Annotated in this window: 47 protein-coding genes and 1 pseudogene (1 of these 48 running past the window's edge); 29 read left to right on the top strand and 19 right to left on the bottom strand. The window is 70.3% G+C overall.

Annotation, left to right across the window (positions count from 1 at the left end):
* The first annotated feature begins 591 nt into the window (after positions 1–591).
* The 8 genes from CHF16_RS26490 (at position 592) to CHF16_RS26460 (ending at position 8,192) form a co-directional block, all read left to right on the top strand.
* The gene (locus CHF16_RS26490) at positions 592–2,025 is read left to right on the top strand and encodes an OmpA family protein (protein WP_089328854.1); all 1,434 of its coding nucleotides are present in this window, start codon (positions 592–594) and stop codon (positions 2,023–2,025) included.
* A gap of 174 nt (positions 2,026–2,199) precedes the next feature.
* Positions 2,200–3,093 carry a zinc-binding dehydrogenase gene (locus CHF16_RS26485; protein ID WP_143228131.1) on the top strand — a complete coding sequence of 298 codons (894 nt, stop codon included), beginning with the start codon at positions 2,200–2,202 and terminating at the stop codon, positions 3,091–3,093.
* 122 nt (positions 3,094–3,215) lie between these two features.
* Positions 3,216–3,875, top strand: coding sequence for a hypothetical protein (locus CHF16_RS26480; protein ID WP_143228130.1), 660 nt, complete (start codon positions 3,216–3,218; stop codon positions 3,873–3,875).
* 25 nt (positions 3,876–3,900) lie between these two features.
* Positions 3,901–4,641: an ATP-binding cassette domain-containing protein gene (locus tag CHF16_RS26475; protein ID WP_089328851.1), complete on the top strand. Its 741-nt coding sequence runs from the start codon at positions 3,901–3,903 to the stop codon at positions 4,639–4,641.
* Between the two features lie 722 nt (positions 4,642–5,363).
* Positions 5,364–5,540 carry a hypothetical protein gene (locus CHF16_RS40465; RefSeq protein ID WP_179271706.1) on the top strand — a complete coding sequence of 59 codons (177 nt, stop codon included), beginning with the start codon at positions 5,364–5,366 and terminating at the stop codon, positions 5,538–5,540.
* Positions 5,533–6,723 carry a hypothetical protein gene (locus CHF16_RS26470; protein ID WP_089328850.1) on the top strand — a complete coding sequence of 397 codons (1,191 nt, stop codon included), beginning with the start codon at positions 5,533–5,535 and terminating at the stop codon, positions 6,721–6,723. Before CHF16_RS40465 ends, CHF16_RS26470 begins: the two co-directional genes overlap by 8 nt.
* Complete coding sequence (locus CHF16_RS26465) at positions 6,720–7,316, top strand: hypothetical protein (RefSeq protein WP_143228129.1); 597 nt, start codon at positions 6,720–6,722, stop codon at positions 7,314–7,316. The genes CHF16_RS26470 and CHF16_RS26465 overlap by 4 nt, the downstream gene beginning before the upstream one ends.
* 3 nt (positions 7,317–7,319) lie before the next feature.
* Positions 7,320–8,192 carry a hypothetical protein gene (locus tag CHF16_RS26460; RefSeq protein WP_089328848.1) on the top strand — a complete coding sequence of 291 codons (873 nt, stop codon included), beginning with the start codon at positions 7,320–7,322 and terminating at the stop codon, positions 8,190–8,192.
* 92 nt (positions 8,193–8,284) lie between these two features.
* Here CHF16_RS26460 and CHF16_RS26455 read toward each other — a convergent pair whose 3' ends face one another.
* Positions 8,285–8,821, bottom strand: coding sequence for a hypothetical protein (locus tag CHF16_RS26455; RefSeq protein WP_143228128.1), 537 nt, complete (start codon positions 8,819–8,821; stop codon positions 8,285–8,287).
* 303 nt (positions 8,822–9,124) lie between these two features.
* Entirely contained in the window at positions 9,125–9,745 is a 621-nt protein-coding gene (locus tag CHF16_RS26450) for a TetR/AcrR family transcriptional regulator (RefSeq protein ID WP_089328846.1), read from the bottom strand.
* Positions 9,746–9,858: 113 nt separating this feature from the next.
* Between CHF16_RS26450 and CHF16_RS26445 the strand changes: the two genes are divergently transcribed.
* The 3 genes and pseudogenes from CHF16_RS26445 to CHF16_RS26435 all read left to right on the top strand — a co-directional run bounded on the left by CHF16_RS26445 (position 9,859) and on the right by CHF16_RS26435 (position 11,581).
* On the top strand, positions 9,859–10,878 hold the full coding sequence (locus CHF16_RS26445; protein ID WP_089328845.1) for a glycoside hydrolase family 113 protein: 1,020 nt from the start codon (positions 9,859–9,861) through the stop codon (positions 10,876–10,878).
* Positions 10,879–11,052: 174 nt separating this feature from the next.
* Positions 11,053–11,310, top strand: a pseudogene (locus CHF16_RS26440) (hypothetical protein); the annotation flags it as partial.
* Positions 11,270–11,581 (top strand): NUDIX hydrolase, encoded by a 312-nt coding sequence (locus CHF16_RS26435; RefSeq protein ID WP_089328844.1) that lies wholly within the window; start codon positions 11,270–11,272, stop codon positions 11,579–11,581. The pseudogene CHF16_RS26440 and the gene CHF16_RS26435, both read left to right, overlap by 41 nt.
* A 486-nt stretch (positions 11,582–12,067) precedes the next feature.
* Here CHF16_RS26435 and CHF16_RS26430 read toward each other — a convergent pair whose 3' ends face one another.
* Positions 12,068–13,039 (bottom strand): SDR family NAD(P)-dependent oxidoreductase, encoded by a 972-nt coding sequence (locus tag CHF16_RS26430; RefSeq protein WP_089328843.1) that lies wholly within the window; start codon positions 13,037–13,039, stop codon positions 12,068–12,070.
* A gap of 46 nt (positions 13,040–13,085) precedes the next feature.
* Here CHF16_RS26430 and CHF16_RS26425 point away from each other — a divergent pair, with 46 nt between their 5' ends.
* The 3 genes from CHF16_RS26425 to CHF16_RS26415 all read left to right on the top strand — a co-directional run bounded on the left by CHF16_RS26425 (position 13,086) and on the right by CHF16_RS26415 (position 15,880).
* Positions 13,086–13,517: a MerR family transcriptional regulator gene (locus CHF16_RS26425; protein ID WP_425427514.1), complete on the top strand. Its 432-nt coding sequence runs from the start codon at positions 13,086–13,088 to the stop codon at positions 13,515–13,517.
* 248 nt (positions 13,518–13,765) lie between these two features.
* On the top strand, positions 13,766–14,188 hold the full coding sequence (locus CHF16_RS26420; RefSeq protein WP_245869241.1) for a nuclear transport factor 2 family protein: 423 nt from the start codon (positions 13,766–13,768) through the stop codon (positions 14,186–14,188).
* Between the two features lie 444 nt (positions 14,189–14,632).
* Positions 14,633–15,880, top strand: coding sequence for an HNH endonuclease signature motif containing protein (locus CHF16_RS26415; RefSeq protein WP_089328840.1), 1,248 nt, complete (start codon positions 14,633–14,635; stop codon positions 15,878–15,880).
* Between the two features lie 201 nt (positions 15,881–16,081).
* On the opposite strand, the gene CHF16_RS26410 is transcribed toward CHF16_RS26415, so the two are convergent.
* On the bottom strand, positions 16,082–16,819 hold the full coding sequence (locus tag CHF16_RS26410; protein ID WP_089328839.1) for a hypothetical protein: 738 nt from the start codon (positions 16,817–16,819) through the stop codon (positions 16,082–16,084).
* Between the two features lie 71 nt (positions 16,820–16,890).
* Positions 16,891–17,445, bottom strand: a complete 555-nt coding sequence (locus CHF16_RS26405) for a helix-turn-helix domain-containing protein (protein ID WP_089328838.1) — start codon at positions 17,443–17,445, stop codon at positions 16,891–16,893.
* Here CHF16_RS26405 and CHF16_RS26400 point away from each other — a divergent pair.
* From CHF16_RS26400 to CHF16_RS26380, 4 genes are all read left to right on the top strand, one after another.
* Complete coding sequence (locus CHF16_RS26400; protein WP_143228127.1) at positions 17,438–17,737, top strand: hypothetical protein; 300 nt, start codon at positions 17,438–17,440, stop codon at positions 17,735–17,737. The two genes, CHF16_RS26405 and CHF16_RS26400, sit on opposite strands and share 8 nt — an antisense overlap.
* A gap of 515 nt (positions 17,738–18,252) precedes the next feature.
* Positions 18,253–19,887, top strand: a complete 1,635-nt coding sequence (locus CHF16_RS26390; RefSeq protein ID WP_089328835.1) for a hypothetical protein — start codon at positions 18,253–18,255, stop codon at positions 19,885–19,887.
* Positions 19,884–20,717, top strand: coding sequence for an McrB family protein (locus tag CHF16_RS26385; RefSeq protein WP_179271705.1), 834 nt, complete (start codon positions 19,884–19,886; stop codon positions 20,715–20,717). Before CHF16_RS26390 ends, CHF16_RS26385 begins: the two co-directional genes overlap by 4 nt.
* Positions 20,717–21,982, top strand: coding sequence for an McrC family protein (locus CHF16_RS26380; protein WP_089328833.1), 1,266 nt, complete (start codon positions 20,717–20,719; stop codon positions 21,980–21,982). The genes CHF16_RS26385 and CHF16_RS26380 overlap by 1 nt, the downstream gene beginning before the upstream one ends.
* Before the next feature lie 91 nt (positions 21,983–22,073).
* On the opposite strand, the gene CHF16_RS26375 is transcribed toward CHF16_RS26380, so the two are convergent.
* The 9 genes from CHF16_RS26375 to CHF16_RS26335 all read right to left on the bottom strand — a co-directional run bounded on the left by CHF16_RS26375 (position 22,074) and on the right by CHF16_RS26335 (position 32,449).
* The gene (locus CHF16_RS26375) at positions 22,074–23,042 is read right to left on the bottom strand and encodes a suppressor of fused domain protein (protein WP_089328832.1); all 969 of its coding nucleotides are present in this window, start codon (positions 23,040–23,042) and stop codon (positions 22,074–22,076) included.
* Between the two features lie 58 nt (positions 23,043–23,100).
* On the bottom strand, positions 23,101–23,370 hold the full coding sequence (locus CHF16_RS26370) for a hypothetical protein (RefSeq protein WP_089328831.1): 270 nt from the start codon (positions 23,368–23,370) through the stop codon (positions 23,101–23,103).
* Positions 23,371–23,372: 2 nt separating this feature from the next.
* Complete coding sequence (locus CHF16_RS40965; RefSeq protein ID WP_218826843.1) at positions 23,373–24,614, bottom strand: putative sodium/potassium/calcium exchanger; 1,242 nt, start codon at positions 24,612–24,614, stop codon at positions 23,373–23,375.
* Between the two features lie 84 nt (positions 24,615–24,698).
* Entirely contained in the window at positions 24,699–25,787 is a 1,089-nt protein-coding gene (locus CHF16_RS26360) for an SRPBCC family protein (RefSeq protein WP_089328830.1), read from the bottom strand.
* Positions 25,788–25,994: 207 nt separating this feature from the next.
* Positions 25,995–26,294: a FliH/SctL family protein gene (locus CHF16_RS26355; RefSeq protein ID WP_089328829.1), complete on the bottom strand. Its 300-nt coding sequence runs from the start codon at positions 26,292–26,294 to the stop codon at positions 25,995–25,997.
* A gap of 39 nt (positions 26,295–26,333) precedes the next feature.
* A complete protein-coding gene (locus tag CHF16_RS26350) occupies positions 26,334–27,221 on the bottom strand; it encodes a hypothetical protein (protein WP_143228126.1) in 888 nt (295 codons plus the stop codon).
* A 200-nt stretch (positions 27,222–27,421) separates the two neighbouring features.
* Positions 27,422–28,714 carry a HEAT repeat domain-containing protein gene (locus CHF16_RS26345; protein ID WP_143228125.1) on the bottom strand — a complete coding sequence of 431 codons (1,293 nt, stop codon included), beginning with the start codon at positions 28,712–28,714 and terminating at the stop codon, positions 27,422–27,424.
* Positions 28,715–28,730: 16 nt separating this feature from the next.
* Entirely contained in the window at positions 28,731–31,238 is a 2,508-nt protein-coding gene (locus CHF16_RS26340; RefSeq protein ID WP_089328826.1) for a multicopper oxidase domain-containing protein, read from the bottom strand.
* Complete coding sequence (locus CHF16_RS26335) at positions 31,235–32,449, bottom strand: hypothetical protein (RefSeq protein WP_179271704.1); 1,215 nt, start codon at positions 32,447–32,449, stop codon at positions 31,235–31,237. Before CHF16_RS26335 ends, CHF16_RS26340 begins: the two co-directional genes overlap by 4 nt.
* A gap of 59 nt (positions 32,450–32,508) precedes the next feature.
* Here CHF16_RS26335 and CHF16_RS26330 point away from each other — a divergent pair, with 59 nt between their 5' ends.
* On the top strand, positions 32,509–33,285 hold the full coding sequence (locus CHF16_RS26330) for a DUF2249 domain-containing protein (protein ID WP_089328825.1): 777 nt from the start codon (positions 32,509–32,511) through the stop codon (positions 33,283–33,285).
* Between the two features lie 70 nt (positions 33,286–33,355).
* Here CHF16_RS26330 and metH read toward each other — a convergent pair whose 3' ends face one another.
* Entirely contained in the window at positions 33,356–36,964 is a 3,609-nt protein-coding gene (metH, locus tag CHF16_RS26325) for a methionine synthase (protein WP_089328824.1), read from the bottom strand.
* Positions 36,965–37,138: 174 nt separating this feature from the next.
* On the opposite strand from metH, the gene CHF16_RS26320 reads away from it, so the two are divergent.
* A complete protein-coding gene (locus CHF16_RS26320; RefSeq protein ID WP_089328823.1) occupies positions 37,139–37,768 on the top strand; it encodes a nucleoside/nucleotide kinase family protein in 630 nt (209 codons plus the stop codon).
* Between the two features lie 16 nt (positions 37,769–37,784).
* On the opposite strand, the gene CHF16_RS26315 is transcribed toward CHF16_RS26320, so the two are convergent.
* The 3 genes from CHF16_RS26315 to CHF16_RS26305 all read right to left on the bottom strand — a co-directional run bounded on the left by CHF16_RS26315 (position 37,785) and on the right by CHF16_RS26305 (position 40,839).
* Positions 37,785–38,225, bottom strand: a complete 441-nt coding sequence (locus CHF16_RS26315) for a DUF6221 family protein (protein WP_089328822.1) — start codon at positions 38,223–38,225, stop codon at positions 37,785–37,787.
* Between the two features lie 59 nt (positions 38,226–38,284).
* The gene (locus CHF16_RS26310) at positions 38,285–39,538 is read right to left on the bottom strand and encodes a lipase family protein (RefSeq protein ID WP_089328821.1); all 1,254 of its coding nucleotides are present in this window, start codon (positions 39,536–39,538) and stop codon (positions 38,285–38,287) included.
* 158 nt (positions 39,539–39,696) lie between these two features.
* Positions 39,697–40,839 carry a glycosyltransferase gene (locus CHF16_RS26305; RefSeq protein WP_089328820.1) on the bottom strand — a complete coding sequence of 381 codons (1,143 nt, stop codon included), beginning with the start codon at positions 40,837–40,839 and terminating at the stop codon, positions 39,697–39,699.
* Positions 40,840–40,904: 65 nt separating this feature from the next.
* On the opposite strand from CHF16_RS26305, the gene CHF16_RS26300 reads away from it, so the two are divergent.
* The 7 genes from CHF16_RS26300 (at position 40,905) to CHF16_RS26270 (ending at position 47,590) form a co-directional block, all read left to right on the top strand.
* Positions 40,905–42,317 carry a type I restriction-modification system subunit M gene (locus tag CHF16_RS26300; RefSeq protein WP_089328819.1) on the top strand — a complete coding sequence of 471 codons (1,413 nt, stop codon included), beginning with the start codon at positions 40,905–40,907 and terminating at the stop codon, positions 42,315–42,317.
* Positions 42,310–43,386: a restriction endonuclease subunit S gene (locus CHF16_RS26295; RefSeq protein ID WP_143228124.1), complete on the top strand. Its 1,077-nt coding sequence runs from the start codon at positions 42,310–42,312 to the stop codon at positions 43,384–43,386. Before CHF16_RS26300 ends, CHF16_RS26295 begins: the two co-directional genes overlap by 8 nt.
* Before the next feature lie 31 nt (positions 43,387–43,417).
* Positions 43,418–44,215: a class I SAM-dependent methyltransferase gene (locus CHF16_RS26290; protein ID WP_218826842.1), complete on the top strand. Its 798-nt coding sequence runs from the start codon at positions 43,418–43,420 to the stop codon at positions 44,213–44,215.
* A gap of 264 nt (positions 44,216–44,479) precedes the next feature.
* Complete coding sequence (locus CHF16_RS26285) at positions 44,480–44,992, top strand: ATP-binding protein (RefSeq protein ID WP_179271703.1); 513 nt, start codon at positions 44,480–44,482, stop codon at positions 44,990–44,992.
* Between the two features lie 153 nt (positions 44,993–45,145).
* Positions 45,146–46,186, top strand: a complete 1,041-nt coding sequence (locus CHF16_RS26280; RefSeq protein ID WP_089328816.1) for a hypothetical protein — start codon at positions 45,146–45,148, stop codon at positions 46,184–46,186.
* 39 nt (positions 46,187–46,225) lie between these two features.
* Positions 46,226–46,981: a class I SAM-dependent methyltransferase gene (locus CHF16_RS26275; RefSeq protein WP_089328815.1), complete on the top strand. Its 756-nt coding sequence runs from the start codon at positions 46,226–46,228 to the stop codon at positions 46,979–46,981.
* Positions 46,982–46,990: 9 nt separating this feature from the next.
* Entirely contained in the window at positions 46,991–47,590 is a 600-nt protein-coding gene (locus tag CHF16_RS26270) for a methyltransferase domain-containing protein (RefSeq protein WP_089328814.1), read from the top strand.
* A gap of 40 nt (positions 47,591–47,630) precedes the next feature.
* On the opposite strand, the gene CHF16_RS26265 is transcribed toward CHF16_RS26270, so the two are convergent.
* A complete protein-coding gene (locus CHF16_RS26265; protein WP_089328813.1) occupies positions 47,631–48,449 on the bottom strand; it encodes an exodeoxyribonuclease III in 819 nt (272 codons plus the stop codon).
* A gap of 215 nt (positions 48,450–48,664) precedes the next feature.
* Between CHF16_RS26265 and CHF16_RS26260 the strand changes: the two genes are divergently transcribed.
* A complete protein-coding gene (locus CHF16_RS26260; RefSeq protein ID WP_089328812.1) occupies positions 48,665–49,816 on the top strand; it encodes an FKBP-type peptidyl-prolyl cis-trans isomerase in 1,152 nt (383 codons plus the stop codon).
* A gap of 242 nt (positions 49,817–50,058) precedes the next feature.
* Positions 50,059–52,336, top strand: the 5' portion of a protein-coding gene (locus CHF16_RS26255) for a transglycosylase domain-containing protein (RefSeq protein ID WP_245869237.1). The gene runs 422 nt beyond the window's last position; only the first 2,278 of its 2,700 coding nucleotides appear in the window; the start codon lies at positions 50,059–50,061; its stop codon lies off the right edge, out of view.

Below are 52,336 nucleotides of genomic sequence, written 5' to 3'. Positions count from 1 at the left end.
GAGGCTTCAATCGCTTTCACGAACTCCACATGGACCTGCGACGCCTGTGGATATGTGGATAACACCCTGACGGTCAGGCTAATTTAACGGCATTGGGCCATGCTGCCCTCCGACCCGGTTCGTCCGCGTCGGGCAAGGGGACCAGGCGGGCACGTCCGAATGGACTAGGACCCGGTCGGACCCAAGGTGGCGGAAGGCGGAGAAGGTCTCGGATCGGCGACGGGCTGGGCGGGACGGGCATCCGCGCGATCAGGTGTGTCCCGCAGGTGTGTCCCGCAGGTGCGTCCCGCAGGTGTGTCCCGCACATGATTCAAAGATCATCTATGTGCGAATTGAGCGGGCGCTGACCAGCACGAATACGAGGGCCCACACCATTACGCGACCTGCCTGGAAAGGGGTCTTGTACTCTGGCCGCCGAATCCAGGCGAACCGAATGCTTCACATCCGGAGGAAGCCGTGAATCGTGGTACGGGGGCAGGGCGGCGCATCACGGGCTTAGCCGCAGGTCTGACGGCGGGCGCGCTCATTCTCACCGGTTGCTCCGATGGCGGTGAGGCGTCGTCCGGCAAGTCGCCCTCGGCGTCGGCGTCGGTGGCGGCAACGGCGCCGCCCGGGGAGCTGAAGGCGATCGCGTCGGTGCCGATGGAGCACGAGGACGGGCCCGCCCACGTCGAACTGCTCGTGCTGAGCCGGACGGCGGCGAACACGGTCACCGCCCGTTTCCGGATCGTCAATGATGGCAAGAACCCGATCAAACTGTCGACGAGTCTCAGCGAAATGGGGCACTCGCTCGACCCGAATCTCGGAGACGCGCTCGCCGCCAGCGGCATCGGATTGGTGGACGCCCGGAACGACAAGGTCTATTTCCCGCTCCCCACGCCGGACGAAGACAACAAGTGCGCCTGCACCTGGCTGCACAACAACCCCGTACCGGCCGGCGGGTACATCAACGTCTACGCGACGTTCCCGAGCCCGCCCGCCGACGTCCAGCGCGCCACGGTCATGGTTCCCCTCGCAGTTCCGTTCCAGGACGTGCCCATCACCGACGCCCCGGTGGAACCGCTCAAGACCCAGGTCGACCCGACCAAGGTGAAGCTGGGCAAGCCCAGGATCCTCGCCCTGCGCAACCTCACCGAGGGCACGGACCAGTCGGTGGCCGACGACGCGCAGGACCGGTCGGTGCTGCTGTCCACCGACACCCTGTTCGCGGTCGACAAGGCCGACCTGACCCCGCGGGCCGACCAGTTGCTGCGGCAGGTCGCCGCGCAGATCGACGCGTCCGACGACGACACGGTCACGGTCGACGGACACGCCGACTCGACGGGCAACGACGCGATCAACCAGCCGCTGTCCGAGCGCCGCGCGAAGGCCGTCGCCGACCGCCTGAAGAGCCTGGTCACCCGGCAGGGGGTGACCTACCGGTCGGCGGGCCACGGGTCGAAGGAGCCCGTGGCCACCAACGACACCGAAGAGGGACGCCGCAAGAACCGCCGGGTCACGGTGGCCTTCACCCGCCCGCGGCCATCCGCACCGCCTGCGGCCGGCGGCGGCCGCGCCTACCAGCGCGGGCAGTCCGCCACCCTGGGCACGGGGACCTTCCAGTCGGCCTCGGCCGCGGGGCTGAAGGTCGAGGTCAACGGCCTCCACCGCGACTCGTCCGGCCTGGTGGTCATGGTGTGGACGCTCCGCAACACCGGGCAGCAGAAGCAGGACTTCGGGCAGAAGCTGGAAAGGACGGCGGCGAACCACGGCAGCAACCCGCGGCCGATGCGGCTGGGCACCACGGGCGGAGCCCTCCTGTTCGACAAGGCGGCGCAGGTCCGCTACAACCCGCTGAGCGTCGAGACCGGCCCGTGCGTGTGCAGTGTCGTGGGCTTCAGCGAAGCGCGGCACATCCTCGGCCCCGGCGAGAGCGTCGTCCTCTGGGACGCCTACAAGCCGGCCCCCAACGCGGCGAACCTCGAACTGCAGGTGCCCTGGGAGAGGGGCGCCGACGGCGTGGTCCCGGGCCTCACCATCGGCTGACGCCCCCACCCCGCATGGCCGTGAGAGGCGGCACGGCCATGCGGGACGCCGTCCCCACGCCGCACCGCCGCTCACTGGTCCAGCCTTAACGGCAGCGTTGACTTCCGCATATCCGCCGCGCTATACCAATAGCAGCGATTACCGGTATTCACCGTTCCCGAAAGGCGGATGGACATGAGAGCCGTCGTCACCGACCCCGAGCACACCCCTCGCCTGCACCTGTCGGACGTCCCGCACCCGGAACCCGCCCCCGACCAGGCACTGATCAAGGTTGAGGCCGTCTCCCTGAACGCGGGCGAGACCCGCCGGGCCCTGGAGGCCACCGCCCCCTACGTCGTCGGCTGGGACTTCGCGGGCGTCGTCGAGGAACCCGCGGCGGACGGCAGCACCCCGCCCAAGGGCGCCCGCGTCTACGGCGCCATCCCGCAGCAGGGCGCGTGGGCCGAGTACGTCGCCGCCCCCGCGGCCGTCCTGGCCGAGATCCCCGACGGCGTCACGGCCGCCCAGGCCGCCGCGCTCCCGATCGCCGGGATCACCGCGCTGGTCTCCCTGGAATCGGCCGGCACGCTCCTCGGCCGCCGCGTCCTCGTCACCGGCGCGGCCGGCGGGGTCGGCCGCTACGCCTGCCAACTCGCCCACCTGGCCGGCGCGGAGGTCGTCGCCATCAGCCGCCGCCCCGACCTGCCGCGCCTGCTCCGCGAGGACGGCGTTCCCGCCACCGTCCACCCGACGATCGGCGCGGCCCGCGACGCCGGCCGCTACGACGTCATCCTGGACGGCATCGGCGGCGACTCGCTCGGCACCGCCCTGGGCGCCCTCGCCCCCGGCGGCGTCTGCGTGAGCTTCGGCAACGGCAGCGGCACCCCGGCCAGTTTCGACCCGGTCGACTTCTACAGCATCCCCGGCGCCCGCCTGCAGGGCCTGTGGCTCGGCAACCTCATGACCTCCGGCACCGGCTGCGGCCCGATCCTGACCCGCCTCGCCACCCTGGTCGCCGACGGCCGCCTGCGCGTCCCATCGACGACGTCCTGCCCTGGACGAGCATCGACGAAGCCGTCACCCGCCTGACGACGCAGACCGTCCACGGGAAACTCGTCCTGAAGATCACCTGACGGCCGCGGCCCTCAATGGTCTACCGTGATCGCGTCGCTCCGATCAGTCATGAGCACGCGACCGCGGAGGGGAGGGCCGTGAAAGTCACCCTGCTGTGGGCCATTCCCCTCGGGATTCTGCTGGTCGCGGTCACGGAGTGGGCCCTGCTGAAGAATCCGTCAGGACGGCTGGTCGGCCTCATAGTGCTGGCCGTACTGCTGGGATTCATCGGGGTGTTCCTACTGGCACCGGTCACCGTCGCGGTCGGCGCCATGGCCGACCGCTGGGGCACCGCGACGGCGATGCTCCTGGCGAGTGCCTGCCTTTCGGTGGCGGTCCTGGCGATCATCGGCTCGATCGAACGCGACAAGCCCGGATACACCTGGAAGTACGGCACGCCGACCACCGTCACCATTCCCTACAAGTGGACCTGCAAGCTGTCCGGCCAGACATGCGCGGGCTCTTGGACGGTCGACGGAAAAAGGGTGGGCGGAGGCGTCACGATGTCCAGGGCCGAGCGACGCTCCCTCCGCTCGTCGAGGGCCCTCGCCGCAGACGGCACGTACCACCTGGAAGCCCGAGTCCTTGGAAATCGCGCCACCACCACCGGTCTGCGCCCAGACCCGGCGAGTTCCGTCGCACTCGGCAAGATCCCCGCCTGGACGGGCTGGGCCGCGGGCGCGCTCGGCCTGGGCACCACCGTGTTCGCGATCGTCTTCCCTCGCCGCACGTCCAGAACCGCTCCCGAACAACGATGACCGCCGCCCCCGAACGGATCGCCCGATGCCTGCCGAACTGTGCGAACTGACCGTCCACATCGACACGGGCCGGTGGAGCGAGACCGTCCTGGACGCCGTCGATCTCGTCGTCCCGGACGGGAAGATCACCGCTCTGCTGGGCGAGTCCGGCTGCGGCAAGTCCATCGCCGCCGCCGCGCTCACCGGCTCGCTGCCCGACGCCGCCCGCGCCACGGGCCAGGTGCGCATCGACGGCGAGCCGGTGAGCGGCCGGCGCCAATGGCTGCGCCTCCGCGGCGGTACCGTCGGACTGCTGCCCCAGGCCGGTGTGACGGCCTTCTACTCCGAAGACACCGTCGGCGCGCAACTGCGCGCCCTCGAAGACCGGCATCGGCGATGGAGCGTCGACCGCGCCTGCGCGGCCGCCGGATACCCGGCCGAACTGCTCGACCTCTACCCGAACCAGCATTCGGGCGGCCAGATCCAGCGCGCCGCACTCGCCGCCGCTCTGCTGCCGCAACCCCGCATCCTCATCGCGGACGAGCCGACGGCCTCCCTCGACATGGAGACCGCCTACGGCGTATGGGTCACCCTCCGCCGCTACGCCGACGCCGGAGCCGCCGTCCTGGTGATCACCCACGACGTCCCGATGCTCACCGCGACCCGAGTGGCCGACCGCGCCGTCCTGATGCGCAGCGGAAAGATCACCGCCACCGGCGACCTGTCCGACCTGGCCGCCCTGGAGGACACCTACGCCCGAGGCTTCTTCCAACCGACCACCCCCTGACCGACACCCCCTGACCGAGGCCCCCTGGCCGAGGCTCCCTGGCCGAGGCTCCCTGGCCGAGGCTCCCTGACCGACGACCGGTGTCGGCCACCCCGGGGCCATCTGCGACCCAAACGCCGAACAGCCGTTTTCCTGAGAATTCCTGGCCGTGATCTGCGTCTCGATGCGCGCCCGCAGCACACCCGCAGGTCAGTGCATTTATGGACACAACTCCGAAAGCAGGCAGGTACTCACCCGCCCGTTTCCGCATGCGAGGCGGCCGTGATACGAACCCCGTTCGGGTTACGGTCCCGTCCAGCACATCCGAAACATTGTCGATTATGACCGAAATGAAGTCGGTTGTTCTCTTGCCGCGACCGTCCTTGTGCGCGATAACCCTGGAAGATCCGCGATTACCGTCCCATAATGAGGCCTGAATTAGGGACACGGGCGACCGCGGCGGACCGGGAAGGTGCAACGACATGGATCCCGCGCTGGCAGGACTCGCCGGCGCGGTCGCGGCGGCCCTCGTGGAGGCCATGACGACCGACTTCTGAGGCACCGCGAGGGCGCGGCTCGCCCGGATCGTCGGCCGCGGCGCGCAGGCCGCCGAGTCGGACCTGGCGCGCGAACTTGAGGAGTCGGCGGGCAGGGTCGGCCGGAGTTCCCCGCCGGAGCAGGCCGTCCTGGCCGCCGAGCAGGCGAGATGGACGGCCCTGCTGACGGCCTTCCTCGCCGAGCACATGGACGCTTCGGCCGAACTCCAGGACTTCGTCCGGCATGTCCGAGAGGCATTGCCGGACGCGGACACCGTCCACGTCGTGCAGAACATCACCACCGGCCGGAACGCCTTCATCGCGGGCCGCGACCAGCACATATCCCTGACCCTGGACTCTCCGCCCCTGGACGACGATGGGTGAGGAGCTGGAACGTCCGGCTCCCACCCAGCAGGTGTGGGCGAGACGCGACGCCTTCGTCGCGGCCAGAGACATCTACGTCACCGCGGTGCTGGGGAGCTCATCCCAGCCGTCCCATGCCTTAGGAAGTGCCTTCAGGCGTGAACGACCTCTCTTCGTCCAGTACACGAATCCGGAGATCCTGGCGTGCTACGGCATCGACGTCGGCGAAAGGCACGCGGCGCTCACGCTGACCCAGGCCTTGGACGCCACACGCCTGACCCTGCTCCTGACCGAGCGGCATCTGCTCATTCCCGCGTCCTACATCTTCGAGATTCCCTGGTACCCGATCTTCCTCGGATGCGTGGAGCCACTGGTGCGCGCGGGCGCCCTGCGCTACGTCGCTCCGGTCTCCGACCTCGCCGACTACCGGGAAATGAAGGTTGACGAATACCGCCGGGACCCTCACAACCCCTACCGCCACACCGGGTTGCGGGGAATCTGCGCCGATCCCGACTTCCTCTGGGCTCCCCGGCACGGCGGCGGGACGGCCGCCGGAATCGGCGAACTATGGCGCACGGCTCTGCGGCCCGGCGGAGAACTGCACCGCGTCGCGCGCGGGACCGCACGCAGATGGCACCGGCCGCGCGGACGGGCTGAACGGCTGCTCGCGCGGACCCCTGAACGGCTGGAAGGCCAGGCGTTCATCGCACGTTTCGTGGAACCCACGCTGCCCGTTCCACTGTCACCCGCCGAAAGCACGTCGCTCGCCTTCTTCCTTTCCCGCGCCTACCTGCGCAGCTACCTCCTCGACCTGGACGCCGCCGTCCTCGCCGACCTCCCCGCGGGCGACCTGACCTGCGGGCTCAGCCGCAGGTCGGCGGACATGAACGGCAGGCTCCCGTCGGCGCGGCGGCTCGACACGGTGCTGCACTGGCTCGGCATCGCGGATTTCGTCCACCGCGGCGCCGGATGGGACCAACTACTGCGGCTGCGGTCCCTGCCCGCGTTCGGGCTCGTCATCGACCGCGCCTACGACGAAGCGTCGCTCGACATGCTGCGGTTCGCCGTCCTCGCGGTCCGCGGATCACGCGGATTCCGGCTCGCCCGGACCTATGCCGAGGCGAAGTCGAACGTGCAGGCCGTGGCCGGCGCCATGGCCGATTTCACACTCAATGGCAGAACGACCTGGAGAGACGATCGATGATCATATCCATATACTGCTCCGGCTCCATCATGAAGGGCGCCTCGGACGAGAAGAAACTCTGCTGGTCCGACATCGAGCGGCTGGAGGTCGCCAAGGGCGCGTCCCCGCACGAGGTCGTCTTCCTGAACCCCGACGACCCCATTACCGACCCGACGAACACGCTCGGGCAGTTCGGCCGCGACATGTACCAGGTGATGGTCGCGACGGCTGTCGTCGTGGACGCCCGGGAACGGCGCGGCATCGGCATCGGCGTGGAGATGTCCGCCGCCGCCCTCCTCGGAACCCCGATCGTCGTCGTCGCCCCGCGCAATTCCAGGTACCGGGCTGATGAACTGGAGTACCGCGGCGTCCTCGTCCGCGATTACGTCCACCCGCACGTGGCCGCGCTGGCCTCCGCGGTCGTCGACGATTTCGCGGCCGCCGGGGAGATGCTCGCGGAACTGGCACCGCGGAAGGTCCGCGACGTCCACCACATGCCCCAATGGCTCGACGAGGCCATTACGGAGTACCGGGACAACGTCCTGCCCGGTGACCCGCCCATGCTGGCCGCGCTGGAGCGCCTGCACGAGCCGTCGCTCGCCAGAGGACGCTGACCATTGGACACCGAGCTGGAACGGAGCAGCGCGGAACTGGTCAAGGACGATCCCCGGCTCTATCTCGTCCACAACGATGCCCTTGAGGAACTGCTCTTCGATCGCAACCTCATGGGCACCGGCTTTCGCGCGGCCTGTCTCCGTTCCAGCCGGTGGTTCATCGCCCATCTGGGCGACGAGTACCGGCCCGACGAGACCGCCGAGCTGGTGATACTCAGCAAGGGTCTCGCCTACCGGCTCGCGGAAGCCGTCTCAGCCGAGACGAGCCACAACCTGCCCACCAACCTGATCGCCACCTCACGGACGGCGGTCGCCCATGACACCGCCCGCATCGAGGTCCCGTACTGCTGCTTCGAGGCTCCGGCGGAGACCCTGCTGATCGGGGACACCGTCGCGTCCGGCGAGACGATCATCACGGCACTGCGCCACTTCCTGGACGTCCACCCGCTCCGGCGCGTCTTCGTCATCTCCTACGCGGGCACACTCGTGGGCGCCACCAGAATCGCCGAGTTCTGCACGGATCGGGGCATCGAGGCGACGTTCCTGTTCGGCCTCGCGGCGTTCGGCCTGGGCGACAACGGATTCGACCTGTCGTTCCTGCACCCCGACACGATCACGCGGTCCCGGTACGCCGAGCGGGCCCGCGAGCAGTTCTCCGGACGTCCGGTGTCGGCGGTCGGCTGGGACTTCGGCTCCCAGGCCATGGCACCGCGCAAGTACCGGCGCCTGTCCTGGGTGGAATCGGAGGTGTGGGACCTCACCGGCGAGGACTGCTTCAGGGTCGCGGAAGCACCCGAGGACTGGTCAGATCTCGCACACGAGCGAGCCGCCTACGAGCACGCCCTTCACCATCTCCGCTTCCGAACGGACACGTGAGCACCGCACCTCATCTGAACGTCGAGCAAGCCGGGCCACTGCCCGTGATCAATTCTTACCTGCGCCTGTTGCACCGCGCCATCCGTCGCGGGTTACTTGTTCCAGTTCTTGAAGGCCCTGATGACGTCCTTGTTGCGCAGGAGCCCGAGAGTCTCGTCCCAACTCCCCCGGAGGGCTTCCGAGAGGTAGTCCAGGCTGAAGCGACCCTCCGGGCGGGCGATGATCGCCCAGGTCGCGGCGGCGGCATGCCCTTGAGTGCCCACCAGAATCCTGAGGGTGGTCGCGAGGGTGTTGTAATCCTTGCCGCGGTTGGCCGAGGTACCCCATACGGAGATGACGCTCTCGTCCCGCGCCGTTCCGACGAGCAGGCTCAGGAAAGTCATCGGGGTCTGCTTGCGGCCCACTGGCGGAACGTCGGCGAAACCGTTGCCGACGAGCCATCCGTTGGGGGCGCGCCTCGCATCGATGTCGGCCTTCAAGCGGACGTACATCTGTTCGTTACAGAATTGCGCGAGGGAATCGAGGAGGTACTCGCCCGCATCCGGGACGGCGGCCGCCACGTGATCGGCTATGACCACCTCGCCCGGATCGGAAAGATCGATCTGTTCCTTCTTGCCGAAGATCCCCATCAGCGGCCACTCCCGAGGAAAACGCCCCATGGATGAGGAGAATCGTTGTGGAGGTCGTGCGGTATCCCCATTCGACGAGGCCCCCTTGCGCTCGTGGCGGCGCATGCCGAGATCACACCGATCGCAGCATGGCAACGTTGCCACATTAACGGGTTCGTCCCCTAGGCGGCTATGGCGGCGTGTCGAAATCCGTGGAATCCCGGAGTGGACCGGATGCCGAACGAAAAGCGGTTCGACCACGGCGAAAACCATTGCGGACAAGCTGTTTCTGGAAGCTCACGGACAAGGAGCCGCCGGCGCGGGTCAGCCGTCCGGTGTGCCGCGCCGGCGCACCAGCGGGAGGTACACCTCGTCGACGATCTCGACGAGGACCTCGTCGGGCGCGGTAGGTACGCCGCGCACCACGAACTCGTTGCGGAGCAGGACGATCGCCACGGTCGCGACGCGCGGATGGAGTGCCTCCGGGGCGACCTCCCCGCGCGCCACCGCCCGTCCGAGGATGGTCAGCCAGGGCGCGGCGACGGCGTCCGCCGACTGGTCCGGTAGCTGCGCCAGCAGTTCCGATGCCCCGCCCGCCGCCGCGAGCAGATCGCGCAATATCGCGCCGAGCGGCGAACTCCAGTGGCGGTTCGCCCGGCGGAGCTGCTCGAGGACGTCGTCGCGCAGGTTGCCGGTGTCGGGCGGCTGGACGGTCCTGGCCAGCCGCCGGTAGGCGGCGATGCCGAGCGCCAGCCGGTTGGGCCAGCGGCGGTAGATCGCGTTCTTGTTGGTGCGGGCGCGCTCGGCGACCCGGTCCATGGTCAGCCCGGAGAACCCCGACTCGGTGAGCTCCGCTACGGCGGCGTCGAGGATCGCCTCCTCCAGAACGGCGCCACGGCGTCGCGTCTGCCCGTCCCCTGGTCGCTTTTCCGGATCGTCCGCCATGCCCTCATCCCCGTATCCGGTACCGCCCGTTCCTCGCCAAGGTTGGCGTCGTCGCCGTGCAGGAGGCAAGTAAGGTACGGTTCGTACCCTAAACGAAAAGAGAGGACCCCTCCATGCGCGCCAAGGGCATCACCTACGACACCGGCTTCATCCGCGACGGGCGGAACTCGCGCGAACGCTTCGACCCGGCGCTGGCCGAGCGCGAACTCCGCATCATCCGGGACGATCTGCACTGCAACGCCGTCCGCATCAGCGGCGGCGACCCCGACCGGCTGGAACTGGCCGCGACGCTGGCCGCCGACCTGGGTCTCGAGGTCTGGTTCTCGCCCTATCCGCTGGAGCTGACCTGCGAGGAGATGCTGGCGCTCTTCGCCGACTGCGCCGAACGCGCCGAGCGGCTCCGGCTGCGGGGCGCCGACGTGGTGTTCGTGACGGGCGCGGAGCTGAGCCTGATGAACAGGGGCTTCCTCCCCGGCGACTCCCTGGCCGAGCGGGTCGCACTCCTGAGTCGACCGGAGCGGCTGCGCGAGCTGATCACCCAGGCCGGCGGCCGCGTGAACGCCTTCCTCGGCGACGCCGTGAAGCTCGTCCGCGAGCGCTTCGGCGGCCGGATCACCTACGCGGCCGTCCAGCTCGACTTCGTGGACTGGACGCCCTTCGACATCATCTCCATGGACCTCTACCGCTCGGCCGACATCGCGGACCAGTTCCGCGAAGGTGTCCGGACGCTCGTCGCGCAGGGCAAGCCGGTCGCGATCACCGAGTTCGGCTCCGCCTGCTTCCGCGGGGCCGGCGACGTCGGCGCGCGGGGCCTGGAGATCGTCGAGTACGACGAGGACACCGGCGCGCCCGTCCGGCTGGACGGCGAGTACGCCCGCGACGAAGCCGGCCAGGCCGCCTACCTGAGCGAAGTGCTGGACGTCTTCGAAGCCGAAGGCGTCGACAGCGCGTTCGTGTTCATCTTCGCCCTCTACGACCACCCGCACCGCCCCGGCGGAGATCCGCGCGACGACCTGGACCTGGCGAGCTACGGCATCGTGAAGGTCCTCGAAAACGGCCACGGCACCACCTATCCCGACATGCCCTGGGAACCGAAGGCCGCTTTCACGGCCGTCGCCGACCACTACCGCTGACCTGTTGCATCGGTCTAAGGGCTGGCGGCTCTCCCGGCAGGCTGCCGCCTACGACGGGACGGGCCTCCAGTGATTCGTAAGGTCGGCCGGCTTCCGACGGGAGCAATGCTTGAGAGCTGTGGATCGGCCGGGAAGGGGTGTACCTCCCCGGTGAGGCGCTCGCCGAGATTTGGAAACCTGCGCACCACGAACCCGATCGAAAGCACCTTCGCCACAGTCAGGCACCGGACCAAGGCCACCAAGGGGCCTCCCGGCTCACGGGCCGCCGGCCTGGCCATGGCCTTCAAGCTCACCGAATCCGCTCAGACCCGCTGGCGGGCGGTGAACGCACCCCACGTGGTCGCCCTCGTCCGCGCAGGCGCAGCGTTCACACGGCAAGGATGTCTACTACATCCCCGGCGGCAAACGCGAAGAAGGCGAAACCGACCTTGACACCCTGATCAGAGGAATCGACGAAGAACTCGCCTTCGCCATCGTCCCGGCCACCGCCACGCACGTGGGCACCTTCCGGGCGCAAGCACACGGCCACGCCGTCGGCGTCACCGTGCAGATGACCTGCTACACCGCCGACCACCATGGCCAGCCGACCCCCGGCAGCGAAATCGCAGAACTCGTCTGGCTCACCTACGCCGACCGCGACCAGGTATCCCCCGTCGACCAGGTCATCTTCGACCACCTACATCAAGCCGGCCAATTCCACTGACACGAAAGACCCGATCCACAGGTATTGACTGTTCCTCCCGACGGTGCGGGTGAAGTCATTTGAGCCGTAGCAGGCATCGTTGCCGGTGACGATGGATGAAGGTTGTGTCGTGGGCAGCAAGCCAGATCTGGGCCCGCGCCGACCGCGCTTGAAAGGCGGCTCTGGTGGCGTCTTTCCTCAGCGGCGAGCGGCTCGGCGCGGGCCGGTTGGAGAGGTCGGCGCGGGCCTGCCGGCAGAGACCGGCGCGGGCCCGCCGGCAGAGACCGGCGCGGGCCTGCCGGCAGAGACCGGCGCGGGCCTGCCGGCAGAGGCCGGCGATAGTGGAGTGCAGATATACGAATCCGCGCATCCGCTCCTGCCGATTTCGCTCGGCCTACCGTCTTGGCCTGTTTCGAGTCCAGACCGTGAACACTCGGTGAGGCCGGCTGCGCAGGGCGGAGTGCGGCACGGTGGCAGACAGCGTGTATGCGCGCGCGGAGTGCGGGTTCATCGGGTGATCGGGATGGCGCCGGTCGCCGCGAGAGACAGGTCCCAGAGTCGCGCGGCGGAGTCGGGTGCGATGGCGTAGGCGCGGACGCCTTCGTCGTCCATGGGCTGCTCGGGGGTGGAGACGCGTGCGACGTCGCAGTCCTCCAGGTAGAGCCCGCCACGGCCGTTGAGGAGTGGCGAGGTGGCTGCCCAAAGGCCGGTCGCGGCGCCCTGGGAGGGGGTCTTGAAGTCGGCGCCGATCACGTTGCCGTGCTCGTCCACCCACCCGCGGTCGATCTGTTCCTGGCGAGTCATGTCCCGCTGGAGACCTGTGATGATCTTGCCGGGGTGCAGGGCGAACGCCCGGACGCCGTCGTCGCGTCCGATGGTGTCGAGGTGCACCGCGAACAGGACGTTGGCGGTCTTGGCCTGGCCGTAGGCCAGCCACTTGTCATAGCCGGTACGGAAGTGCGGGTCATGCCAGCGGATGTCGGTGAGGGCATGTCCGGCGGAGCTGTTGACGACGACGCGCGCGCCGTCCGCGGCGGCCAGAAGCGGGTAGAGCTCGGTGGTGAGTGCGAAGTGCCCGAAGTGGTTGGCGGCGAGCTGGCCTTCCCAGCCGGGCCCGACTCGCCGCTCCGGAGTGGCCATGACGCCCGCGACGGCCATCAGGATGTCGAGCCGGTCGAGCCGGTCGCTGATCTGTACGGCGGCGGCGCGCACGCTGCCGAGGTCGGCCAGGTCCATGGCGATGACGTCGCAGCCCCGAACGTCCTGGAGGACGGCGCGGGCGGTGTCGGGACGGCGCGCCGGAACGATGACGTGGGCCCCGGCGGCCGCCAGACCCCGGGTGGTCTCCAGCCCGAGTCCGGAATAACCCCCGGTCACCACGGCGGTCATGCCGGAGAGGTCCAGGCCGGCCATGACGTCGTCGACGGTGGTGGAGGCGGAGAAGGGCGACCCGAGCGGCTGCTGATCAGTGATGGTCATGCCGACGACGCTAGGAACTAGAGTGAGGTCTAGATCAAGTCCTAGGCTGGGCGGCATGGCGACTGCCGAAACCCGTGTGGAGCCGCTGAGCATCGGCGAGGTGGCGGAGCGGACCGGGCTCAGCGTGCACGCACTGCGCTTCTACGAGCGCGAGGGCTTGCTGGTCGGACCGGTTCAGCGCACCGCGGGCGGCCGGCGGCGATACACCACCGCCGATGTCGACTGGCTGCTGATCTGCGTCAAGCTGCGGGAATCCGGTATGCCGCTCGCCGACCTCAAACGGTTCGCCGAGTTGGTGCGGCATGGTCCGGGCAACGAGGCCGAGCGCCTGCAACTCCTCGACGCCCATCGGCAGCGCGTCGAGGCACAGATCCAGGCGCTGGAGGAGTGCCGTTCAGTCATCGCCTGGAAGGTCGGCGTCTACGCCGAGCACCTCGCCCGCGGCGAGGCCGGCGGCCTCTGGGATCCGACGGCCTGAGGCAAGGACGAGCATGGCCGTGTCTTGTCTCGTTTCTCCTGCTGACCTCGCCCTACGCCCTGACCCGCATCCTTTGGGACTGCCTCAAGACTGACTTAAGGCTGCCTACCTGCGAGGTAATCGCCTTGGCCGGTCGGTGCGGGCAAGAGTGGCGGCGACGCGTGTCGTGTCGCTTGTCGTTGTGACACGGCACCAGATCGGGAGGGTTCGCCATGTCCATAGCCACGTTTACGACCACGCGGGCGGTCGTGGAGGAGTTGCTGCGCCGGATCGGTGAGGGGGACCCGGAGCGCATCGCGGCGTTGTACGCCGATCATGGAGACTGGAAGCTGAGCTGGCCCGAAGCCGAGCACGGCCGTGCCGACACCCCGTGGATCCGCCATCGCTCCACCCGCGCCGATGCGGCCGCCCACTACCGAGAACTCGCCGAGCACCACGTGCCGGACCAGGTGGCCACCGAGGTCGAGCATGTCCTCGTCGACGGCGATGAGGCGGTGGTGCTCGGCGAGATCCGTCAGACTGCCCGGTCCACTGGACGTGCTTACCGGGCCCGGTTCGCGCTGCACCTCACGGTCGAACACGGCCTCATCACCCGGCACCACGTCTACGAGGACAGTCTTGCCGTCGCTCAGGCATTCGATGCCGCGCAGTCGGAGGCGCCCTCTGAATGACGAGTTGACCTTGTCCACCCACACTCGGTGCGGATGGCCACCGTCCTTGGGATGCCTGTCGGAGGCGCGCCGGACATAGTTCGTCCCAGGTGTGTTGGTGGAATCGTGGTGGGGGCGGCGCTGCGTACGGGGCCGCCCCTCCAAAGTCAAGGGCGCCTTCGGCGTCGCTTCGCGATGGGACTTCGTCCCACCCTTGACTTTGGAGCCTCTGCGGCCCCTGAGTGCAGCTTTCGTCGGGCAGGCTCCGCCTGCCCTCTGCCCGACGCGCCGCCCCCACCCCAAGAAGGAACGCACAACACACAATCCACAAGCCAACAAAACCAAGATGCCCGAAATGCGGTATATGCAAGAACCGGCCAGCGGCGATCACGAGAGTTCGAAAGAATCATGGTCGATATTCGATTCTGAAGAGCGGTTTGATGTCCGGACGGGTATCATGGATGCATGAGCTTGATTGCGGGCGATCTTGACGCCGCGTCCACCGCTGAATTGGTGCACGCGGTATCGGCGATCGCCGCCGCACTCGCCTCCCGCACCGCCCCCGACTCCCCAACCGCCTGCCTGGAGCTGGCCGAGGAACTCGCCGCCGACACTGATCTGCTGGAAGCTGCGCTGGCCGGTTTCGTCGGTGTGGTGGACGGGGCCCGTGAGGTGCAGCGGTGGGGATTTCCCTCCACTCGCTCCTGGCTGCGGTCCCGTATGGGCATGCGCGAATCCCGCGCCAAAGAGCGGTTGACCCTGGCGCGGCAGCGGCACCGTCTGACGGAGGTCACCGAGCGGTGGACCGCCGGTGAACTGTCGACCGGGTACGCCGCGACGATCGCCGAGGCCACCGCCCGCCTGGACGATGATGACTGCGCCACTGCCGAGACCACCCTGCTCGGCATGGTCGACCAGGGCTTCTCGGCCGGGAAGGTCGCCTCGTTCGGTAAGCGGATCCGTGACGTCATCGCCGAACGCGACGGGCGCGAACAAGCCCCCGAGGACGTGAAGCGGGGGTATGAGCGGTCCTGGATCGACTCGACCCGGTCGTTGGACGGTGGCCGCTACATCAAGGGCTGGCTCAACGCCGAGGACGCCGCGATCTGGGACGGCACCCTCGCACCGCTGGCCAAGCCCGCCGGGACCGACGACCGGCGCGACCTTTCGGAGCGAACCGCGGCCGCACTTACCGGTGTGCTGGCGGGTGGACACAGGGCCACCAAGGTCACCGTCATCTGCGACCTGGACACCCTCACCGGCGGAACCACCCCGGCCAGACTCACCGACGGCACCCCGATCCCAGCGGCCCAGGCCCGGCGCATCGCTCTGAGCGCCGGGGTGTCACCGCTGCTGCTCGGCGCCGGGAACACCCCGCTGTACCTGGGCCATCGGGTCAGGTTCGCCACCGTCCCGCAGCGCCAAGTCCTGGAAACGCTCTACGACACCTGCGCGGTGCAGGGCTGCGAGGTCCCCGGGACACTGTGCGAGGTCGACCACGTCCACGGCTGGGCCCTCGGCAACAGCCCCACCGACATCGACAAACTCGCACTCACCTGCGGCTGGCACAACCGCTACAAACACACCCACCCCGACCGACTCCACATCACCAAAGCGCAGGACGGCCGCTACACCTACCGGCTCCACCCACCCGACACCGTCCCCCTCCACCAGCGAAGACACCCACCACCCACATGGGCCGAGGCCGCATGAGCCGTCATGACCGGCAGGTCCAGGCCCACCGTTGGCTTCTTCGCCAATGGAGGCGTTCGGCCTGCCGTTAGTCCACGGGTGCCGGGGTCGCCTCCGACTTCGTGCTCATAGCGTGCGTTCCGCCCTCGCGGAACGCGGAACGCACGGAATGGCCGCTCTGCTACTGAGTCGCTGGCTGGGACATGCACCGCCCAGCAGCGATCACCAGTGGGGGTGGATCTGGTCCGCCACTGGGAGTTCCGCGCCGCACTCAGGGCAGGTCGCCGTACCGAACAGGTACGTCAGCCGCACCGCCACCTCCTCCTGGCCATGGGTGCGGGCAGTGGTGTGCAGGCGGTCCGCCAAGCGGCTCATGGCCTTCGGGTCCGCAGGGCGCAGCGGAAGCTTGGGAACATCCGCGTCCGTGGCGTAGTCGCCGACACAGGAGAAGTGACCGTCATCGCCGAAGGCGACGAACATCTCGACACTGCATTGCGGACATTCGATCTCGTACTCATCATTGTTGAGACCTTCGAGCCGATGCCCCCAGACGCGGACGCCCTCGAAGGCCAGCACGGACTGCAGAAGGTACACGTACGTATTGCGGTCGGACGCCGCAGGCAGCATGCGGATGGCGATGCGGCCGAGGGCATCGATGTCCGCCGCATGGCGTGCGCGGACGTCGACGGAGTTGTACGGCTGGGCTTCACCGGCCACGATGGCGCCGGCCAGCAAGACCGCCATGACGGCGTCATCGTCTCCCGTCTCCTGGTCGGACGCGATGGCCGCGAGGCGCGGCAGGGCCGCAAAGCTAGCGGAATAGACGGTTCCCTGGTGGCACAGCGCCGACCACAGTTCGTTCCACGCCTGATCATCTCGTCCGGCCGCAACCCGATCGAGGAGCCCGGGAATGTTCTCGGCGGAACCGTAGGCGTGCGAGAGTCGCGACCAATCCGTCATCCCGCGAGTAAATCAAAACGCTCCCCGTCAACCGCCTGATTCAGCGACGGGCGAGCGGACGGTACGGTTTCTCAGTTGTTCAGCAGATGCCAGGCGGTCAGGGCAAGCCGGGCCCGGGTCAGACCAGCAGGGGTGGTCAGGTCGGTGGACAAGGCTCTAGCGACCTGATCGAGGCGACGGGCGACGCTGCTGTGGTGCCGATGCAGGACGTCGGCGGCGCGCCGCAGCGAGCCAGTGGTGCAGTACGCGTCCAAGGTCTCTACGTCCTCGGCCGACAGGCAGGCGATCGCGGCGACATCGGCGTTGTCGCGCATGGCGTCCACGGGGATCTGGGCGAGCAGCGCCATCGCACCCAGGTCATCGTGGTGGACGACCGGACGCCGTGGTGTCGTGAAGCGAAGGGCGGTGCGGGCCTCGCGCCAAGACCGGTCGGGGCTCCCGCCGGAGCCGATGCCCGCGCACACGTCCGCCGGAAAGCCTGACGGGTCGATGGTGGCGGCCATGATGACGCCCACGCCGTCCAGCGGTGCCGACTTGACCGGACGGGACGGGCACACCAACCCGGCGACCTTGTCGAGGGGCAGCGCAGACCGAACAGCGGCGACACACAGCGGCGAGATGACCATTGACGATCAGACGGCCATGCCGGCACAGGGACGGCGCGCGTTCCTGGCCGCTCTCGACGAGGCCGTGCGCAGGCGCGGCGGGATGGCGTGCGGCATCGTCCAGCGCAGCGGCACCCCCGTCCTGTACGTGATCAACACCCACGCACCCGGCAGGTCCGCCGAGGTCGGCGCCGACTACATCGGCGGCGCCTGGATGTTCACCTGGGCCGGTACCGGCGCCACCATCAGCGCGGCCGAAGCCCCGACCACCGCCGCCGACGCGATCGCCCGAGCGGTCGGAGCTCATCCGTGACCACGACCGCCGAGGCCCGCACCTAGGCCCTGTTTAGGAAGTCTCGTCCCTGGTCGGCATGTCGTGTCTGGAGATGGGTGAGGTCTCCGGTAGATGGATCAACGACCAAGAAGACCATCTGCACGGAGACCTCGGTGGCCAGGGTATCGATTGGAGCGCGTAAGGATCTGACCGACCGGCAGTGGCGGGTGCTGGAGCCGTTGCTTCCCCGGCCCAATCGGCTGGGGAGGCCTCGCGAGTGGTCGCGTCGGCGGTTGGTGGACGGTGTTCAGACCGTGAAGCAGCTCGGTGAAGTCGTGTCCAGCAAGAGCTGTTCGCACCGGAATAAGTCGCAGGAACGGAATAGACGCAGCGACGCACGGCATATGGTGAGCCGCCGCTTATTTGGCGGAACGGCCGATACATACCGAGAGCCTACTTTTCCATGTACCCGTTATTTGGAGTGACCGGAGTCGGCCAGTGTCGACCGGGGTTCCACGGGTAACGCCTCAACGAACATCCGCTACCAATTGAGGATGGGCATTGGACTGAGCGTCACCATCAACGAAACCCCCGACGGGCGCCGCATCGTCCACTACAACGGACAGTCCTACGAGTTGACGCCGTCCTCCGGTGAGGTGATCTGCCCGGCGAGCGATGGGACCGCGCTCCACCACAGCCGGAACTGCACGCACATGGTCGGATACGAGGACGGCTGGGAGGTCCACCCCGACCCGGACGGGGATCTGTGGCTGCGCCTTCTGCAGGCCGGGCCGGTGGACGACGTGCGGAGACGGCATGCCTTCGCGGCGGATGCCGGGCTGCGGAACGGGGCCGGCCACCCGGTGTCCAAGGTGTGCCAGTCGTGCACACTCGTCCCCCTCGCCGCGTTCAGCGGCATCACCACACCCGTCAAGCCGCTGTCGGAAGCGCTCTCCGAGTTCGACCGAAGCGCCCGCGCGAGTCGGATCGCGGAGGCGGATGCGCAGATCGCACAAGTGGTGAGCGACTTTCCGTTGGACGCCTGGCCGGCCATGCCGTTGGAGCGATACGCGCTGGGAACAGACGTCTACCAGGATTCCTTCTGTCACCGCATGGAGTTCGGAACGCCCGCCCTCGCGAGCATGAGAGGAGGAAGCGCAGGCAAACATCTCGTCTTCCGACGGAAGAAGGAGGGCGTGTGGCGATTTCCCTCCGAGTACGCCGACGAGCGGCAGGCCTGGGAGAGTGTGCGAGCAGGCTTCGTCGAGGCATTCGAGAGCGTCCAGGCGGGACGGCTCGCCGACGTCGACACCATCGACTCGATCCGTCCGGCGCCCGCCCTGACCGCCAAGGCGCTTTCCTGCTACTTCCCCAAGGCGCTCGTCCCGGTCAGGAGCCGGGACCACGTGCGCGCGTTCATCTTTCATCTGTCCGGAGAGACGGCACAACTCGACGCGTTCGCGGCACATGAGCGCCTCAAGCAGATCGTCGACGGCGACGGGCGCTTCTCCGGTTGGCACCCGTACGAGATCGGCACGTTCCTCTACGAGTGGGCCGACCCGCGTCCGCCCACCACGACGATCCTCAAGGTCGCACCCGGCGAGAACGCCAAGTACTGGGACGACTGCCTCACGGGCGGCTACATCTGCATCGGCTGGGAAGAGGTCGGAGACCTTACCGAGTACGGCTCGGAGGAGGAATTCCGAGCCGCGTTCGAAGAGGCGTACTCCGCCGAGTACAGGGGCAACAGGAGCAAGATCTCGGCGAAGGCGAACGAGGTGTGGCGGCTCTACCAGCTCAAGCCTGGTGATCTGGTGGTGGCCAACAAGGGCACCAAGGAGGTACTCGGCGTCGGGACGGTGACCCAGGAGGGCTACAAGTGGCGTGACGACCGCACGGCTTTCCAGCACACGGTTTCCGTCGACTGGGACACCGATTACGCGCAGACTTTGGCCCGGCCACAGAAGTCGTGGGGTACGGTCACCGTCGCAAGGGTCTCGGCCGAGCTGTGGAAGTCTCTCCGCAAGACGGGGACGCCCGGGCAGCTCAAAAGCGAGGTCGCCCCCGCGGACCCGTTCTTCACCCAGCTCGCGGAGCTTCTCGGGCGTAAGAGGCAGGTGGTCCTGTACGGGCCGCGGGGACCGGGAAGACGTACACGAGCCTGCGCTTCGCCCTCTGGTGGCTGGTGACGAAGGTTCCGGGGACGGGTGTGGACCCGCTCGCCCCCTACGGCACCGCCGAGTTCCGGCGCGCACTGGACGCTCTCCGCGAGGCCGGGTACCTGACGCAGGTGACGTTCCATCCCGCGTACGGCTACGAGGACTTCATCGAGGGGTTCCGTCCGGACGAGGGCGGGCGGGGCGGGCTGCGGCTCGTGCTGCGGGACGGAGTTTTCAAGCGGGTCTGCGAGGCGGCCTCGGCCAATCCCGAACGGCCGTACCTGCTGCTGATCGATGAGATCAACCGGGGCGACATCCCGAAGATCCTCGGAGAGCTGATCACGCTGCTGGAGCCGGACAAGCGCGGCATGCACATCACGCTGCCGAGCGGGCGGCGGTTCGCCGTCCCGTCCAACGTCCACGTCCTGGGGACGATGAACACCGCGGACCGCAGCATCCGGCTGCTGGACTCCGCACTGCGGCGCCGGTTCGCCTTCCATGAGCTGCTGCCCGACACCGAGGCCCTCGACGGGCAGAAGGTCGGAGACGTGGATCTGGGCCTGCTGCTGCGGGAACTCAACCGGCGGGTCGTCAAGGAGCTGGGACGGGAGCGGCAGATCGGGCACTCGTTCTTCATGCCGGGCGGGGAGCCGGTCGACAGCGAGGCCGACCTGGCCGCCATCGTCCGCACCGAGGTGCTGCCGCTGCTCCAGGAGTACGCCTACGACGACTACTCGATGCTGTCCCGCTTCCTCGGCCAGGAGATCGTGGACGTGCAGGCCCACACCGTCGCGGGGCTCAGCGACGAACGGCTCGTCGAGGCACTGTCCTCCGAACTCCAGGCGAACGCGGGCGCCTGATGGAGCCCATCGTCGTCAAGGAGTACGAGAAGCGGAGGGTGCCGGGGCTCGAACCGTCCGCGGCCGACATCGCCGTCACCCGGTCGGATGCACTGTCGAAGCGGCTGACTCTGCGATGGCTCAGGGACGGGTGGCTCGAGATCGAGGCCGGGTCGCACGTGGGCGTGGTCGACCTCGACCGTGCATCCGTCCGCGTCGTGCCGAAGCTCGCCGGATCCGAACTCGGCGTGCTGGAGATGCTCGACTATGCGGCCGGGTTGCAGTCCCTGCGTGAACTGCCGCTGCTGCGGCGGCTGGGGGACGGGTTGGATCTGCGAGACCTCGTGTGCCTGCTGCTGACGCGGGAGTGCGACCGGCTGCTCCGGCACGGGCTGCGGCGCGAGTACGTGCGGCGCGAGGACGCGCTTCCGGTCGTCCGGGGAAGGCTGCTGGTAGAGCAGCAGGTCACGCGACGGTTCGGGATGCTCGACCGGCTGGAGTGCCGGTACGACGAACGCAGCGCCGACATCCTCGACAACCGGCTCTGCGGTGCGGCGCTCCAGCTCGCGGCCCGGACGGCGAAGGACCCGGACGTGCGCGCTGCGGCGCGGCGGCTCGCGGCCGACTTCTCCAGCGTGTGCTCGTCCGGCGCGTTCGATGTGCGCGCGGCCGTGGAGCGCCTCACCTACCACCGGGCCAACGAGCACTACCGCGACGCGCACCGGTGGGCCCGGATGCTGCTGGAGGGCTCGTCCTTCACCGATCGGCACACCGCCCACGGCCGGACGACGCACGCCTTCATGATCGACATGAACGCGCTGTTCGAGAAGTTCGTGACCAGGCTGCTGCGGGACGCCTTCGGCGGATCCGATGTCGTCGTGCGGGCACAGGAGAGCTTGGCCGGGGCGATCAGGGGCGGGGGAAGCGGGGCTTACACCGAGATTCGGCCGGACGTCCAACTCGTCCAAGGGCATGGGCGGAACGCCCGGCGCTGTTCCGTCGATGCCAAGTACAAGCTCTATGCGGACAAGAACGTCGCGGCGTCCGATCTGTACCAGAGCTTCGTGTACGCGCAGGCGGCCGGCGGCTCGGAAGGCGTCCCGGTCGCCTTCATCGTGTACGCCAGCGACCGCGATGTCCCGTCAAGGACGGTCACCCTCCATCGTGGGGACGGGAACGCGGCCGCGGGGGTGACGTACGTGGCGGTCAACATTCCGCGTGTGCTGAGGTCCGTCGACGATCGGGAGGCGCTACTCGCCGAACTGCGCCGACTGATGACGCCGTAGCTCCGTTCTGGGGTGGCGTGCGCGCTGTTCAGCGGTGTTGCGTCATATGTGCGAGCCGCCCCTCCTTGGGTGAAGAGGCGGCTCGCGCGCGTCAGGGGACGATGGTCACGGTCAGGGCGCCCACGCGGTAGGTGCCCGGCTGGGGGCGGACGGTCTCGGCGATGGCGTGGCAGACGGCGTCCGGAAGGGTGATCTCGAGGGCATGCTCGGCCTCGTTGTGCGTCACGGACTGGCCCGGGAGCAGCGCGACGGGGCGGCCGGGGCCGCGCAGGATCAGCGGGGCGCCGTGCGGGACGCGCGCCGGCAGGACGCGGGTGAACTGCGGGACGTGCCGCGCGCCGATCTCCAGCGTCACGCCGTCGGACGTGTCGGCGTCGAGCTGCTGGAAGTACAGGTAGCCGGTGCCGGATCCGTCGCGCCGGGAGCCGTCCCGGACGGCGTCCGCGGCTCCGGGATCGTCCGCGAGGGACGTACGGTCGAGGTCCGTCATGAGCAGCGGGAGGTGCGGCGCCATCGCGTCCATGAGACCCGCGACGTGCCACGACTGTGCGGCGTGGAGTTCGTCGGTCGTGATGCCGACGAACTGGAGGAAGGCGACCTCGCCGAGGGGCGTACCGGCGCGGCCGAGTTCCGGGTCGAGGACGAACGCGCCCGCGCGGAGCGCCGAGCCGGGCCGCTCCGGGTCGAGCGGATCGGGGAACTCGATGTAGTGGCCCGGCTGGAAGTCGTTGCCGCTCTTCGACACGTACGACGCCAGCTTCTCCAGGAGGGCCATCGCCCAGTTCGGCGCGGCCGTGTCGTGCGGAAGGCGCGGCACGCGCAGCGTGAACTCGTAGCCGCGCTCCTCGAACGGCGCGGTGAGCGCGTAGCCGATGAGATGCCAGTGGGGCACCGGGTCCGTGCGCGGATAGACGGCGATCGTGTTGGTGACGAACTGCCCCATCGGCATCGGCCCCATCGGCCGGTACGGCATCGGCGCGTCCCATTCGAGGCGCTCGGCGTCCCCGTACCGCTCCTTGAGCACGCCGTCGATCGCATTCCAGCCGTCGAGGTTCAGCATCCTGCTCCCTTTGGACGATCACATGTCCAGGTACAGACGCAGGAAGGCTGATCCAGGTTCAGTCGTCGTCGTCCGCATCCGGGGGCGCGAGCTTGGCCGCGATCGCGTAGTCGATCTGTACGTCGCGGTAGGTGACGTGTTCGTCCACCTCGTCCGGGAGGTTCGTGCGGGCGCTGCCGGACGACGATTCGGCGGAGGCGTCGCCGGTGAACTCGACCGAGCTCTCCGGGGCGACCTCGAAGCGCAGCTCATCGGCTTGGATGCGGGCCGTGAAGAGGATGTCGGCCGTCCGCCGGACCTCGGCGTCCGGACGCTCGTCGCCGCTCATGGTCACGACCGCCCGGACCCGGAGACCAGCCGGAGCAGCGCCCGGCCCAGATCGCGCACGGACTCCTCAGCCTCGTGCAGCGCCTGCTCCATGGACGCCGGGCCAGCAGACCCGCCGCCGTCCTCAGAGGCGCCGCCGGAGTCGTTCTTCGCGGGGGCGCCCTCGGGTTCCTCGGGTTCCTTGTCCTTGTCCTCGGGTCCCTTGTCCTCGGGTCCCTTGTCCTCGGGTCCCTTGTCCTTGTCCTTGGGTTCCCTGTCCTCGCCCTTGTCCTCGTCGGCCTCCTCTGTTTTCTCAGAGGACGCCTGGGGCTCGTCTTCTTCTGGCCGGGCATCGGCGGTGCCGGGGGCGTCCGTACCGCCGGGGGCCGCCGTACTCGCCGCCGCACCAGCCGTTTCCGCAGCCTGTTCGGTGGTCTCGCCGGCGTCCTTGACCGCGCCGCCGGCGGCCGAGCCCGCATCTCCAACCGCGCTGCCCGCACCCTTACCGACATTCTGCGCGGCGTCACCGGCCCCCGAACCGGCTTCCTTGGCGGCGTCACCCGCGCCCGAACCGACATCCTTGGCAGCTTCTCCCGCGCCCGAACCGACATCTTGGACGGCGCCACCCGTGCCTTGACCGACGTCCTGCACGGCACCGCCCGCACCCGAACCGACGTCCTGAACCGCGCCTCCGGCGCCCTTGCCAACGTCCTGGACGGCGCCTCCGGCTCCCTTGCCGACATCCTGCACGGCACCGCCCGCACCCTTGCCCACGTCTTCCACAGCACCGCCCGCGCCCCTACCAACTTCTTGGACGGCACCTCCGGCGCCCTTACCGACGTCCTGCACGGCACCGCCCGCGCCCCTGCCCACTTCGCCTACGGCGGTACCGGCACCGGAGCCGATGTCGCGCGCCGCCGCCTCCACGCCGCGTCCGATGTGCTGGAGGATCTCCGGGTTGCGGTCGAGCGTGGTCAGCACCCGGTCGACGATGACGGCCACGTTGTCCAGCCGGACGTCCAGCTCCGCCTGCGCCTTGACCCCCTTGATCTCCAGCTTGACCCGTCCGAGGAAGACATCCGCGCCGACATTCAGCCTGAGCAGGTCCAGGACCTGGGCGACGAGCGAGACGTGCGCCTCGAGGTTCTCCACCTCAAGGGAGATCTCCTCCACTTCGAGCTGGGGGACGTTGAGGTAGACGTCCGGGCCCTCGCTCCGCTGTAGTTCCCGCGTGGGCTCCTGCTTGCCAGACGCACCGGTGTCCATCGCTCCCCCCGAGCCTCGGACGGTCTCTGCCTCCGTGTCACGACCCGCTACCCGACGCCTATCAGCGAAAACGTCGGGTCTCCGTCAGGCACTGGCACTCCCGACCTTCTCCTTCTCGCGGGTCTCTTGCTCCTCCTTGCCCTGAGCCTCCTGCTCCTCCTCGCTCTTGCCCTCGGCCTCCTGCTGTTCGTCCTTACCCTGGGCGTCTTCCTGCTCGTCCTTGCCCTGGGCCTCCTGCTCGCCCTCGCCCTGGGCCTTCTGCTCGTCCTTGCCCTGACCTTCCTGTTCTTCCTTGGCCTCCTGCTCCTCCTTAAGCGCGTCCTCGTGGGTCTTGACCACCTCGCCGTCGCGGATCTCACCGCGCCAGCCCTCGATCTCGTCCTGCCTCAGGAGGGCCTGGGTCATCATGTGGCGTTTGATGTGCTTGAAGTCCAGGCGGAGCCGGCGTCCCTGGGCCCGCCACAGGTTCGCGGTCTTCTCGAAGAAGCCATCCGGGTGGTACTCGGCGACCAGCAGGATGCGCGTCATGTTCGGGGTCAGCTCATGGAACGTCACGGCTCCGTCGACGTAGCCCTTGGCTCCCTTGGACTTCCAGACGATCCGCTCGTCCGGCACCTGCTCGATGATCGTCGATTCCCAGCTGCGGTGGGAGAGGAAGATCTGCGCCCGCCAGTTGATCTTCTCGTCCGACTCCTGCTCGACGCTCTCCACCTTCTTCGTGATGCTCGGGTAGTCGGCGAACTGCGTCCACTGGTTGTAAGCGACACGGAGCGGCAGTCCGACATCGAACTCTTCGAGGATGTTGACGACCTTGGGGCCGCCCTTACCTCCGCCCTTGCCGTCCTGGCCCCCGCCGTCCTTGCCGCCCTTTCCGCCACCGAAGGGCAGGGCGTTCTTCACCTTCTCCTTCGCGCCGGTCATGCCCGCGCTCATGCCCGCCTTGAGCGGGGACTCCCCCTCGGCGATCTTCTTCGCGCCCGCGGCGGCCATCTTCGTGCCGGTGTCCGCGCCTTCCGTGGCATCGGTCACCCGCTTGGTCACGTCCTGGATCTTGCCGCTGGCCCCCGTGATCGTGCGCACCATGAGCGCCTGGAGGAGCTCCCGGCCGGCTTCCTTGAGCTGCTCAACGGGTAGCTCCTTGCTCTGGTCTCCGCCAGTGTCCGCCATGGTCATCACTTCGCTCGGTTGACGATGCCTCGTACACCTCGGGCCATAGCCCCAGAAATCGGCACGAAACGACCGTCACCCGCCGCTGACCAGCAAAAAGAAAAGATCTACCCGCCATTGCCGACGCTCACCGCGCGCCCGCAGCACGGAGCAGCCGCCCCTCATACACCGAACGGCCCCGCTCACACGCAGTGGGCGAGGCCGTAGCGGCCGTCAGTCGAAGAGGTCTTCGACCTTGTGGACGAGTCCAGCACGCCGGAGCCAACCTTCGAGCCGATCGGTGTCCCTACAGCTCGAAACAAGCTGACGTGCCTCGTCCGAGACAGCGATCCCCCGAGCCTCCAACACCGCTAGCAAACCCTCGGCGTAGCCCTTTGCAAAGCCCTCGGCGTAGCCCTTTGCAAAGCCCTCGGCGTAGCCCTTTGCAAAGCCCTCGGCATAGCCCTTTGCAAAGCCTTCGGCGCGGTGTTTCTTGGCGAAGTCGGACTTCCACTCGTAGCCCGCGAGGTTCATCACACACCTTCTCCCGGCGGGCGCAGACCCAGCCCGGTGTCAGTCCAGAAGATCCTCAGCCCGCTCGACGACACCGGCACGCTTGAGCCACCGCTCGAGCTGATCGGAATCGCTGCAGTTCGTGACACGCTCGCGCACCGCATTCGGAACCACGATCCCACGGCCCTCCAACACCAGCAGCAGTGCCTTGGCCTCACCCTTGGCCTCGCCCTTGGCCTCACCCTCGGCAAGGCCCTCGGCGCGGTGGGTCTTGGCGAAGTCGGACTTCCACTCGTAACCGGCGGTCTTCACGATCTCCTCCAGGAGCTTGCGGGCGGCTTCGGAGAACTGTTGGGCCAGGTAATCATCGTACAGACGACCGTGGTCGTGGTTCTTGGCTGTGACGGCGGCGAGGGCGGCGGCCACGCTGGTGAGGACGGCTTCGGCGTCCGGGCCGTCGGCGTGTGCGGGGGCGCTGTAGACGGCCAGTTCGGGCAGCGCGCTGGCCTGGTCGGGGTCGGTGACGGGGGGCAGCATGCCGGGGTGGACGGTCAGCGGCCGGAGCACCCATTCGGGATGCCCCATGTCGATCGGCTCGGCGCAGCGCTGCGCGACCGCCGCATTGGGGCAGAAGACCAGCAGGGTCGCTCCGCACTTGTGGCGGTGCCGGAGCAGCGCCGTGTAGGCGGGCCAGCTGAAAGCCTTGTCCTCATCGAACTTGAGCTGGGACTCGACGATGATCCCGTGGCTGGGCTTCTTCGGGTCGTCGAGGACGACGGTGGCGTCACACCGCAGCTCGGCCGGGTTCAGGCCGGCGAAGGACTCCGACGACAGGGTGGCGGCGCCGTAGGGCATGTCCAGCCCGAAGACGGTCTGCAGGATCACCGGCGCGAGCACCGGTCTCTCACGGACCAGCTCCAGTGGCATCTCGTGATCGGTTGACGGCATGGCATGCAAACTAACGGTATGCGGATGCTCGCGGAGCGTTAAAGGCGCCCGCAGGCGTGCCATTTGACGACTTGGCCCGGGTGGACTATTTCCCCTGGTCACACGGGGTGATCCGAGGTGTCGGCTTTGCCCGTTGACTGGGGATAGGTGGGACCAGGAGGACGAGCGTCTCGCGAAGGCAGAGTGCGGTCCACGCCGGGTCAGATCTCCAGGGCGCCTCGGGGGTGGCCGTGCTGTCGGCCGCAGGCGGTGAGGGCGAGGACGCCATGGCCCTGGACGCGGGTCTGCGGGCCCAGCTCTTCCGGGTTCACCGACAGCTGCGCGGCGATCGTGGTGGCGTCGGCGGTTTCGAGGTCTTCGGGAAGGTCGTCGTCCCCGAACTCTTCAAGGTCGGGGAGGTGGTGGCCTTCTTCGGCGGCCAGGGAACCCATCTGCTCCTCGGGTTCCTCGGAGTCGTAGTAGCGGACGATCTCCCCCTTCTCGGCGATGCACCAGGACGTCCATCCGTCGCCGCCGCTCACGCCATACCAGTGGACGGTGCCGAAGCGGTCGCTCAGGCTCCTGCAGCGGCTGAGGACGATGTCGCGGAATGCTTCCTCGTCGTCCTCGTCGTCCTCCAGGCCGCGGATTCGATGGGCATCGTCGGAGTGGTGGCCGAACACCAGCGTCCAGTCGTCGAAGGCCGGGGGGACGTACACGCGGGAGCAGCCGCCGTGGTCGGTGTCCCACTCGTGGGTGTCGCTGTTCCACGCCGACTGGCCGAGCCGCATCGTCACCGGTTCAGGGTCGCTGAGGCCGAACGCCTCCAGGACGGCCTGCTGGTCGGTCGTCGGGACGGCGTACCAGGCGCCGCAGAGATGCATGGGTTCCGGTGTCTCGGTCGCGAGCTTGACGCGGATCAGGCGCCGGACAAGGGCCTGGTCGCGGTCGTCCATGGCGGACGGCCCGGCGATCGCGGCGATCGCCTGGAGGGCGGGCATGCGGCGGCGACCGGCGGTACTGGAGCGACGGACTTCGCGAAGCAGAGGCACAGTTCCAGGCCCGATCCCCTGGAGAGCCCAGATGACGCGCTGCCGGACGTCGGCGTCGGGGTCGTCCAGGAGGGCGACCAGGTCGGGAGCATAGGGAAGCGCGGCCTCTCCCTTGAGCTGCAGCGTGTAGGCGACGTCGGCGCGGACGACCGGGCTCGGGTGCCGCAGGCCGGGGACGAGCACCGACAGGTCGTCGAGTTTCAGGCCGCAGAGCGCCCAGCCGCAGCGGCGGGCGACCTCGGCGGTGGGGGCCGTCGCGATCGCTTCGAGCAGCGGGTCCAGGGAAGGGCGCCCCAGGCGGCGCAGCACGATGGCGCTGGTGCTCCACTCGACCGGTGAGTCCTCGTCGCAGAGGAGGTCCAGGACGGGGCGCACGGCCGGAGCTCCGAGCTGGACCAGGGCATCGATCGCCGCCTTGGGGTCCGGTCCGGCCAGTTGCTCTATAAGGGCCTTTGTCTCCACGGGCAAAATGATTGCATCACCCAGTGACTTTCAGGATTCCGTGGGCGCCGGATTCGCCGTGTCTCATGTCGTGGTCGACGAACAGGTAATGGCCCGCCTCGGGGACGACGGTCTCGACGAAACCGCCCTGGCCCGGGGCCAGATCGAGGATCTGCGCGCCGCCCGGCTCGTCCTTGCGCAGCAGGTAGCCGCCCTCCTTGTAGACGGTGTCGAACTGCGCGCCGACGATGTGGAACGCCGTACTGGACGAGGGGCCCGCGTCCACCACCCACACCCGGACGCGGTCGCCGGTGCGGGCGGTCAGCGGCGCGTGGTCGTAACCGGCGGCGGTGCCGTTGAACATCCACGCGTCCGGACGGCCGTCGCGCATCTTGGCCACCTGCGTCTCCGAGCCGGGCTGGCCGAGGTACAGCTCGCCCTGGACGAGGGCGTACTCACGGTCCACCTTCGGCAGGCCGGGCGGGTCGATGATGACCGCGCCGTACATGCCGTTGGCGATGTGCTGCAGCATCGGCATGGTCGAGCAGTGATACAGCCACGCCCCCGCATGCCGGGCGGTGAACCGGTAGGTCAGCCGCTCCCCCGGCCCGATCGTGCGCATCGGCACATCCGGCGCCAGGCTCCCGGCATGGAAATCGATCCCGTGCCCCATGCTCGTGTCGTTGACCAGCGTGATCACGAACACGTCCCCGACCCGGCCCCGCAGCACCGGCCCCGGCACGCTTCCACCGAAGGTCCACATCGTCTGCCGAACCCCGGGCGCCACCTCCAACACCCGGTCAGAGGCACGCAACTCCACTCGATGCTCCTTGGCGCCGGGCGCGGGCTTGAGGGAGGCGTCATAGGGCTTCCAGCCCTCCGACGGAGCCGCCGCCAGATCAAGCTGGCCGGTCCCCATCGACTCATGGCCGGGTGAGGGTGCGTGCGCCGTGTGCGCGCCGGCCGTCTTGATCTGCATCGTCATCCCCGCGGCACGATGGCCCGCAACCGTGCACCAACCGTCGATCGACGCCTTCAGCGGGGGCAGGGTCAGCGTCGCCGACTCACCTTGATCAAGCATCGGCGTCGCCTGACCAGACGCAAGACGCAGGTCATGCTGCATCGCGTCCTTGTTGGTGACCCGCAACGTCAACCGCGTCCCGGGCGCTGCCTCGATCGTCCCCGGACGGATCCGCATGTTCGCCAGTTCCACGTCCACCACCCGCGTCCCCGACGCCGCCAACGTCTGAGGGGACGAATCGGCGCCGCCAGCCGCGACCCCAACAGCCAAGGCCGACAGGACGATCCCAGCCGTAATGCCCGCGACGACCGGTGAGGGCCGGTGCGAGCGGAGGATCGTCGCGACCGCCAAGAGGACGAACGCGGCGAGCGCCGCGAGGACGAGAATCCATCCGGCGCGTTCCGCCCAACCGGGTACCGGGAGGACGAGCAGCGGCACCGCCAGGTTGATCGCCGCCACGCGGACGATCCAAAAGCGCTCGATCAGCGCGGCGTTCGCCTTCAGCGCCGCCGGTCCCCCGCCCAGGACGACCGGGAGCAGGAACGTCAGCGCGCCCAGAAGCGTCTGCCCCACGAAGCCGACCAGCACCGGCGGAAGCAATCCCGAGAGACTCTGCCGGGACGCGTCGGCGAGCAGGGTCACGGCGAACCACAGCGTTCCGGCGGCGAGCATCCAGGACGCGGGCGTGTGCGGGCGCCGCTGCACCAGGGTCCGGACGAACGGGACGAGGGCCAGCGCGGCGGCGCCCGCGTAGACCACGAGTCCGGCGACGACGGCCCATCGCAGTTCGGCGAGCAGGCCGCCGACCGCGATCGCCAGACCCGGCACGGCGACGCGCAGCGACCATCGGGCGATGCGGCCCGTGCCGTCCACCATCCGGGTGCGCAGGACGGTCGGCCACAGTGTGAACAGCGTGCCGAGCACCGCGAGCCCGACCCAGCCGAGGATGTTGACGTGGGCGTGCGCGTCCCGCATCGGCCCGTTCCACTGCGCCGGGACGCGTCCGGACGCCATCAGCCCGCCCAGCGTCCCGCCCGCGATCAGGGCCGCGCCGGCCCACAGGTACCAGCCGACGACGTGCGCGAACCGTCCGCCCAGGGCGCTCCGGCCGCGCAGAGCCAGGACGGTGATGTGCGCGGCGACGACGCCCACGACCGCCGCGGCGCCGCCGACGGCCATCCAGGGGAAGCCCCGAGAGACTCCGCACAGAACCGCGGCGATCCCGGCGTTCAGCGTCGCCAGCCGCGTGACCGGCCACCAGCCGGGCGGTGCCGGGACGCGCAGCAGCGCCGACGCGAAGTGCTCCGTCCACGTCACGATGGCGTTGGTGACCGCGCCCAGCAGGAACAGGTGGATCAGGAGCCAGCGCGGCGCGGGCAGTTCGTGCCGGACGAGCGCGGCGACCACGGTCAAGGCCAGCCAGACCAGCACGACGCCGTTGGCGGCGGCGTGCCAGGCCGCGCGCGGGCGGTGCGGCGGCGGGGGCGGTGGGCCCACCTTCGGGCGGATGCCGATGGACGTCATGACCGTTCCCTTTCGACCGGCTCCGAGACGGTTCCGCCGACCGGCGGCGACGCGGCTCCGTCGACCGGCCGCGAGGGGGCTCCGTCGACCAGCCGCGAGGCGGCTCTGTCGACCAGCCGCGAGGCGGCCGCCGCGCAGGCGGCGAAGAGCAGCAGCGACACCTCGCCCAGCACGCCGCCCAGCGTCCGCGCCGCCGGCGAGCCCGTCAGGTCGCCGCCGACGCGGAGCAGGAGCGACGCGTGCAGCAGCACCAGCGGCGCGTACAGGACGGGGTGGTACGGCAGCCGGATCCGCAGTACCGCGGGCAGGATCACGGGTGCGTGCCCGAACACCATCGACATCACGAAGCCGAGGAACACCGCGTGCAGGGCGGCGTCGTAGGCGCCGCCGGAGGGGCGTCCGGCGGCGAGCCAGATGGTTCCGGCCGCGGCGAGCCAGGCGTATCCGGCGAGGAGGCAGGCGGCGGCGAAGCGGGGCAGGCCGGTCCCGCGGACGGTGCGGCGCGCGATGTCGTGGACGGCGAGCCAGCCCGCGAGGGCGGCCATGCCGAGGCCGGTGAGGCGCCAGCCCGGTCCGGCCCACCACACCGAGACGGCCGCGCCCGCGCCGATCAGCGCGGCGGTGCCGAGGAGGCCGTCGGAGGCGCGGCGGCCGAGGAACGCGACGCGGGCGAGTTCGAGGCGCTCGCCCGCGATGGTGAGGACGAGGAACGCGGCGAGCCACGGGACGATGTCGCCGACGCCCCGGCCGCCGATCCACAGCAGCCCGGCGATGTACCAGGCGGCGGCGCCCGCGGTCTGGACGGCGAGGTCGCGGCCGGTCCGGCGGCCGAGGACGGCGATGTAGACCGCGACGAGCCAGCCGCCGGCGGCGGTGAGGAGCACCCGTCCGGGGGCGGTGAACCCGGCGGCGGTGGTGAGGGCGCCGAGGCCGGCGAGAGCGGGTGAGGCGTAGGCCCAGGGGCGTCCGAGGGCGACGGAGCGCTCCAGGGAGATCAGCGTGCCGAGGAAGCCGAGCGCCATCAGCGGGCCGTGCTGCTGCGCGAACGACGCGCGCGGCAGCGGAACGGCGACGTCCAGCAGGTTGAGAGCGCCCCACAGCCCGGCGAGGAGGGAGAGCAGCGCGCCGGCGAGCAGCGGCAGCCGGCGCGCCGCGAGGCGGGGTGCGGCCCGGGGGCTTCGGCCGCGGACCCCGGCGCTCTGATTCTCCATGGCAGCTATTATAAATACAAGCAGCGTTGTGAAAAATACGCCGGCATCGAGGAGTGCGCATGACCACATCCACCGCGAGCCCGCAGCAGGAGACGGTGCGGGCCGTCCTGGACCACCACGAGCGGCTCGGCCGGACGCTGGCCGACCGCACGCTCACCATCGCCCGCGCCGTCGACCAGCTCGCCGCCCCCTACGAGCGGCGCGACGCGCTGGTCACGTTCCTGAAGGAGGAGATCGTCCCGCACGCCGAGGCCGAGGAGGCGACGCTCTACAAGGCCGCGGAGGACCTGCCGGAAGCCCGGCTGCTGCTGCGGGCCATGCTGCGCGAGCACGCCGTCCTGCGGGAGCGGGTGGCGGAGCTGGAGGCGGCCCGGACGCCCGCCGAGGCCGTCGCCGCCGCGGCGGCCGTCAACGCCCTGTTCCAGTCGCATCTGGAGAAGGAGAACGACCTCGTCCTGCCCGCGCTCGTGGACGCCGGCGTGCAGCTCGACGCGCTGCTCGACGGCATGCACGACATCCTCGGCAAGGGGCGGCCGTCCCACGGCGGCGACCACCACTGCACCTGCGGCGGCCATGACGACCCCGGCACGCCGGGCGCGACCGCCGAGGTGACCGACGGGGAGCTGGACGTGCGGACGCTCGTCCCCGCGCAGCGCCACCAGCAGATCTTCGCCGCGTTCGACGCGCTCACCGCCGGGACGGCGTTCGTCCTCGTCAACGACCACGACCCGAAGCCGCTGTACTACCAGTTCGCCGCCGAGCACCCCGGCGACTTCACCTGGGACTACGAGGAGTCGGGACCCGAGGTGTGGAGGGTCCGCATCGGACGTCCCTGACCCCGGGCACGGGCACGCCTGACGGCCGCGGCGCGGCGGCCGTCAGGCGTTCGGCGTCTCCGCGGACCCGTCAGGACGGGTCGTAGGACAGGTTCGGGGCGAGCCAGCGCTCGACCTCGGCGACCGGGAGGCCGCAGCGGGCGGCGTAGTCCTCGATCTGGTCCCGGCCGATCCGGCCGACGGTGAAGTACCGCGAGTCCGGGTGCGCGAAGATCAGGCCGCTGACGCTGGCGGCGGGCGCCATCGCGTAGGACTCGGTGAGCTTCATGCCGAGGCGGCCGGCGTCCAGCAGGTCGAACAGCTGCTGCTTCAGGCTGTGGTCGGGGCTCGCCGGGTAGCCGAGCGCGGGGCGGATGCCGCGGAACCGCTCGGCGTGCAGGTCGGCGAGGGCGGGCTCGGCGCCGGGCTCGAACCAGGCGCGGCGCGCCTCCAGGTGGACGTACTCGGCGAACGCCTCGGCGAGCCGGTCGGCGAGGGCCTTGACCATGATGGCCTTGTAGTCGTCGTTCCGCTCCTCGTACTTCGCGGCGAGGTCCTCGGCGCCGAGGATCGTCACGGCGAAGCCGCCGAGGTGGTCGCCGGCCGGGGCGATGTAGTCGGCGAGGCACCGGTTGGGGCGGCCCTCCGGCTTGGACGTCTGCTGCCGCAGCATCGGGAACCGCGGGCCGCCCTCCAGGACGATGTCGTCGCCCTCGGAGTGCGCCGGCCAGAACCCGTAGGCGCCGGACGCCTCGAACGCGCCGGTCGCGACGATCTGGTCGAGGAGCTGGTTGCCCTCGTCGAACAGCTCCCGCGCGACGGGCTGGTCGAGGATCGCCGGGTACTTGCCCTTCAGCTCCCAGGCCAGGAAGAAGAACTGCCAGTCGATCATGTCGCGGATCTCGGCGATGTCGGGCCGCACGATCCGCACCCCGGTGAAGTCCGGCGTCGGGAGGTCGGAGAAGTCGACCTTCTCCCGGTTCTCCCGGGCCTGCTCGATGGTGAGCATCGGCCGGCGCTGCTTGCTCTCGTGCTGCTCGCGCAGCCGCGCCTGCTCCTCGCGGTTCGCGGCGTCGAGCGCGGCGGCGCGGTCGTCGTCGAGGAGGTCGGAGACGACCCCGACGACGCGGGAGGCGTCCAGCACGTGCACGGTCGTCGCGCCGTAGGCGGGCGCGATCTTCACGGCGGTGTGCTGCCGGGACGTGGTGGCGCCGCCGATCAGCAGCGGCAGCCGCATGCCGCGCCGCTCCATCTCGGCGGCGACGGAGACCATCTCGTCCAGCGACGGGGTGATCAGCCCGGACAGCCCGATCGCGTCGGCGTTCTCGGCGATCGCGGTGTCGAGGATCTGCGCGGCCGGGACCATCACGCCGAGGTCGACGACGTCGTAGTTGTTGCAGCCGAGCACGACGCCGACGATGTTCTTGCCGATGTCGTGCACGTCGCCCTTCACCGTCGCGAGGACGATCTTGCCCTGGCCGCGGTCCTGCTGGACGCGGCCCGCGGCGAGCGCCTCCTCCTTCTCCTTCTCCATGAAGGGCTCCAGGTAGGCGACGGAGCGCTTCATCGCGCGGGCGCTCTTCACCACCTGCGGCAGGAACATCTTCCCGGACCCGAACAGGTCGCCGACGATCTTCATGCCGTCCATCAGCGGGCCCTCGATGACGTCGAGCGGGCGGGCGGCCTGCCGCCGGGCCTCCTCGGTGTCCTCCTCGATGAAGTCGACGATGCCGTGCACGAGGGCGTGCGAGAGGCGCTCGGCGACCGGGGCGTCCCGCCAGGAGAGGTCGACCTCGCGGACCGTGCCCTTGCCCTTGACGGTCTCGGCGAACGACACGAGCCGGTCGGTGGCGTCGGGACGGCGGTCGAACAGCACGTCCTCGACCAGTTCCAGCAGGTCGGCGGGGATGTCCTCGTAGACGGCGAGCTGCCCGGCGTTCACGATGCCCATGTCGAGCCCGGCCCGCACGGCGTGCAGCAGGAACGCCGAGTGCATCGCCTCGCGGACGACCTCGTTGCCGCGGAACGAGAACGACAGGTTCGAGATGCCGCCGCTGGTGCGGGCACCGGGGCAGCGCTCCTTGATGCGGGGCAGCGCGTCGATGAACGCCTTCGCGTACCCGTTGTGCTCCTCGATGCCGGTCGCGACGGCGAGGACGTTCGGGTCGAAGATGATGTCCTCGGCGGGGAACCCGACCTTCTGCGTGAGCAGGTCGTAGGCGCGCGCGCAGATCTCGACCTTGCGGTCGGCGGTGTCGGCCTGGCCGGCCTCGTCGAACGCCATGACGACGACGCCCGCGCCGAAGTCGCGGATGCGGCGGGCCTGCGCGAGGAACGGCTCCTCGCCCTCCTTCAGGGAGATCGAGTTGACGACGCCCTTGCCCTGGACGGTCTTGAGCCCGGCCTCCAGCACGCTCCACCGCGAGCTGTCCACCATGATCGGGATGCGGGCCACCTCGGGCTCGGTCGCGATCAGGTTGAGGAACGTCGTCATCTCCCGCTCGCTGTCGAGCAGGTCGGCGTCCATGTTCACGTCGAGGAGGTTCGCGCCGCCGCGGACCTGCTCCAGCGCCACGTCGACGGCGGCCTGGTGGTCGCCCGCCTCGATGAGCTTGCGGAACCGCTTGGAGCCGGTGACGTTCGTCCGCTCGCCGATCATGATGAAGCCGGTGTCGGCGCCGATCTCGAACGGCTCCAGGCCGCTGAACCGGCTGGCGCGGGCCGGCTTCGCCACCTCGCGGGGGCGCAGGCCGCGCACCGCCTCGGCGATCCGCGCGATGTGCGCGGGGCCCGTCCCGCAGCAGCCGCCGACCAGGTTGACCAGGCCGGACTCGGCGAAGTCGCGCAGCAGGGCGCCGGTCTCCTCGGGCGTCTGGTCGTAGCCGCCGAACGCGTTCGGCAGGCCCGCGTTCGGGTGGCTGGCGACGTAGGTGCCGGCGATCCGCGCGAGCTCCTCCACGTGCGGGCGCATCTCCGCGGCGCCGAGCGAGCAGTTCACCCCGACGGCGAGCGGCTCGGCGTGCTCGATCGACCGCCAGAACGCCTCGACGGTCTGCCCGGACAGCGTCCGGCCGCTCAGGTCGACGATCGTCACCGAGATCCACAGCGGCAGCTCGGGGGCGACCTCGCGGGCCGCCGCGATCGCCGCCTTCGCGTTCAGCGTGTCGAAGATCGTCTCGATCAGCAGCAGGTCGGCGCCGCCCTCGGCGAGCCCGGCGATCTGGTGCGCGTAGGCGTCCTTGACCTGGTCGAAGGTGACGGTGCGGTAGGACGGGTCCTCGACGCGGGGCGACAGCGACAGGGTCACGTTGAGCGGGCCGACCGACCCGGCGACGAACCGGCCGCCGAACTCGTCGGCCGCCTGCCGCGCGAGCCGGGCGCCCTGCACGTTCATCTCGTGCACGAGCGGGCCCTCCAGGCCGTAGTCGGCCTGGGCGATGTTCGTCGCGGTGAACGTGTTGGTCGTGGTGATGTCGGCGCCGGCCTCCAGGTACTGCCGGTGGACGTCCAGCACCACGTCCGGCCTGGTCAGGTTGAGCAGGTCCGGGTCGCCGGTGACGTCCTTCGGGTGGTCGCCGCCGATGCGGTCGCCGCGGTAGTCCTCGGGCTTCAGCCCCGCGCCCTGGAGCATCGTGCCCCACGCGCCGTCGAGCACCGCGATCCGCTCGTCCAGAAGCTCGCGCAGGTTCGTGTGGGTCATATTTTTTCGAGCACCTCCCAGTTCACGTGGGAGGCGCCCTTGCTGAAGTCGGTGTCCTGGGCCCGAGCGTGGCGGGCTGACGCCCGTTGCAGCGCCTCTCGGACCCGTCCCCGAGGTTACCTTCCCGAGATCCGGTGTGTCAGTCGCGTCCCACGATGCGGGCACCATGAGGTGATGCGCGCGCGACCGATCTCACCGTCACGGGTGGTCACCGAACTCTCCGAGCGGATCGCCGCCGCCGGGCGCGGTTCGTGGCTCCGCGTGGCGGTGGACGGCGCGCCACCTGCGGCTCCGTGGGATCTCGCGGACGCGCTCGCCGCCCCGCTGCGCGCCCTCGGCCGGGACGTGGTCCGGGTGTCGGCGCGCGACTTCCTGCGCCCCGCGTCGCTGCGCTACGAGTCCGGACGGGATGACCCGGACGCCTTCTACGACGCGTGGCTCGACGTGAACGGCCTGGTGCGGGAGGTGCTCGCGCCGCTGGAGCCCGGCGGGACGGGACGGGTCCTGCCGAGCCTGTGGGACGCCGAGCGCGACCGGGCGACCCGGGCCCGGTACGTGGCCGTCCAGCCCGGCGGGGTGTGCCTGCTGGACGGATCGCTGCTGCTCGGACGGGGGTTGCCGATCGAGCTGACGGTCCATCTGGCGCTGTCGGCCGGGGCCCTCGCGCGCCGCACGCCGGATGACCGGATGTGGACGCTGCCCGCCTTCGCGCGCTACGACTCCGAGGTGGACCCGGTCCGCACCGCCGACGTCGTCCTGAAGGTCGACGACCCCGAGCACCCGGCGCTGATCACGGCCGCGTGAGCACAGTCGGGGCCGCTCAGGGGCGCCATTCCTCCTGGTAGGCGGGGTGCGTCGCGTACGGGAGGGCCAGCAGGCGCAGCACCGATTCGCGGACGGCCTGCGCCGCCTCCAACTCCGGGGTGCTGTGGCCCTGCCCGAGGATCCAGGCGTTCTTCTCGTAGTCGTCGACGATCCGGCGCCTGGCGGCGACCTCGGCGAGCGTCCGGGCCGGGTCGTGCCGGGCGATGTGCTCGGCGTAGGCGTCGTTCTCCGCCTTGGCCACGAAGTCGGCTTTCGCGGTGAACTCGGTCTTGGCCGCGAACTCGGCTTTCGCGGCCGGTTCAGCGGTGGGAGCGGGTTCGTCCGTGTCGATGCCGACCGTCCCGGAGGGGGCGGCCTTCCAGGGGGCGGACGCGCAGTCGCGCGCGATCTGCTCGTCGCGGGCCAGCCGGGCGCGGAGGAACTCCACCAGGTCCATGGGGCCATCCTGCCCCCTGCGGGAGCGGGACGGCCCCATGGGAGTTCCGGCGAGCGCGATCAGGCGGCGCAGTTGCCGCTGACCGGCTTGCCGGCGAACCGGTCGGACAGGAACGCCATCGCGTCGGGCTCGCTCCACAGCATGCCGGTCGCGTGCTCGGCGAACGTGTAGGTCTTCCAGGTCAGGTTCGCGCCCTTGGCGCACCACGCCTTGTGCAGGGTGTCGGCCTGCGCGAACGGGATGATCTCGTCGAAGACGGCCTGCGTCTGGAGCACCGGGAACGACGGGGCGGTGGAGCCGAGCTTGTTGGCGTCCAGCCGCTGCCGCCACTCGGGGGTGTTCAGCGGGTCGCTGGTGGTGTAGTCGCTGATCTTCTTGAACAGCGTCCCGGTGAGGGTGCTGATGCCGTCGACGCTGACCAGGCAGAGGCTCTCGGCCTTCTTCAGCAGCGCGCGGCCGGCGTCGTTGAGGTACTTCTCCAGGTCCAGTTCGGGGTAGGCGGTGTCGTAGCCGACCGCCGCCATGAACATCAGGCCGACGAACGGGGAGCCGTCCAGGCTCTTGGCGACCGCGAGCAGGTCGGCGGGGACGCCGCCCGCGAAGGCGCCCTTGATGTCGAGCTCGGGGGCGTAGGAGGCGGCCAGTTCCGCGGCCCAGCCGGAGGACGTCCCGCCCTGCGAGTAGCCCCAGAGGCCGATTGGGGAGCCACCGAGGCCGGCTTCGGGGAGGCGCTGCGCGGCGCGTGCCATGTTCAGCACGGCCTTGCCCTGCGAGCCGCCCACCTCGTAGGTGTGCTGGCCGGGCGTGCCGAGGCCCTCCATGTCGGTGACGGCGACGGCCCAGCCGCGGCTGAGGGCGTCCGCGACGAAGAACATCTCGTAGTCCGTGCCCTGGGTGAGGGTGTAGGACGGGGCGCACGCGTCGCCGAGGCCGCGCGTCCCGACGGCGTAGGAGACGAGCGGGCGCTTGCCCGGGCCCGTCCACGCCTTGGTCGGGACGATGACCATGCCGGACACGGCGGTCGGCTGGCCCTGCGCGGTCTCGGACCGGTACAGGACCTGCCAGGACTTGACGCCGGCGTAGGGGGAGTGGCTGATCGGGTCCATGCTGAACACGGCCGATCGCGACCTGATGATGTCACCGGGAGCGCCCGCCGGGAGCGGTGCGGGCGGCGTGTAGAACGGATCCTCGGCCGGGGGCTTGCTGTCCTGCGGCGCGGCCGCGGCGGTGCCCTGCAGGGCGCTCGCCGCCAGGGCGAGGCCGACGCAGGACGCCGCCAGGGTGCGCAGCACGCGGCGGACGGTGATGGACATGGCGGGTAACCCTTCGTCTTGCTGCCGCCGGCATGACGGCCACCCGAAGGTAACGTAATTGGACACTTACTCCAATGGAGCTCGGAACACATCGGCGCGGGTGGTTTTGTCGTGCGACGACAAAAGCCTCGGCGACAAGCGGCGACCAGAGGCGAGGGTCAGTCCCGCAGCGGGGCGTGGACCGTCCGCCCCTTCCAGGCGCCGCCCCGTCCGGCCCGGTGGCGGCGCGCGGAGTCGACCGTCATGGCGGCGTACATCAGCGCGACGAGCGGCAGCCCGAGGGCGCGCAGCGGCGACAGGCCGTAGAAGCGGAGCATCGGCGCGTAGGTGAGGGCCATGAGCATCCAGGCGAGGGCGCCCGCGACCAGTGCGGTGCGGCCGCCCGCGAGCCCGGTGGCCGCGGTGAGGGTCGCGGCGGGCGGGACGGCGTAGAGGAGCAGCAGGCCGAGGACGGTGCCCGCCAGCAGCGCGGGCGAGTAGCGCAGCTGGTGGTAGGCGCTGCGGGCGATCATCATCCACAGGTCGGCGAGGCGCGGGTAGGGGCGGCGGCTGACCACGTCCCGGCCCAGGTCGAGGCGGCAGCGCCCGCCGGCCCGCTTGATGAGGCGCCCCATCGCGACGTCGTCGATCAGCGCGCCGCGGATCGCCGCGACGCCGCCCGCCCGCTCCAGGACGGCGCGCCGGACGAGCATGCAGCCGCCGGCCGCCGCGGCGGTGCGCGCCTTGTCCCGCGTGACCCGCCGGAACGGGTAGAGCTGCGCGAAGAAGTACACGAACGCTGGCACGATCACCCGCTCCCAGCGGGTGCGGACGCTCAGCGTCGCCATCTGGGAGACGAGGTCGCGCCGCTCCGCCACCGCCGCGCGCACGAGGCGCCGGACCGTGCCGGGCGCGTAGGCGATGTCGGCGTCGGTGAAGAGGAGGAACTCGGGCTCCCCGGCGGCGCGGACGCCCTCCGCCATGGCCCACACCTTCCCCGCCCACCCCTCGGGACGCTCCCGCGCGGAGACGACCCGCGCGCCGAGGCGGGCCGCGGTCCCGGCGGTGCCGTCGCTGCTCCCGTCGTCGACGACGACCACGCGGAACGTGCCCGGATAGTCCTGGGCGAGGAGCGAGGGCAGCGTGTCCGGCAGGATCGCCGCCTCGTCGCGGGCCGGGACGACCGCCGCGACCTCCGGCCACTCGGGCGGGTCGGGGGCGTCCGGCAGGCCGGGGCCGGTGCGCCAGAAGGCGCCGTGGCCGAACGCCAGGTACAGCCATCCGGCCAGTGCCGCCACCGCCGCCGCGTCCACGATCACCATTCTCCGGAGCGTGTCACCGGGCGGGGGCGCCGTCCACCAGGCGCGGCGGCGCTAGAGTCACGCGGGTGGACGATGTCCTCTGGAAGGCGCTCTGGAAGGCGGCCGGCAAGCTGCGGGGCTCGGTCGACGCGGCGCAGTACAAGGACTTCGTTCTCGGGCTGGTGTTCCTCAAGTACGTGTCCGACGCGTCCGGCGACGGGTCGTTCACCGTCCCGGACGGGGCGCGCTGGGCCGACCTCACCCGCGAGCGCTTGGAGTCCGGGGAGCCCGGCGGGCTGGGCGCGAGGATCGATGCGGCCATGGACGCGGTCATGCGGGCCAATCCGGCGCTCGACGGCGCGCTTCCGAAGATCTTCACCGGCGTCGACCCGCGGCGGCTCGGCGAACTCGTCGCGGTGATCGGGGACGTCCGGTTCGGCGGCCGTTCCGGGCATGACGTCCCGGCCCGGGACGTGCTGGGCGAGGTCTACGAGTACTTCCTGGAGAAGTTCGCCCGCGCCGAGGGCAAGCGCGGCGGCGAGTTCTACACGCCGCCCTGCGTGGTGCGGCTGCTCGTCGAGATCCTGGAGCCGTTCAAGGGACGCGTGTACGACCCGTGCTGCGGTTCGGGCGGCATGTTCGTCCAGGCGGAGAAGTTCGTCCTCAGCCACCGGGGGCGGCTGGACGACATCGCGGTCCACGGGCAGGAGGCCAACGAGCGGACGTGGCGGCTGGCCAAGATGAACCTCGCCGTGCACGGGATCTCCGGCGACATCCGCCGCGCCGACACCTTCCACGAGGACGCCCACCCCGGGCTGCGCGCCGACCACGTGCTGGCCAACCCGCCGTTCAACATGTCGGACTGGTACCGCGACCCCGGCGACCCGCGCTGGAAGTACGGCGTCCCGCCCTCCGGCAACGCCAACTTCGCCTGGATCCAGCACATCGTCTCCAAGCTCGGGCCGGGCGGCCGGGCGGGCGTGGTGATGGCGAACGGCTCGATGTCGTCCCGGCAGGCGGGCGAGGGCGGAATCCGCGCGGCGCTGGTGGAGGCGGGCCTGGTGTCGTGCGTCGTCGCGCTGCCGGACCGGCTCTTCCGCAGCACCCCGATCCCCGCCTGCCTGTGGTTCCTCGACCGGACCCCGCAGGACCGCGTCCTGTTCGTCGACGCCCGGCAGATGGGGACGATGGTCGACCGCACCGAGCGCGTCCTCACCGGCGACGACATCGCCCGGATCGCCGGCGCGTACCGCTCCTGGCGCCGCGGCGCGCACACGGACGTCCCCGGTTTCTCCCATTCGGCCGGCCTGGACGAGATCAGGTCCCATGACCACGTCCTCACGCCCGGCCGGTACGTCGGCGCCGCCCGTGCCGCGTCCGGTGGGGAGCCGGCGGACGGCGAGGTCGAGCGCCTCACCGGCGAACTGCTCGCGCTGCTGGACGAGTCGGCGCGCCTCGACCGGGCCGTCCGCGCGGAACTGGGGCGCCTGGATGGCTGACGTGGCGCCCGGCGAGATCACGTGCGGCGAGATCACGTGCGGCGAGGTGGCGCTCGGCGAGATCGTCACCTTCACCAACGGCAGGTCGCGCCCTCCCGAAGGCTCCGCCTACCGCACCTACGGGGCCAACGGCGTCATCGGCACGTCCGGTGAGTCCAACGCCGCCCCGCACACGACCGTCGTCGGGCGGGTCGGCTCGTACTGCGGCGCCGTCCACTACAGCCCCGAACCGTGCTGGGTCACCGACAACGCCATCATCGCCGCGCCGAAGGACGGGGTGAACCCCCGCTACGTCTACTACCTGCTGAAACGGCTCGGGCTGAACCGGTACCGCATCGGCTCGGGGCAGCCGCTCCTCACCCACGGGATCCTGAGGCGGCTCACGACCGGGCGGCTGACCAGGGAACGGCAGGACGCGGCGGCGTCCGTCCTCGGCGCCCTGGACGACAAGATCGCGGTCAACGAGCGCATCGCGGCCTGCGCCGACGAGCTCGTCCGCGCCCGCTACGCGGCGTGCCGCGCCGGGGGCTCGGTGCGCATCGGCGACCTCGGAGACCTGGTCAGGGTGAACGTCCCGCCCGCCCGGATCGGCGGCGCCGAGAACTACATCGCGCTGGAGCACATGCCGAAGCGCCGCATGTGGCTCTCGGCATGGTCGGACGCGTCCGGCGTCACCAGCACCAAGCTGCGCTTCGCGTCCGGCGACATCCTGTTCGGCAAGCTGCGGCCGTACTTCCACAAGGCCGGGCTCGCGTTCGTGGACGGCGTCGCCTCGACCGACATCCTCGTCGTCCGCCCGAAGGAGCCCGGCCACCGGGGCTGGCTGCTCGCGGCGCTGGCGAGCGACGAGGTGGTCGCGCACGCCTCCGCCGTCGGCGACGGCACCCGGATGCCGCGCGCCCGCTGGGCCGACATCGCCGCGTTCGAGATCCCGTGGCCGGGCGACGCGCGGGCCCGCGAGTTCCAGGAGTTCGTGGCCCCGCTGGCCGCCCGCGTGCGGGCCGCCGCCGCCGAGAGCACCGCCCTCGCCGCGCTCCGCGACGCCCTCCTCCCCCGCCTGATCCCGTGACGTCCCGCCGGAACCGCGCGATGATCTACGGGTGGAGTATCTGCTGAGCAACCGGCAGGTCGAGGCCGGGGACCGGTTCGCCGCCATCTCGGAGCTGTTCGACCCGTGGACGTTCCGGCACCTGGACGGCGTCGGGGTCGCCGAGGGCCGGCGGTGCTGGGAGGTCGGCGCGGGCTGGCCGTCCGTCCCCGCCTGGCTGGCCGGACGTGTCGGCGGTAGCGGGCACGTCCTCGCCACCGACATCGACGTCTCGTGGCTGCGGGACGGGACATGGCCGACGGGCGCGCCGGTGGAGGTCCGGCAGCACGACATCGTGCGCGACGCGCCGCCGGAGGGGCCGTTCGACCTGGTCCACGCGCGGCTGGTCCTGGTGCACCTCGCCGACCGGGACACGGCGCTCCGCACGATGGTCGAGAGCCTGCGCCCCGGCGGGGTGCTGCTCCTGGAGGACGCCGACCCGGCGCTCCAGCCGCTCGCCTGCCCCGACGAGCGCGGGCCGGACGAGCGCCTCGCCAACGGCGTCCGGCGCGGTTTCCGCAGGCTGCTCGCCGAGCGCGGCGCCGACCTCGCCTACGGCCGCACGCTCCCCCGCGTCCTGCGCGACGCGGGCCTCGCCGACGTCCGCGCGGAGGCGTTCTTCCCGATCGCCTCGCCCGCCTGCGGGGTGCTGGAGACCGCGACGATCCTCCAGTTGAGGGACCGGCTCATCGCCGGCGGCCACGCAACCGGCGAGGAGATCCGGCAGGTCCTCGCGGCGATCGCCGAGGGCCGCCTCGACCTCACCACGGCACCCCTGATCTCCGCCTGGGGACGGGTCCCCGGCAAGTGACCGGCGGCCCATGATCAGCAAGCCCGTGATCAGCGGGCCCATGATCAGCGGGGGCGGCGCGCAGCCACCGGGGAACGTCTCCGCTGGGTGCGGCAAGGGGGTTGCGTGCGCGCAAGCGTGCGTGACTGGGGCGCGCGGCCTGCGTCAGGCTGGGCGCTGTACCACCCTCACGGTCCCACTCCCACTTCCACGTCCGACCTCGACTTGGTCTGAGAACTCATGTTCGCTTACAGCCCGACACGGAGACGTGAAGCTTACGCCGCCATGAACGCATCTGACGCGTGCTCGGGGGGCCTCCTGCCGGCCCCCGCGCCATCGCTGGAACTCGGGATCCCGTCCGCCTGGCACAACGGCAAGGCGTCGTCGGGGCGGCTCATCGGCGAGATCGACCTCGCGGCGACGCCGCCCGCCGTGCGGCTCGCGCGGTCCTACGTCCGCGAGCTCGTCGGGCAGCACTTCGGCGCCGACCGGTCCGAGCTCGGCGACCTCGAACTGCTGACCAGCGAGGCCGTGACCGGCTCGGTGCTGCACGGCCGGCCCCGGCGGGACGGGACGATCACCCTGTCGGTGCTGCACCTCGACCGGTACGTCCGGGTCGAGGTCACCGGCGGCGGGCCGGCGCCCGGGAGTGCGGAGGACGAGCACCTGCCGCTGCGCGGGCGCGGGCTCGCAGTGCTCAAGGCGCTCGCGACCGACTTCGGCGCCCACCGGGGCCGCAACGGGACGTACACGTTCTGGTTCGGGGTGGGCGTACGGGACGAGTGGCGGCTGCCGTGACCGCGCCGGCGCGGACCGTCCAGGCGGGCGGGGGCCTCCTGGGCGCCGACGGGTGACATGGCGCCCGCGCTGCTCGCCGCCGGAGGCCCGCCCCGGGAGGCAGGTGCTTCGCTAGGATCGAGGCGTCGACAACTGCCACCGCGAGGGCGAGCGATGACAGCGGACGGTGCGCCGAAGTCCCTCTCCGACATCACCCGCGACATGGGCCTGAACATGTCCGACGTGGCGGCCTTCTCCGGCCTGGACGAGAGCACGATCTTCCGGCTGTGGGACAACACCGGATGGCTGGACCGGATCAGCGGCCGGTCCCTGCAGAGCCTGATGTCGTCCGTCCCGGGAATCGCCGAGTACTCGATGGCGCACGCCGTCCGCAAGAGGCGGGACGGGCTCGTCGGCGAGCTGCACGGCGAAGGGCTCACGGTCGACGTCGACGCCCTGGAGCGGTCGCCTCTCGCGCAGCAGCACCTGCTGAACGCGCTGGAGGCCGCGCTGCACATCATGCGCGGGCAGGCGACGCAGAAGACGTCGTCCTTCATCGCCCGCTTCTGGGGTCAGGAGCAGGACCGCGCGCTCGAGGCCATCTACTCGCGGGACCGCGGCCTGCTGGTCGACCCGCAGAAACTGTTCGACGCGTCCGTGGACCTGGCCCCGCGCCTGAACCGCAAGACGTACTCGTTCCATTCGATCCTGGCGCTGAACATCCTCACGCACCAGGTCAGCAAGGTGACCGGGAAGCTGGAGGCCGACCTCGGCTTCGAGGTCCCCGGGCGCCAGGCCGCGTTCATGATGCGCGGCGTCGTCATGGGCTCCCTCATCGGCTCGAACGACTTCGAGCTCGCCGAGCGGTACCGGCGGGAGCTCGACGCGACGCCCGTGTACGCGGCACTGGAGGAATGGGCGTTCCCGACCTACACCAGAGACGGCCGGATCAGCAGCGACTTCACCTTGCCGAGCTCCCTGTCGCTGCGCAACACGGCCACCGAGGTGCTGCGCGAGATAGCGGTCTACAACGACGCCTACCTGTACTACCTGGCGTCCACGTACATCCCGCTGGCGTTGAAGCGCGACCCCGCGTTCGGCGGCAAGCTCGCCGAGCTCATCCAGGCGCTGGAACTGCGCGGGGCCGACTGCCGGGACAGAACGACCAGGAAGACCTGCAACACGCTGGTGCGGCGACTCAAGGGACTCGCCTGAACCGGACGTGACACGAACGCACGACGAAATGGGGAGCCGGTGGAGGACTCGGCGCAGGCCATCGCGAATCTGACGCGCGCGCGGTGGGAGGCCAACGCGCAGTACTGGGTAAAGGTCATCAGGGAGGGCCGCGACCGGTACCGGACGGAGCTGACCGACGCCGCCGTCCTCGACGCCGTCGGGCCGTGCGCGGGCCTGCGGATCCTGGACGCGGGGTGCGGCGAGGGCTACCTGTCGCGCACGCTCGCGTCGATGGGCGCCGAGGTGACCGGGGTGGACGCCGCGCAGGGCCTCATCGACGCGGCGGCGTCCCACCCGTCCCCCGGCGCGACGTTCACCCGGGCGGGCGTCGAGGACCTCCCCATGGCGGACGGCGAGTACGACCTCGTCGTGTGCAACCACCTGTTCAGCCACCTGCACGACCCGGCGCCCGCGATCGGGGAGTTCGCGCGGGTGCTGAAGAGCGGCGGGCGGCTGGTCCTGCTGACGCTGCATCCCTGCTTCTACGTGGAGAACTCCGAGCAGGGCGCGATGAACAGCGTCCCGGCGACGCAGTACTTCGCGTCCCGCGGCATCGACCAGCGCTTCCTGGTGGACGGCCTGGAGTCCCCTTCGCTCATCACGAGCTGGCTCCGGCCGCTGGAGTACTACGCTGGAACGCTCCGAGACGCCGGATTCGTCATCGCGGACCTGCGCGAACCGCACCCCACGCCGGAGCAGCTCCGGGACGACCCGTGGTGGCGCAAGGGCTTCCCCACGGCGATGTTCATGCTCCTGATCGCGGAGCGCCGCTAGAGTCGCCGCATGGACGACGTGCCCGCTGACCTCGCCGAACATCCCGACCGGCTCCGCTGGAACGGCAAGTACGGCGACGCCCCGGCCCTGTCGCCGCCCCATCCGCTGGCGGAGCGGGCGCTGGCGCTGCCGATGCCGGACGGGCCGGTGCTCGACCTGGCGTCGGGGCCGTCCGGCAGCGCGCTGCGGGCGGCCGGGGCCGGGCAGCGGGTCACGGCCGTCGACATCTCCGAGGTCGCGCTCGGCCGGCTCGGCGCGGAGGCCCGGCGGCGCGGCCTCGACGCGCTGATCACCCTCGTCCAGGCCGACCTCGGAACGTGGCGGCCGCCGCACGGCTACGCGCTCGTCCTGTGCACGGGCTTTTGGGACCGCGCCGTGTTCGGGCGCGCGGCCGGGGCCGTCCTACCCGGCGGGCTGCTCGGCTGGGAGGCGTTCACCGAGGACGCCCGCGTCGACCGGCCGGGCATGCCCGCCGAATGGTGCCTCGCGCCCGGCGAGCCCGCGGCGATGCTGCCGGACGGCTGCACCGTCCTCGACCAGGCCGACGACCCGGCCACCCGCAAGCGCCGCATCCTCGCCCGCTTCCCCGGCCGACCCCGCCCCGGCTGACCCCGCCCCGGCCGGGCCCGCTCGTCGGCCGGCCCACGCGTCAGTCCAGGTCGACCACGATCGGGGCGTGGTCGGACGGCCCCTTCCCCTTGCGGGCCTCGCGGTCGACATAGGCGGACTTGACCCGCCCCGCGAAGGCGTCGTTCCCGTAGACGAGGTCGATGCGCATACCGAGGTTCTTGTGGAAGGCGCCGGCCCGGTAGTCCCAGTAGGTATAAGGGTGCGGGCCCTTCATCGGGGTGGGTACCACGTCGTGCAGGCCCAGCTCGCGGAGTTCGGCCAGCGCCTGCCGTTCGGCGGGCGTGACATGGGTGGAGCCGACGAAGACGGACGGGTCCCAGACGTCGTCGTCGGTGGGGGCCACGTTGTAGTCGCCGGTCGCCATCAGCGGCGTACCCGCCGACAGTTCGTCGGCCAGCGCGTCACGCAGGGCCGCGAACCATTCGAGTTTGTAGCGGTAGTGGGCCGACTCCGGAGTGCGCCCGTTCGGCGCGTACAGCGACCAGACCCTTATACCGCCGCATGTCGCGCCGATCGCGCGGGCCTCCGGCGCGAGGAGGACGGGCTCCGCCAGCTTCACCTGGGGGTCCGGCTCGCCCTCGTAGACGGGCTCGCCGGGAAATCCGTTGGAGATGTCCTCGATGCCCACCCGGGAAAGGACCGCGACGCCGTTCCACCGGCCGTCGCCGTGCGCGGCGGTGGCATAGCCGAGTTCCGCGACGTCCCCGGACGGGAACTGGTCGGCGCGGCACTTGGTCTCCTGCAGGCAGACGACGTCCGGTTCCGTCTCTTCCAGCCAGGCCAGAAGGCGCGGCAGCCGGGCCTTCACCGAGTTGACGTTCCACGTCGCGAGGCGCATTCCACCAGCCTGCCATCCGGAGGACGTGAGTCATCGCCCCGGCGGGGATATCCTGGCGGCTTCTCCAGTCCCCTGCCGGACGGCACCATGATCCACGCGTGACCCGGTAGATTGCGGGTCGGCCTCCTTTGCACGGTTTTCACGCTGCGCTTAGCCCGGCCCTGGAAGGGTGGTCACGTTCGTGATGTCGTCGAACCCGGAGCAAGTGAGGAACCATGTCCGAGGATGACAAGCCCCGGGGCAAGCCGGCGGTCAAGGCGAAGGCGAAGATCCCGAACGCCCAGAGCATCCGCAGCCCCGAGTTCACCCCGCACGGCATCAGCGCCGGGCGGGGCAGCGGGCTGAACCGGCCGTCCGCCCCGTCCGCGCTGACCGCCAAGCAGGCGCGCAAGCGGCGGATCATGATGATCGCGGGGATCGTGGTGGCCGCGCTGGCGATCACCGGCGGCGTGTACTGGTGGGTCAACCGCCCCGACCCGGTGATCGAGGTGACCGGCAAGTTCGCCGCCGAGCCCAAGGTCGAGATCCCCACCAAGCTCGCGCCCGTCTCCAGCGTGAAGATCACCAACCCGATCAAGGGCAGCGGCCGCGCGGTCGCCGACGGCGACACCGTCTACGTCCAGTTCGCCACCTACAAGTGGTCCAAGGACAAGGACGAGGAGAACTCGCGCGTCAAGAGCACCAGCGAGAAGGTCAGCTCCACCTACGAGCAGCAGGCCCAGCAGCCGAGCGGCCCGCGGCCCCTCGTCATCGGCAAGAGCGGCCTGAAGGAGATCGACAAGAACCTGGTCGGCCAGACGGTCGGCAGCCGGGTCGTGCTCCAGCTCCCGCCGTCCAAGGACCTCAGCCAGCTGAGCCCGCAGCAGATCACCGACAAGGACGCGGTGGTGTTCGTCATGGACATCCAGGCCGCCGTCCCGAAGGACCCGAAGCCGGAGGGCACCGCCAAGAAGCTGGACGACAAGAACCTGCCGAAGGTCGCCGACCAGGGCGCCAAGGAGCCCAAGATCACGATCCCGGACGCCGACGCGCCGGGCAAGCTCCAGGTCAAGACGCTCGTCGAGGGCACCGGCCCGGCGCTCGCCAAGGGCGACGACGCGGTCGTGAACTACGTCGGCAAGATCTGGAAGAGCGGCGACAAGTTCGACTCCAGCTGGGACAACAAGCAGCCCGCCAACTTCCCGATCGGCACCGGGGCGACCATCCCCGGCTTCGACAAGGGCCTCACCGGCGCGAAGGTCGGCAGCCGCGTGCTGCTCGTCCTGCCGCCGGCGGAGGGCTACGGCAAGCAGGGCAGCCCGCCCAAGATCAAGGGCGATGACACCCTGGTGTTCGTCGTGGACATCCTCGCCAAGATCCAGAAGTAGCGCCCGCGCGGGCGGTGTGACGGCGGCGGGGCGCCCGGTACGGGCCCCCGCCGCTCCGCGTTGCGGGGAACTCGCGAGACGTCGCGGGAGGTCGCGGGAAAAAGCGCATTGCGACGCCCGTCACGACAACCTGCGGCGCGGATTGCCCGTCCTCCTATCGGGAGGCCCCGGGTCGCGCATTGCACGTCCGGCGCACGGATCCCCTCAGGTATCGTCGGTAACGCATTAATCACGGGGGGCTTGTGAGCGACAGCGAAAAGGCCCCGGAGGGCGTCGCGCCCGCCGGGGCCGCCGAGGTGGACCGGCAGGGCACCGAGGCCGGGACACCGGCCGACCAGGACGGTCCGGCGGCGGCGACGCTGACCGCGCAGGCCGGGGAATCCGCCGAGGACGCCGAATTGTCCGGTGCGGACGGCATATCTCAGAACGGCGATAAGGCCCTCGAATCGGATGACTCGGGCGACGACGCGGCCGAATCCGCGGCTGCGGAGCGCGCCCCCGAAGACCCCCCGGAAGACGCCCCCGAAGACGCCCCCGAAGGCGACCCGGAAGGCGCCTCCGAAGGCGGCTCCGAAGACGCGCGGGAAGGCGGCCCGGGAGAGGGCGGTGAGACGGCCGGGGACGAATCGGACGACCTAACCGGCGAACCGGACGATCCCGCGACCGAATCGGCGTCCGCCGGTGTCGGGGCGCCGGCCGGCGGTGATACCGAGAGCATGCCCGCCGCCTCGTCCAAGCCCGCAGGTCCGCCGCCGCCCGGAAGCGGCGGCGGTGGAGGACGCGGGGGCCGCGGCGGCAGGGGCCCGCGCAGCCGCAAGGCCCGCATCATGCGCCGGACGCTGTTCCTGCTGCTCGGGTTGATCGGGTTCTGCGTCGCCGCGTTCGGCGTCGCCTACCTGCTCACCCCGGTCCCGTCCCCGCAGGAGAAGGCGATCGCGCAGGGGCCGACGTTCTACTACGCCGACGGCAAGACCGTGATCGCGAAGACCGGCGTCAACCGGGACGCGGTCAAGCTCGCCCAGATCCCGGAGAGCACCCGCAACGCGGTCATCGCCGCCGAGAACGGCAGCTTCTACGACGACCCCGGGATCTCGGTACAGGGCACGACGCGGGCGTTCTGGTCGACCGTGACGGGGCAGCAACTGCAGGGCGGGTCCACGATCACGCAGCAGATGGTCCGCAACTACTACGGCGGCATCGGCAAGGAGCGCTCGGTCACCCGCAAGCTCAAAGAGATCATGGTCGCGCTGAAGGTCGACCGGGAGAAGCCCAAGGACTGGATCCTGGAGCAGTACCTCAACACGATCTACTTCGGGCGCAACGCCTACGGGGTGCAGGCCGCCGCGCACGCCTACTACGGCAAGGACGTCTCCGCGCTGACGCCCGCCGAGGGCGCCTACCTCGCCGCGGCGATCCAGCAGCCGAGCAACTTCGCCGACCCGGCCGGCGCCCAGCGCACCGCCGCCGAGCAGCGCTGGCGCTCCGTCCTCGGCAACATGGTGCGGGACGGGTACCTCACCTCCGCGGACGCGGCCGCGATGAAGTTCCCGGCCCCGGTCAAGCAGAAGATCACCGACGTCCTCAAGGGCCAGCGCGGCTACATGGTCAACGTGGCCAAGAAGGAGCTCACCGAGCGCCGCGGCTACAGCGAGGACGAGATCAACCGCAGCGGGCTGAAGATCACCACGACGTTCGACAAGCGGCTGATGGACGCGATGAAGCGGGCCGTCAACCAGAACGCGCCCGACGGGATGAGCAAGAAGATCCGCACCGGGGCGGTGTCGGTCGACCCGGCCACCGGGCAGGTGCTCGCGTTCTACGGCGGCCGCGGCTACCTGGAGGAGGCGCTGAGCAGCGCCTTCGGCGACTGGGCGCAGGCCGGGTCCGGGTTCAAGCCGATCGCGCTGGCCGCCGCGCTGGAGGACGGCCGGTCGCTCACCTCCACCTACGACGGCAGCTCCCCGCAGACGTTCGCGGGGTCGTCCATCCACAACGACAGCAACCAGAGCTTCGGGACGGTGAACCTCGTCACCGCCACCCAGAACTCGATCAACACCGCGTACGTGAACCTCGGCCAGGACATCGGCACCGAGAAGATCGCGGAGATGGCCGAGAAGATGGGCATCCCGGCGAGCCAGATGACCAAGGAGCAGCGGAACGCGGCGACGTTCCCGCTCGGGATCGTGTCGCTGCACCCCGTCCAGCAGGCGGGGGTGTTCTCGACCTTCGCGTCCGAGGGCGTGTACCGGGCGCCGTTCGTGGTGAAGTCCGTCACCGACAACGAGGACCACAAGCGCACGTTCACCGAGAAGGGCAAGCGGGCGCTCAGCGCGCAGAACGCGCGGGACGCGACGTACGCGATGCAGAAGGTCGTCGAGGGCGGCACCGGGACGGGCGCCCAGCTCCCCGACGGGCGCGACGTCGCGGGCAAGACCGGCACGACCGACAAGGGCAAGGCGATCTGGTTCAACGGGTTCATCCCGCAGATGGCGACGTCGGTCGCGATGTTCCGCAGCGATG

It is taken from the genome of Actinomadura meyerae, assembly GCF_900188445.1.
Classification (GTDB): Bacteria; Actinomycetota; Actinomycetes; order Streptosporangiales; family Streptosporangiaceae; genus Spirillospora; species Spirillospora meyerae.
This window is presented reverse-complemented; position numbering and strand designations above follow the sequence as displayed.

Bases quoted from the DNA above. Each gene is read 5' to 3' on its own strand.
- CHF16_RS26485 (WP_143228131.1), top strand. From the start codon at position 2,200: ATGAGAGCCGTCGTCACCGACCCCGAGCACACCCCTCGCCTGCACCTG.
- CHF16_RS26475 (WP_089328851.1), top strand. From the start codon at position 3,901: ATGCCTGCCGAACTGTGCGAACTGACCGTCCACATCGACACGGGCCGG.
- CHF16_RS40465 (WP_179271706.1), top strand. From the start codon at position 5,364: ATGGACGCTTCGGCCGAACTCCAGGACTTCGTCCGGCATGTCCGAGAG.
- CHF16_RS26470 (WP_089328850.1), top strand. From the start codon at position 5,533: ATGGGTGAGGAGCTGGAACGTCCGGCTCCCACCCAGCAGGTGTGGGCG.
- CHF16_RS26465 (WP_143228129.1), top strand. From the start codon at position 6,720: ATGATCATATCCATATACTGCTCCGGCTCCATCATGAAGGGCGCCTCG.
- CHF16_RS26455 (WP_143228128.1), bottom strand. From the start codon at position 8,821: ATGGGGATCTTCGGCAAGAAGGAACAGATCGATCTTTCCGATCCGGGC.
- CHF16_RS26450 (WP_089328846.1), bottom strand. From the start codon at position 9,745: ATGGCGGACGATCCGGAAAAGCGACCAGGGGACGGGCAGACGCGACGC.
- CHF16_RS26445 (WP_089328845.1), top strand. From the start codon at position 9,859: ATGCGCGCCAAGGGCATCACCTACGACACCGGCTTCATCCGCGACGGG.
- CHF16_RS26430 (WP_089328843.1), bottom strand. From the start codon at position 13,039: ATGACCATCACTGATCAGCAGCCGCTCGGGTCGCCCTTCTCCGCCTCC.
- CHF16_RS26415 (WP_089328840.1), top strand. From the start codon at position 14,633: ATGAGCTTGATTGCGGGCGATCTTGACGCCGCGTCCACCGCTGAATTG.
- CHF16_RS26410 (WP_089328839.1), bottom strand. From the start codon at position 16,819: ATGACGGATTGGTCGCGACTCTCGCACGCCTACGGTTCCGCCGAGAAC.
- CHF16_RS26400 (WP_143228127.1), top strand. From the start codon at position 17,438: ATGACCATTGACGATCAGACGGCCATGCCGGCACAGGGACGGCGCGCG.
- CHF16_RS26405 (WP_089328838.1), bottom strand. From the start codon at position 17,445: ATGGTCATCTCGCCGCTGTGTGTCGCCGCTGTTCGGTCTGCGCTGCCC.
- CHF16_RS26390 (WP_089328835.1), top strand. From the start codon at position 18,253: ATGGGCATTGGACTGAGCGTCACCATCAACGAAACCCCCGACGGGCGC.
- CHF16_RS26380 (WP_089328833.1), top strand. From the start codon at position 20,717: ATGGAGCCCATCGTCGTCAAGGAGTACGAGAAGCGGAGGGTGCCGGGG.
- CHF16_RS26375 (WP_089328832.1), bottom strand. From the start codon at position 23,042: ATGCTGAACCTCGACGGCTGGAATGCGATCGACGGCGTGCTCAAGGAG.
- CHF16_RS26370 (WP_089328831.1), bottom strand. From the start codon at position 23,370: ATGAGCGGCGACGAGCGTCCGGACGCCGAGGTCCGGCGGACGGCCGAC.
- CHF16_RS40965 (WP_218826843.1), bottom strand. From the start codon at position 24,614: ATGGACACCGGTGCGTCTGGCAAGCAGGAGCCCACGCGGGAACTACAG.
- CHF16_RS26360 (WP_089328830.1), bottom strand. From the start codon at position 25,787: ATGACCATGGCGGACACTGGCGGAGACCAGAGCAAGGAGCTACCCGTT.
- CHF16_RS26355 (WP_089328829.1), bottom strand. From the start codon at position 26,294: ATGAACCTCGCGGGCTACGAGTGGAAGTCCGACTTCGCCAAGAAACAC.
- CHF16_RS26350 (WP_143228126.1), bottom strand. From the start codon at position 27,221: ATGCCGTCAACCGATCACGAGATGCCACTGGAGCTGGTCCGTGAGAGA.
- CHF16_RS26340 (WP_089328826.1), bottom strand. From the start codon at position 31,238: ATGACGTCCATCGGCATCCGCCCGAAGGTGGGCCCACCGCCCCCGCCG.
- CHF16_RS26335 (WP_179271704.1), bottom strand. From the start codon at position 32,449: ATGGAGAATCAGAGCGCCGGGGTCCGCGGCCGAAGCCCCCGGGCCGCA.
- CHF16_RS26330 (WP_089328825.1), top strand. From the start codon at position 32,509: ATGACCACATCCACCGCGAGCCCGCAGCAGGAGACGGTGCGGGCCGTC.
- metH (WP_089328824.1), bottom strand. From the start codon at position 36,964: ATGACCCACACGAACCTGCGCGAGCTTCTGGACGAGCGGATCGCGGTG.
- CHF16_RS26320 (WP_089328823.1), top strand. From the start codon at position 37,139: ATGCGCGCGCGACCGATCTCACCGTCACGGGTGGTCACCGAACTCTCC.
- CHF16_RS26315 (WP_089328822.1), bottom strand. From the start codon at position 38,225: ATGGACCTGGTGGAGTTCCTCCGCGCCCGGCTGGCCCGCGACGAGCAG.
- CHF16_RS26310 (WP_089328821.1), bottom strand. From the start codon at position 39,538: ATGTCCATCACCGTCCGCCGCGTGCTGCGCACCCTGGCGGCGTCCTGC.
- CHF16_RS26305 (WP_089328820.1), bottom strand. From the start codon at position 40,839: ATGGTGATCGTGGACGCGGCGGCGGTGGCGGCACTGGCCGGATGGCTG.
- CHF16_RS26295 (WP_143228124.1), top strand. From the start codon at position 42,310: ATGGCTGACGTGGCGCCCGGCGAGATCACGTGCGGCGAGATCACGTGC.
- CHF16_RS26285 (WP_179271703.1), top strand. From the start codon at position 44,480: ATGAACGCATCTGACGCGTGCTCGGGGGGCCTCCTGCCGGCCCCCGCG.
- CHF16_RS26280 (WP_089328816.1), top strand. From the start codon at position 45,146: ATGACAGCGGACGGTGCGCCGAAGTCCCTCTCCGACATCACCCGCGAC.
- CHF16_RS26270 (WP_089328814.1), top strand. From the start codon at position 46,991: ATGGACGACGTGCCCGCTGACCTCGCCGAACATCCCGACCGGCTCCGC.
- CHF16_RS26265 (WP_089328813.1), bottom strand. From the start codon at position 48,449: ATGCGCCTCGCGACGTGGAACGTCAACTCGGTGAAGGCCCGGCTGCCG.
- CHF16_RS26260 (WP_089328812.1), top strand. From the start codon at position 48,665: ATGTCCGAGGATGACAAGCCCCGGGGCAAGCCGGCGGTCAAGGCGAAG.